Source organism: Methanooceanicella nereidis (assembly GCF_021023085.1).
Taxonomy (GTDB): domain Archaea; phylum Halobacteriota; class Methanocellia; order Methanocellales; family Methanocellaceae; genus Methanooceanicella; species Methanooceanicella nereidis.
In genome coordinates, this window is the sequence record NZ_PGCK01000011.1 from 1 (window position 1) to 57,671 (window position 57,671).

The 57,671-nt window shown below is 43.2% G+C and carries 54 protein-coding genes and 3 tRNA genes (1 of these 57 running past the window's edge); 30 read left to right on the plus strand and 27 right to left on the minus strand.

The genetic code is table 11. The annotated features are described in order from the left end of the window. Window positions 1-257 precede the first annotated feature (257 nt). On the minus strand, window positions 258-722 hold the full coding sequence (locus CUJ83_RS12325; protein ID WP_230742626.1) for a GyrI-like domain-containing protein: 465 nt from the start codon (window positions 720-722) through the stop codon (window positions 258-260). A 1,391-nt stretch (window positions 723-2,113) separates the two neighbouring features. Here CUJ83_RS12325 and CUJ83_RS12330 point away from each other — a divergent pair. Then, window positions 2,114-2,296: a hypothetical protein gene (locus tag CUJ83_RS12330; RefSeq protein ID WP_230742627.1), complete on the plus strand. Its 183-nt coding sequence runs from the start codon at window positions 2,114-2,116 to the stop codon at window positions 2,294-2,296. Window positions 2,297-2,429: 133 nt separating this feature from the next. On the opposite strand, the gene CUJ83_RS15765 is transcribed toward CUJ83_RS12330, so the two are convergent. Both CUJ83_RS15765 and CUJ83_RS12335 read right to left on the minus strand, forming a co-directional pair. After that, on the minus strand, window positions 2,430-2,600 hold the full coding sequence (locus tag CUJ83_RS15765) for a CxxC-x17-CxxC domain-containing protein (RefSeq protein WP_369424300.1): 171 nt from the start codon (window positions 2,598-2,600) through the stop codon (window positions 2,430-2,432). Between the two features lie 172 nt (window positions 2,601-2,772). Then, on the minus strand, window positions 2,773-2,910 hold the full coding sequence (locus CUJ83_RS12335; protein WP_230742628.1) for a hypothetical protein: 138 nt from the start codon (window positions 2,908-2,910) through the stop codon (window positions 2,773-2,775). Between the two features lie 394 nt (window positions 2,911-3,304). Here CUJ83_RS12335 and CUJ83_RS12340 point away from each other — a divergent pair, with 394 nt between their 5' ends. Next, window positions 3,305-3,733: a DUF3795 domain-containing protein gene (locus CUJ83_RS12340; protein WP_230742629.1), complete on the plus strand. Its 429-nt coding sequence runs from the start codon at window positions 3,305-3,307 to the stop codon at window positions 3,731-3,733. 710 nt (window positions 3,734-4,443) lie between these two features. Next, window positions 4,444-5,739, plus strand: a complete 1,296-nt coding sequence (locus CUJ83_RS12345; protein WP_230742630.1) for an alpha/beta hydrolase — start codon at window positions 4,444-4,446, stop codon at window positions 5,737-5,739. Between the two features lie 257 nt (window positions 5,740-5,996). On the opposite strand, the gene CUJ83_RS12350 is transcribed toward CUJ83_RS12345, so the two are convergent. Next, entirely contained in the window at window positions 5,997-7,349 is a 1,353-nt protein-coding gene (locus CUJ83_RS12350; protein ID WP_230742631.1) for a hypothetical protein, read from the minus strand. 442 nt (window positions 7,350-7,791) lie between these two features. On the opposite strand from CUJ83_RS12350, the gene CUJ83_RS12355 reads away from it, so the two are divergent. Continuing rightward, window positions 7,792-8,469: a peroxiredoxin gene (locus CUJ83_RS12355; RefSeq protein WP_230742632.1), complete on the plus strand. Its 678-nt coding sequence runs from the start codon at window positions 7,792-7,794 to the stop codon at window positions 8,467-8,469. Between the two features lie 329 nt (window positions 8,470-8,798). Here CUJ83_RS12355 and CUJ83_RS12360 read toward each other — a convergent pair whose 3' ends face one another. The 3 genes from CUJ83_RS12360 to CUJ83_RS12370 form a co-directional block, all read right to left on the minus strand. Then, entirely contained in the window at window positions 8,799-9,908 is a 1,110-nt protein-coding gene (locus tag CUJ83_RS12360) for an acyltransferase family protein (RefSeq protein ID WP_230742633.1), read from the minus strand. Between the two features lie 199 nt (window positions 9,909-10,107). Further along, a complete protein-coding gene (locus CUJ83_RS12365; protein ID WP_230742634.1) occupies window positions 10,108-10,392 on the minus strand; it encodes a hypothetical protein in 285 nt (94 codons plus the stop codon). A gap of 215 nt (window positions 10,393-10,607) precedes the next feature. Further along, on the minus strand, window positions 10,608-11,129 hold the full coding sequence (locus CUJ83_RS12370) for a hypothetical protein (protein ID WP_230742635.1): 522 nt from the start codon (window positions 11,127-11,129) through the stop codon (window positions 10,608-10,610). Window positions 11,130-11,756: 627 nt separating this feature from the next. On the opposite strand from CUJ83_RS12370, the gene CUJ83_RS12375 reads away from it, so the two are divergent. From CUJ83_RS12375 to CUJ83_RS12385, 3 genes are read left to right on the plus strand one after another with little or no spacing between them, the layout of a single operon-like run. Next, the gene (locus CUJ83_RS12375; protein ID WP_230742636.1) at window positions 11,757-12,485 is read left to right on the plus strand and encodes a cobalamin B12-binding domain-containing protein; all 729 of its coding nucleotides are present in this window, start codon (window positions 11,757-11,759) and stop codon (window positions 12,483-12,485) included. Continuing rightward, a complete protein-coding gene (locus CUJ83_RS12380; RefSeq protein ID WP_369424343.1) occupies window positions 12,482-13,507 on the plus strand; it encodes a uroporphyrinogen decarboxylase family protein in 1,026 nt (341 codons plus the stop codon). Before CUJ83_RS12375 ends, CUJ83_RS12380 begins: the two co-directional genes overlap by 4 nt. Next, window positions 13,500-14,765, plus strand: a complete 1,266-nt coding sequence (locus tag CUJ83_RS12385) for a sensor histidine kinase (protein ID WP_230742638.1) — start codon at window positions 13,500-13,502, stop codon at window positions 14,763-14,765. Before CUJ83_RS12380 ends, CUJ83_RS12385 begins: the two co-directional genes overlap by 8 nt. A gap of 571 nt (window positions 14,766-15,336) precedes the next feature. Here the strand turns inward: CUJ83_RS12385 and CUJ83_RS12390 are convergent. The 3 genes from CUJ83_RS12390 to CUJ83_RS12400 all read right to left on the minus strand — a co-directional run bounded on the left by CUJ83_RS12390 (window position 15,337) and on the right by CUJ83_RS12400 (window position 17,349). Continuing rightward, window positions 15,337-15,410: transfer RNA gene (locus CUJ83_RS12390), tRNA-Thr, on the minus strand. A 44-nt stretch (window positions 15,411-15,454) separates the two neighbouring features. Then, entirely contained in the window at window positions 15,455-16,459 is a 1,005-nt protein-coding gene (locus CUJ83_RS12395; RefSeq protein WP_230742639.1) for a class I SAM-dependent methyltransferase, read from the minus strand. A gap of 44 nt (window positions 16,460-16,503) precedes the next feature. Continuing rightward, window positions 16,504-17,349 carry a hypothetical protein gene (locus tag CUJ83_RS12400; RefSeq protein WP_230742640.1) on the minus strand — a complete coding sequence of 282 codons (846 nt, stop codon included), beginning with the start codon at window positions 17,347-17,349 and terminating at the stop codon, window positions 16,504-16,506. 189 nt (window positions 17,350-17,538) lie between these two features. Between CUJ83_RS12400 and CUJ83_RS12405 the strand changes: the two genes are divergently transcribed. Beyond that, a complete protein-coding gene (locus CUJ83_RS12405; RefSeq protein WP_230742641.1) occupies window positions 17,539-18,408 on the plus strand; it encodes a helix-turn-helix transcriptional regulator in 870 nt (289 codons plus the stop codon). A gap of 1,188 nt (window positions 18,409-19,596) precedes the next feature. Then, window positions 19,597-20,355 (plus strand): diphthine synthase, encoded by a 759-nt coding sequence (gene dph5 / locus CUJ83_RS12410; protein ID WP_230742759.1) that lies wholly within the window; start codon window positions 19,597-19,599, stop codon window positions 20,353-20,355. Window positions 20,356-20,382: 27 nt separating this feature from the next. On the opposite strand, the gene CUJ83_RS12415 is transcribed toward dph5, so the two are convergent. After that, a complete protein-coding gene (locus CUJ83_RS12415; RefSeq protein WP_230742642.1) occupies window positions 20,383-21,126 on the minus strand; it encodes a hypothetical protein in 744 nt (247 codons plus the stop codon). 246 nt (window positions 21,127-21,372) lie between these two features. Between CUJ83_RS12415 and CUJ83_RS12420 the strand changes: the two genes are divergently transcribed. From CUJ83_RS12420 to CUJ83_RS12440, 5 genes are all read left to right on the plus strand, one after another. Next, window positions 21,373-22,977 (plus strand): helicase HerA domain-containing protein, encoded by a 1,605-nt coding sequence (locus tag CUJ83_RS12420; protein WP_230742643.1) that lies wholly within the window; start codon window positions 21,373-21,375, stop codon window positions 22,975-22,977. A 1-nt stretch (window position 22,978) separates the two neighbouring features. Further along, a complete protein-coding gene (locus CUJ83_RS12425; RefSeq protein WP_230742644.1) occupies window positions 22,979-23,260 on the plus strand; it encodes a DUF357 domain-containing protein in 282 nt (93 codons plus the stop codon). A gap of 214 nt (window positions 23,261-23,474) precedes the next feature. Further along, on the plus strand, window positions 23,475-23,816 hold the full coding sequence (locus CUJ83_RS12430) for a DUF555 domain-containing protein (protein ID WP_230742645.1): 342 nt from the start codon (window positions 23,475-23,477) through the stop codon (window positions 23,814-23,816). Window positions 23,817-23,897: 81 nt separating this feature from the next. Then, window positions 23,898-25,688 (plus strand): DUF2070 family protein, encoded by a 1,791-nt coding sequence (locus CUJ83_RS12435; protein ID WP_230742646.1) that lies wholly within the window; start codon window positions 23,898-23,900, stop codon window positions 25,686-25,688. Window positions 25,689-25,717: 29 nt separating this feature from the next. Then, on the plus strand, window positions 25,718-26,281 hold the full coding sequence (locus tag CUJ83_RS12440; RefSeq protein ID WP_230742647.1) for a uracil-DNA glycosylase: 564 nt from the start codon (window positions 25,718-25,720) through the stop codon (window positions 26,279-26,281). Here CUJ83_RS12440 and CUJ83_RS12445 read toward each other — a convergent pair. Then, a complete protein-coding gene (locus tag CUJ83_RS12445) occupies window positions 26,253-27,434 on the minus strand; it encodes a mechanosensitive ion channel family protein (protein ID WP_230742648.1) in 1,182 nt (393 codons plus the stop codon). The genes CUJ83_RS12440 and CUJ83_RS12445 overlap by 29 nt on opposite strands. A 376-nt stretch (window positions 27,435-27,810) precedes the next feature. On the opposite strand from CUJ83_RS12445, the gene CUJ83_RS12450 reads away from it, so the two are divergent. Both CUJ83_RS12450 and CUJ83_RS12455 read left to right on the plus strand, forming a co-directional pair. After that, entirely contained in the window at window positions 27,811-28,383 is a 573-nt protein-coding gene (locus tag CUJ83_RS12450) for a TetR/AcrR family transcriptional regulator (RefSeq protein ID WP_230742649.1), read from the plus strand. A 117-nt stretch (window positions 28,384-28,500) separates the two neighbouring features. Next, entirely contained in the window at window positions 28,501-29,490 is a 990-nt protein-coding gene (locus CUJ83_RS12455) for a 4Fe-4S dicluster domain-containing protein (RefSeq protein WP_230742650.1), read from the plus strand. 96 nt (window positions 29,491-29,586) lie between these two features. Here CUJ83_RS12455 and CUJ83_RS12460 read toward each other — a convergent pair. Then, window positions 29,587-29,687, minus strand: a tRNA-Gln gene (locus tag CUJ83_RS12460). 150 nt (window positions 29,688-29,837) lie between these two features. Further along, window positions 29,838-29,914, minus strand: a tRNA-Val gene (locus CUJ83_RS12465). 212 nt (window positions 29,915-30,126) lie between these two features. Between CUJ83_RS12465 and CUJ83_RS12470 the strand changes: the two genes are divergently transcribed. The 5 genes from CUJ83_RS12470 to CUJ83_RS15945 all read left to right on the plus strand — a co-directional run bounded on the left by CUJ83_RS12470 (window position 30,127) and on the right by CUJ83_RS15945 (window position 37,808). After that, complete coding sequence (locus tag CUJ83_RS12470) at window positions 30,127-31,218, plus strand: ribonuclease H-like domain-containing protein (RefSeq protein ID WP_230742651.1); 1,092 nt, start codon at window positions 30,127-30,129, stop codon at window positions 31,216-31,218. Beyond that, a complete protein-coding gene (locus tag CUJ83_RS12475) occupies window positions 31,205-33,448 on the plus strand; it encodes a DEAD/DEAH box helicase (protein ID WP_230742652.1) in 2,244 nt (747 codons plus the stop codon). Before CUJ83_RS12470 ends, CUJ83_RS12475 begins: the two co-directional genes overlap by 14 nt. 71 nt (window positions 33,449-33,519) lie before the next feature. Further along, entirely contained in the window at window positions 33,520-34,560 is a 1,041-nt protein-coding gene (locus CUJ83_RS12480; protein WP_230742653.1) for a tetratricopeptide repeat protein, read from the plus strand. 24 nt (window positions 34,561-34,584) lie between these two features. Continuing rightward, window positions 34,585-35,562 carry a WD40 repeat domain-containing protein gene (locus CUJ83_RS12485; RefSeq protein WP_230742654.1) on the plus strand — a complete coding sequence of 326 codons (978 nt, stop codon included), beginning with the start codon at window positions 34,585-34,587 and terminating at the stop codon, window positions 35,560-35,562. A 119-nt stretch (window positions 35,563-35,681) separates the two neighbouring features. Next, entirely contained in the window at window positions 35,682-37,808 is a 2,127-nt protein-coding gene (locus CUJ83_RS15945) for a MutS-related protein (RefSeq protein WP_230742655.1), read from the plus strand. 56 nt (window positions 37,809-37,864) lie between these two features. Here CUJ83_RS15945 and CUJ83_RS12495 read toward each other — a convergent pair whose 3' ends face one another. The 5 genes from CUJ83_RS12495 to hisA form a co-directional block, all read right to left on the minus strand. Next, window positions 37,865-38,104 carry a hypothetical protein gene (locus CUJ83_RS12495; RefSeq protein WP_230742656.1) on the minus strand — a complete coding sequence of 80 codons (240 nt, stop codon included), beginning with the start codon at window positions 38,102-38,104 and terminating at the stop codon, window positions 37,865-37,867. Between the two features lie 238 nt (window positions 38,105-38,342). Beyond that, complete coding sequence (locus CUJ83_RS12500; protein WP_230742657.1) at window positions 38,343-39,251, minus strand: DMT family transporter; 909 nt, start codon at window positions 39,249-39,251, stop codon at window positions 38,343-38,345. A gap of 62 nt (window positions 39,252-39,313) precedes the next feature. Beyond that, window positions 39,314-40,261 carry a DMT family transporter gene (locus CUJ83_RS12505; protein ID WP_230742658.1) on the minus strand — a complete coding sequence of 316 codons (948 nt, stop codon included), beginning with the start codon at window positions 40,259-40,261 and terminating at the stop codon, window positions 39,314-39,316. Beyond that, entirely contained in the window at window positions 40,233-40,814 is a 582-nt protein-coding gene (gene hisB, locus CUJ83_RS12510) for an imidazoleglycerol-phosphate dehydratase HisB (RefSeq protein ID WP_439651971.1), read from the minus strand. Before hisB ends, CUJ83_RS12505 begins: the two co-directional genes overlap by 29 nt. After that, window positions 40,808-41,530 carry a 1-(5-phosphoribosyl)-5-[(5-phosphoribosylamino)methylideneamino]imidazole-4-carboxamide isomerase gene (hisA, locus tag CUJ83_RS12515; protein WP_230742660.1) on the minus strand — a complete coding sequence of 241 codons (723 nt, stop codon included), beginning with the start codon at window positions 41,528-41,530 and terminating at the stop codon, window positions 40,808-40,810. The genes hisB and hisA overlap by 7 nt, the downstream gene beginning before the upstream one ends. 121 nt (window positions 41,531-41,651) lie before the next feature. On the opposite strand from hisA, the gene CUJ83_RS12520 reads away from it, so the two are divergent. Continuing rightward, a complete protein-coding gene (locus CUJ83_RS12520; protein WP_230742661.1) occupies window positions 41,652-42,542 on the plus strand; it encodes an AEC family transporter in 891 nt (296 codons plus the stop codon). Here the strand turns inward: CUJ83_RS12520 and CUJ83_RS12525 are convergent. Continuing rightward, window positions 42,539-43,303 carry an energy-coupling factor transporter transmembrane component T family protein gene (locus CUJ83_RS12525; RefSeq protein WP_230742662.1) on the minus strand — a complete coding sequence of 255 codons (765 nt, stop codon included), beginning with the start codon at window positions 43,301-43,303 and terminating at the stop codon, window positions 42,539-42,541. The genes CUJ83_RS12520 and CUJ83_RS12525 overlap by 4 nt on opposite strands. Then, window positions 43,300-44,946 (minus strand): ABC transporter ATP-binding protein, encoded by a 1,647-nt coding sequence (locus CUJ83_RS12530; RefSeq protein ID WP_230742663.1) that lies wholly within the window; start codon window positions 44,944-44,946, stop codon window positions 43,300-43,302. Before CUJ83_RS12530 ends, CUJ83_RS12525 begins: the two co-directional genes overlap by 4 nt. 181 nt (window positions 44,947-45,127) lie before the next feature. Here CUJ83_RS12530 and CUJ83_RS12535 point away from each other — a divergent pair, with 181 nt between their 5' ends. From CUJ83_RS12535 to CUJ83_RS12555, 5 genes are all read left to right on the plus strand, one after another. Further along, complete coding sequence (locus CUJ83_RS12535) at window positions 45,128-47,524, plus strand: DNA-directed DNA polymerase (protein ID WP_230742664.1); 2,397 nt, start codon at window positions 45,128-45,130, stop codon at window positions 47,522-47,524. Window positions 47,525-47,537: 13 nt separating this feature from the next. Beyond that, window positions 47,538-48,014, plus strand: coding sequence for an NUDIX hydrolase (locus CUJ83_RS12540; protein WP_230742665.1), 477 nt, complete (start codon window positions 47,538-47,540; stop codon window positions 48,012-48,014). A 31-nt stretch (window positions 48,015-48,045) separates the two neighbouring features. Beyond that, complete coding sequence (locus CUJ83_RS12545; protein ID WP_230742666.1) at window positions 48,046-48,306, plus strand: pro-sigmaK processing inhibitor BofA family protein; 261 nt, start codon at window positions 48,046-48,048, stop codon at window positions 48,304-48,306. Between the two features lie 63 nt (window positions 48,307-48,369). Then, complete coding sequence (locus CUJ83_RS12550) at window positions 48,370-49,482, plus strand: radical SAM protein (protein WP_230742667.1); 1,113 nt, start codon at window positions 48,370-48,372, stop codon at window positions 49,480-49,482. After that, window positions 49,482-50,324 carry a DUF4130 domain-containing protein gene (locus CUJ83_RS12555; protein WP_230742668.1) on the plus strand — a complete coding sequence of 281 codons (843 nt, stop codon included), beginning with the start codon at window positions 49,482-49,484 and terminating at the stop codon, window positions 50,322-50,324. The genes CUJ83_RS12550 and CUJ83_RS12555 overlap by 1 nt, the downstream gene beginning before the upstream one ends. On the opposite strand, the gene CUJ83_RS12560 is transcribed toward CUJ83_RS12555, so the two are convergent. From CUJ83_RS12560 to CUJ83_RS12580, 6 genes are all read right to left on the minus strand, one after another. Then, window positions 50,314-51,126: a coenzyme F420-0:L-glutamate ligase gene (locus tag CUJ83_RS12560; protein ID WP_230742669.1), complete on the minus strand. Its 813-nt coding sequence runs from the start codon at window positions 51,124-51,126 to the stop codon at window positions 50,314-50,316. The genes CUJ83_RS12555 and CUJ83_RS12560 overlap by 11 nt on opposite strands. Before the next feature lie 69 nt (window positions 51,127-51,195). Then, entirely contained in the window at window positions 51,196-51,330 is a 135-nt protein-coding gene (locus CUJ83_RS15780) for a hypothetical protein (protein ID WP_255668563.1), read from the minus strand. Window positions 51,331-51,410: 80 nt separating this feature from the next. Then, entirely contained in the window at window positions 51,411-51,752 is a 342-nt protein-coding gene (locus CUJ83_RS12565; RefSeq protein ID WP_230742670.1) for a hypothetical protein, read from the minus strand. Between the two features lie 126 nt (window positions 51,753-51,878). After that, window positions 51,879-53,117, minus strand: a complete 1,239-nt coding sequence (locus CUJ83_RS12570; protein ID WP_230742671.1) for a tetratricopeptide repeat protein — start codon at window positions 53,115-53,117, stop codon at window positions 51,879-51,881. A 731-nt stretch (window positions 53,118-53,848) separates the two neighbouring features. Next, the gene (gene cysS, locus CUJ83_RS12575) at window positions 53,849-55,276 is read right to left on the minus strand and encodes a cysteine--tRNA ligase (protein WP_230742672.1); all 1,428 of its coding nucleotides are present in this window, start codon (window positions 55,274-55,276) and stop codon (window positions 53,849-53,851) included. Window positions 55,277-55,508: 232 nt separating this feature from the next. Next, window positions 55,509-56,150, minus strand: coding sequence for a TVP38/TMEM64 family protein (locus CUJ83_RS12580; protein WP_230742760.1), 642 nt, complete (start codon window positions 56,148-56,150; stop codon window positions 55,509-55,511). 145 nt (window positions 56,151-56,295) lie between these two features. Between CUJ83_RS12580 and CUJ83_RS12585 the strand changes: the two genes are divergently transcribed. The 3 genes from CUJ83_RS12585 to CUJ83_RS12595 all read left to right on the plus strand — a co-directional run. Then, a complete protein-coding gene (locus CUJ83_RS12585) occupies window positions 56,296-56,808 on the plus strand; it encodes a hypothetical protein (RefSeq protein WP_230742673.1) in 513 nt (170 codons plus the stop codon). A 15-nt stretch (window positions 56,809-56,823) separates the two neighbouring features. Continuing rightward, a complete protein-coding gene (locus CUJ83_RS12590; protein WP_230742674.1) occupies window positions 56,824-57,240 on the plus strand; it encodes an NUDIX domain-containing protein in 417 nt (138 codons plus the stop codon). 89 nt (window positions 57,241-57,329) lie between these two features. Next, on the plus strand, window positions 57,330-57,671 hold the start of the coding sequence (locus CUJ83_RS12595) for a peptidase MA family metallohydrolase (protein ID WP_230742675.1). The gene runs 474 nt beyond the window's last position; the window shows 342 of its 816 coding nt (coding positions 1-342); the start codon lies at window positions 57,330-57,332; its stop codon lies off the right edge, out of view.

Consider the following 57,671-nt stretch of genomic DNA (forward strand, 5'->3'; position numbering starts at 1 on the left):
ATCGAGTGCATGATGCCCGGATTCGCCACCAAGGGAACCCAGGAACTGGAGATCGACGGCAAAAAGTACGCGTTCAACGTACTCACCGGCGACCGCGCAGAAGGCGGCAAAGGCACACTATACGTGATTGCATAAAACTATCGAAATTAAAAAAATTGAACATCTCTATATGGGATGTTCAACCCTTTTATTTTAAAGAATTTAGAACAATACATCCTATCTGTAGATTTACTAAATTCAGGATAATTAAAAAGTATCTACTTTTTCAGCGGAAGCAGTATAAGTGTTTTCAGATCTTCCAGGCTAACTTCCATAGGACTGTTGTAGTACATCTCGTAGCTGATACCGGTAGGCACTTGCCCTTTTTCGTTCACCAGTCTCATGAGAGCTTCATAGGCTGGCCGCATCTCACTGTACGGGCCTGTGTACATACATGTTGCGACCTTGCCTCCCGGGATCTCTCCAGGCTGGATGTCACCCCTTCCAGGCAGCTTCTTCGATACGGGGAAGCCGATCTCAACGTCCAGGTCAGACATTTCCAGATTAAAATATGCTACATATAATACACTTTCTGGCTGTTCACCGATCTCGCCCAGGTATTGGATTATAGCATGGGCGCTCTGGCCTATGACTTCTGGAAGTTTCTCCAGCGACGCCCGGGTGCGGATAGACATGGTCGGCTGTGCAGGCTGCTCTTTTATCTCACAATTGTATGATGACATGATAATGAACACTCTTTTATATGCATTAACGAATATTGATTTCTTAAAGGCATATATTATATGAGCAGTGAGGATTTTAAATCTTTGTAAAGTGCTTTATGAAAATATTTTTCTAACAGAGAGTAGAAGTCATTCTTTTATATGATCTATTAATTTTCTAATAATAATGTTAAAATATTCAAGCCGCCGGGGTATTTGAACCATCTGTCTGCTGTTATGGATCAGCCGCTTTGCCGGGCTAAGCCACGGCGACATACAGCGGATATTACTTCGCGTTTGTTGCCAGTATTTTTCGTGTGTATCCCAATTTTTGTATATTGGGGAAAATAAGAATATAACGGACCGGCTCTTAAAATATCGCGGCTAAAACCTATAATAAGTGATCGGAGCTTGTAAATAAGTGAGATGTAAATAGGTGTTAATTTTTGAAACTGTAAAAAAGTTATTAAACCGTTAATTTATGACGCCGATGATACCTATTTATCGGAACTTATATGTTATTAGTTAATAGCTTAAAAATATGCCGGTAGCATGCTTATTTTCCTGAAACAACAAGTTTATATGGCTTAAGCGCCCATATGTTAATTGCTAACATACTGTGATAGCAGTCGAATGCGGTAAAGCAGAAGAACATGCTAAAAACAGTGAAATGTAGAGGTGTTCGGTAAAGCATTACACGAAGATCGCAGTAAAGCTATAGAACACAGAACAACCGGTTGGATTCTGGCATCGCTGAAGAACGCTAAATGCAACAACAAAGAAGGTGTTAACCCTATATACACACCATTTAGTTTGTTGGATGCAGAATAGCATCTGCATGTGGTAATGGAAATAGAATACGGGCCTGCGGTGAGCCTTATATCGCCGCACTTTCTATCTAATGGCTTTTTTATTTTGTGTTTTCTATCGCCAAAGCCGGATGCTATGACTATTGTCGACGAGATAGGTTATAGAAAACCGATGGATATAAAAATATAGCTTTATCATAAGTAGCCGATAACATCACGCCTGCGGTCAGGAAGCATATTCAGGTCTAAATGCCTGCAATCGTCATCAGGAACGGAAACGATGCCCGGACTTTGCTTTTTCGGTCTTGAAATTTAACGAATGCAAGCGTTACCAGCCCGATCATCCCCATGTGGGCTTGGTATTATAGAAGGTCAGGTTCCGGGAGACCATGCTAAGGGTACCGGGCCTGCATTCATTTTCTCATGACACTAACAGATCTTTGTGGGAAACAAGAGTTGTCAAATAATTGTAGGATCCCGTTTAAGTCTCTGCCAGAGTATATACCCGCATACGCCAATATTTATAAGAATAAAATGGAGCCTAACGTTTTGACATACATTTCAATTGTGCCTTATAATCGTGAATTATTGATAATTAAAGACATGGACGTATTCACAACCTTTTTTTGCTATGCGAAAAGACAAAAGAAAGGGCCGGTGCAACCCGATAAATTGATACCGGCAACCGTTGAAAAACCCGGCAATGACGCATCACTCTTCGAACATGACGAGGTTGTCGAAGACGATGATATACTGCCGATCACAAACATAGGCTTCCGTTATTAATGACATACAGGTAATATAGAAGCCAGATCATTATCCGGGGTAAAAAATAGGTATACGAAGAATATTCTTTTCTTCGTATCACATCAGAACAGATAACATATACGCTATTTTATAGGTAAATATATTATAGGTGCTAATACCTGGGTTTCCTCGCTACCCTATGCTTCGGGAAGCAATCGTTACAATATACAGGCTTGCTGCCGTTAGGTCTGAAAGGTACCTGACATTCATTACCGCAATCTGAACAAGTCGCTTTATGCATTTCTCTCGGGCCGATGCTACGGCCTAAAAAATTTCCGCTCATTTAACACACTCATGCAGAGGATTTCTCTGCAATATTATAATGTGAATATAATATATATACCCGGTATATGTAAGATCGGCTATAAATAGCTAATAAAAAGTCTAATAGACGGTTATTAAAAGCTCTTATATACAGTCTTCTGATGCCGTGTTTTTATTGAGCCCGGCTTCAGTTACCTGCGCTTTTCGAACAATTGTTCACATTTCGGACACTTGTACTGGGCATACCTTGTCGAGCTACCGCCCTTACGCTGGCCCACATTCACATATGTTATAAAGATGCTTTCTACATCGCAATCTGGACACTTCAATTTATCACCTCGCTTGTTACAAAATACTCTACGATAATAAGTAACCTTGCATTGTGATTATTAAAAATTGCTACAAAAATAATATGATAGTGGTCTATTAAGCTGCATAATAGCTTGAGCTTAATTGATTTCTTGCAAATCGCGGTTATGTCCAATGTATCGAAATGATAATAGAGCTTCCACAAATAAACATTATATCTTATTTAAAATTAAAAAGAGCCGACGGCGTGATTCGAACCCTTTCCTGCTTATCATGAAAAGAGCAGCAGTGAAGCGTTTTCATAAAATTAGCGACGAAGGTCTTTTTATTCTTTCCCAACGTTACAGAGGGAGATATCAACTGTCACTTAATCTTATATATTTGAAGGTGAAGACTTGAATTAGTGGTTGGCCTATGGCTAAGAAACAGTACGATGACTATTCCGTTAAGTATGCGCTAGCCGCCCCCTGCGGTATGTATTGCGGCTTTTGCAGGGATTACCTGGCCCGTGAAAAAGGCCTGAAAAAAGGCTGCGAAGGATGCAGGATAAGAAATAAGAATTGCGCGTTCATTAAAAAGGATTGTCCGCCGCTACGGAATGGCACGATAAAGTTTTGCTACGAATGTGAATCATTCCCGTGCGATAATCTAAAAAGGCTCGATAGCAACTATACTAAAAAATGCGGATATAGCATGATAAAAAGCCTTGAGAGGATAAGGAGCGTCGGAGTGGATACGTGGCTCGGAGAGCAATGGGACGCAAGGACGTGCCCGGCCTGCGGCGGTCGTATATGCATACATGACGCTAAGTGCTTTGATTGCGGGGCACCGCTCAAAAAATGATCGCCGGCTGCATTTCACTGTAGGGGCCTGTATACATACCCGTTGCGACATTGCATCCATGGTCCTCCCCGGCTGAATGTCCCCTCTTCCCGGTAGCTTTTTCTCCACGGGAAAGCCTATATCAACGTCCGGGTCAGACCAATGTCCTTGTTATAATAAGCTACGTAAAATACACTTTCCGGCTGCTCATTGTTCTAACAATAGTACGATGACATGATCATTAACCCTCTTTTATATGAAATATCGATAATTGTCCTGCTTAATGGGTTTATATATTATCGATATACGGTTATGATTTTAATATGTGCTGACTGAAAAGGTTTTGATGTACCTTTACCAGTAATAAAAAATTTTATACGGAATTTTAAGAACAAGCATATATGGTCTTAAGGACATGTTTATTATTGATAGCTTCTTACGTAATTTTGAGATAAATATAGCGGGTATTTAAAAATCAGATAAATCAACAAAAGCGGACTTGAGACTGTAGCTGGTATATTGGTCATGGTTATAGTATCGTCTATAAGATTATATTCAATGTATTCTGGAAACGGAAAATTAACGGGATTACACGCAGGATTCAGTGCAACTGATATCACCCTTACTAACGTCATTTTCCCGGCACCAGTATTCGTGGTTTTAATTTCCGGGGTCACATAGGTGATCTTTGAAATAAAGAAGTAAACGTAACAATAATGGAGTATGATTACATGAACTCATTAACTATCGAGGATTTAAAACAACATGCAATTGAATTTGTTACGGCGCTGGTAAAGAATGACTTTGCATCAGCCGTTTCCAGGTTCGATGACGTTCTAAAGAATGCGCTCCCACAAGATAAACTGAAGGATTACTGGAATACTCTGAACAGCCAGGCAGGCTCCATTCAACAAATAACCGGTATTAGCACTGCTGAGATGCAAGGGTACCGGATCGTCTTTGTTACCTGCAAATTCGGGTGGGCTAATATGGACGTACAGGTCGTATTTAATGATTCGGGGCTGATCAGCGGCATTAATTTCTTGCCGGCAAATGATATTTCTTCAACTACTTCCACTTATAAACCGCCTGAATATGCGGACCAGTCGGCTTTCCGCGAGTATGAAATAAATGTTGATACCGGTGAATGGACACTGCCCGGCACTATAACTATGCCTGTGGGTGACGGACCGTTTCCCGGAGTTGTGCTTGTGCATGGCTCAGGCCCAAATGACAGGGATGAGACTCTCGGCCCCAATAAGCCTTTCAAGGACCTGGCATGGGGACTGGCATCTCAAGGAGTCGCCGTACTAAGATATGAAAAGCGTACAAAGGCTCACCCGGAAAAGTTCAAGGCAGTATACGGGCAAAATTGTACGGTGAAGGAAGAGGTGATAGATGATGCGTTGTCCTCTATCAGAATATTGCGCGAGTACCCGAATGTAGACCCTGACCGTGTTTTCCTTCTGGGTCATAGCATTGGCGGCTCGATAGTCCCGCGCATAGGAAAACACGATACCGGTCTTGCCGGATTGATCATCATGGCCGGGAGTACCATTCCTATGGAGGATTCTGCACTAGCACAGGTCACATACATCTATAGCCTGTCCGGCCAGTTAACGGAACAACAAAAAGCAGACATAGAACTTTTGAAGAAGCAGGTGGAAAAAGCAAAGGACCCCGGTTTGTCCGCAGATACGCCATCGAGCGAACTGCCGCTTGGTATCCCTGCTATGTACTTAATGGATCTACACCGCTATCATCCGGCTGAAGTCGCGAAGGGGCTATCACTTCGAATGCTGATACTTCAGGGCGGACGCGATTACCAGGTTACGCCTGAAGTAGATTTCGAAGGCTGGAAAGCCGCCTTAGCAGGCAAAGAAAATGTTACATTGAAGCTCTATCCTGAGCTGAACCATCTGTTCTTTGCCGGGGAGGGCAGATCGACCCCGCAGGAATACGATATAGAAGGCCATGTCGATGCAGAAGTGGTTCATGACATAGCCAGATGGATAATAAAGGGATAATTTCAAACACCGGGCCATGTCGTAACCTAAAAGGTTATTTCGATGGCTCTTTTTATTACAAATTCAAGTAAATAGATAAGCTGGCTAATTATTTTCTATGTTTTACTGGCTAAGATATGATGACTGTCACTCATTAATGACTACTACGGGCAGCCTTTTATTATTTTACAGCTTTTACTGCCATGATCTACGCTTTAATATGCCTGCAGCTTTGCTTTCACTATAAAAAATCGGCAACTGAGGAAATTTCGGTTCTATCAGGCATCCGAAATATACTTTTCCCGTATATAAACTTCTATCGTATCATGACCCGGCTTATTCGCCACGACTTCCTCCTGAACAATATCGACCTCGTCAAGACTGTATCCCGGTAATTCTCTGACTAATATATCGAAGAAGCATTCTACCAGGGTCCTGTATGCCTCGGTACCACAAACGATGGATGTTAATGTCAGTTCGTCATTGAATGTGTGCGACCCGAGGACAAAATGCGGCGGATATGTCATAGGTCCCGCAGGTATCATATCCTGTATCTTGATGCCTCCGAAATCGGCTATCATGGGTTCTACTACGCCGAAATTCGAGAACGATGGCGTAGCAAAGACGGAGGAAAGAAAAGGCTCAAGGATACGCGGTATAATATGTCCCGGAGCAAAAGCCAGCTCCATTAATAATAGCTGCCCCAGTTCCTCCTGTATCGACTTATTGCTCTCCATAACGGTATGTACTCTGGCCAGCGTCTCTTCGAACGATTCTGTCTTATTTCTGATGATCTCCGGGAAGTAACCGGCGGTAAGGCTGCATATTGCTTCGCTGCGGCCGCCGGGAATATATCTTCTAAGGTTAACCGGTACCATCAGCGGTATCGGTATGTTCTCCGGAGGATCTAAAACCTCAAATAATGCCCGGTAATAAGCCGTAAGCAGTATATCTCCCATCGTTACGCAGTGGTTCTTTGCATAGGCTTTAATGTGAGAAAGCCGGCCCCTTCCTATACGCCTGATAAAAAACGAAGGACGTATATTGCCATTGTCAGTATCGGGAAATTCCCAGGAGGATCTTGATATTGATATACCGGTACATGACGCCAGTATCTTTTTCAGCCCGACGTGCCTTAAAACCTGAAATGAGCTCCTGCTGCCTTTGAGATTGCTGGCAGGCCTGTATTCCGGCTCTTTTTCCAGGTTGCGGTATATACTGGATAAAAGCTGGATATATTCGATAGAAGCGCCGCCATCTGCGACGATATGGCTCATTTTAATATATAGTGTATCGAAGCCCGAGCGGAATAAGCCTACTTTGACCTGTGGTCCTTTGAACGGGTCTAAGGGCGCCAATAAATACTCGTATATACCCTTATTGTGATCTGAGTGATCGACAATATGGAACTCAAAAGCGCTCTCGAGATCCGTACAGCGCTGCCAGTAAAGGCGTAACGGCCTCTCAATGAGCCTGCAGCCGGTAACCGGCTCGGCGTCGAACGCCAGCCTTACCGCTTTTCCAAGCCGTTTCTCGTCCAGTATGCCGTTGAATCTGATGATAAAGCGGACCTGCCCGTCGCTGTATTTATTATCTATATATCCTACCAGATCGGGTGATGAGACAGGCATCTTTTCTGGTATGATATTTTCGCTTTTAATGATCCTCCAACCTCCGTAAAATCAATAGTCTCTATATGGTAGAGACGAAACAAACCCTTGCCCAATTTGCGTATGACCGATTTTTGTATTATCTTATAATAAACATATCTTTGAAATTTTAGATAAGTGATGGGATATGAAATATATCCTTCTGTTAATCATTCTTTAATGTTAGAAAAACGTAAAAGCCGCCGGCGTACATACCCGATTTTAGATTAAACATCCGGGGAAGACCATGGATGTTTGCAACAAAAATATTCCGATGAGTGTTACATTTCCAGATACTATTTAATTTTGAAAATAACGCATTATTTTGTCTTTCACTTATTTTAGGCTGTTATTTATTGCATCTTTGTTGATAACTCTGATAAGTCTTTTAAAAATGGTTTAGAAATGATGAATGGTGTGACCAGTGACAAAAAGGACCATGATCATAATAATATTCTTCATTATCGCCATAGCCTTACTGTCTATCAATATGTCTGTATCGACAGGCGATGCCACTTCGGAAATATGTATAACATGTAAGGGAACAGGGCTGCAAACTCCTGCGCTTAAGATCAACGACCGGATACCTGATCTTGAAGCCGACTCTTACTATAATAATACATTTACCAAGGTCAGATTCGATGACTACCGGGGTAAATGGATGGTTTTTATCTTCTACCCGGCAGACTTCACCTATGTCTGTCCTACGGAGCTAGATGAAATGGCCTCCCTTTATAAGAACTTCACGGATCTTGGCGCGGAAGTATTCAGCGTCAGCCGCGACACTGCGTACGTCCACAAGGCATGGCACGACAGCGACCCCAGGATCCAGAAGATCCAGTACCCTATGATCGCAGACACTACCGGAGATATCTGTCGGGCTTTCGGTACGTATAACGAAAGCAGCGGCCTTTCGCATCGTGCAAGCTTCATATTCGACCCGGACGGCAACCTGAAGTCGATGGAGATATATGACGATAGCTTCGGCAGGAACACAAAAGAATTGCTTCGCAGGCTGGAAGCCGCAAAGTTCGTCCGCGAGAACCCGGGCAACTTTTGTCCGGTAAGCTGGGAGCCTGGCGAGGAAACCATCAAGGTGTAGCCCGATTGTTCAAGAAATATCATTTCATATTTTCTGGCCGAATCTCGTTTAACGAAATTTTAAGTTCCATGAAGCCAACAAGCGATGAATTAATCGACCTGTAATTCGTACGCCAGAATTTAAATATCCAAGTAATTACTATACCTGTTGATAGTCCCGGCATTACACAACCTGCCGATGTTTCGGGTTTTTGCATAGTTAAAAATTAATTGAAATCGCAGCAATTAATATCTTACAAAGGGATTGCACGATATATAGTTAGTTAAGCAAAAATTATGCGAAGCTAACCAAAAGTAAGTTCTGGATATGTACGCTAAAAAAATAAAAAATCAGTTCTGGAACTTTCCAGAATTGAATTTCTGCTTCAAACTTAGTTTTTTTATGTCGATATTTTTTATGTTTAAAGCTCTGTTTTCGATTAGGTGCCAGGACAGCCATGCCAACGGCACTGTTATAAGAAGTGTCGCGATGAGCAGTGTTAATGTATCGAGACTGAAGAAGTTTAATACTGTCTGCTGAACCGGATAATGGAAAATGTATAGTCCATAACTTATGTCGGCTTTAGTACCTATTCCGTTTATGTAAGGTATGCTCGTAAATGCGATACCCAGTACTATGTATGGTATGCAGATGAACGTTGTCAGGAGCAATAGTTCATAGTACCAGAAGGATAGCACCCATGCAATTGAAGCCAAGAGTACCAGGCGCATGTCATACTTTATTTTATCATGGTTGAGGTAATATATCGACCCGACCATGAAATACAAGGGATAACTTACCATCTGTGAATATTGCTTAAGCTGGTTTATTATATCGTGAGACATGACCGGCAAAATAATATGTGCTGTATGAACGTTAATATACAAATAGGCTCCAAGTATCGATAAAGTTAAGAGCGTCACCAAGTATTTTTTATTTAATATGCCAAGAACTCCCAGGACCAATACGATCAGATACATAGTAGACTCTATAGGCAATGACCATAATGCGGCATTTACCATGTTACTCGGGTTATGTATAAAAACGCCCGGAAGGTGGTATGATGGGAAGAACACCGTTATAATGCTTAAGTAACCCCATGTTGTCCGGCTGGTAAAATAGTCCCACAGGTTTTGATGAGTGGTTAAAGGACCAATTATGAAAATCGTCAATAGTGCCACCCCGGCGAGCGCCGGGACAAGCCTCAAGAATCTTGCCCATAGGAACCTTATGATATTGCGCCTTTTATCCCAGCTCATAGTTATCAGGTAACCGCTTATTATGAAAAACATTAACACGCCCATGCCACCTGTAGTTATTACGCCATTCGTCAGTCGAAACAAAGGATCCAACTTGTATGCGCCCATGACTCCATAAGTTGTGAAGAAGATTACCAGCATTGCGCCAGCGAGCCTCAGTAAATCAAAATTGTTACGATTTCTATTGATCATATCAGTCATGCTCAATCACTCAATCTATCATATTTTATGTATTTAAAAATAATTTGAAATAGCTATAGTAATAATTTACTAAAGGAATGTACGATTTATCGGTGATTAGACATAAAAATGCAAAGCTTACTAATTGTTTATATCCCATAATAAAAGAAAAAAGCAGTATTTTAAGGTTAAACCCTAAATATGAATTGCCGATTTATTTTTATCCTGCTTCTTCAGATCCTTTTAGGGGGATAATCTTGACATCACTACAGTAGTCGCTCTTTGGAAAAAGCCTGTACATAAAGCTATTCTTATTATTATCATCATCCTTATGATTTTCGCTATCTCCTGAAACGGATGCTTGTACTGTCTCATAAAATGAAGAAGTGGTTTGGCCACATGAATAGTAAGTGAGCAACGTGCTCGTTGCTCTCTTCGGGATATTTACACCGTTCTGCTCATACTTGACTTTGCCATAGTACATCGGCTTCGTTGAGTCGGGCATACAATTATCCAGTAAGCTGGGAGTCGGGCGAGGAAATTATCAGTCCAGAAGCCGGATGGTCCGAGAAAGATTGATTCACATTTTCCGGATGCTACTCGTTTAATGTAATTTTTTGTGCAGGGTATCTATTATCCACTTTTATATCATTTATATTCATTTAATGTATAGGTTTGGCTAGCTAACTAAATCTAAAGAAAAATATAAAGTCTTCGAAGTTATGGTTTCAGTATTACGTAGCCTGATTCTATTGGAACTAGCGAAGTAGTAACTGCAACGAGTGGAATACTATTGACTTTGTTTAATATGTCCGCCCGGGATGTTATGGCGAAACGTAGTCCGGGCGTTGTTTCATCCGGATTTTCCTGGAATCCCATTAAAAGTGCAGTTCCTATATCGTTACTGTCAGTAGAAGCGATTATAATCCCGCCGACGATCACTACATTGCCTTCAACCCTCATGGCCGTTATTAATCCTCTATCGACGAATTTTCTACCTGAGGCGGTGTTGGTTACGGTATATTTGAATCTTCCTATCGCATTGCCCGATTCATCTATCTGTAATGCCCTTACCTCAAAAGTAGTTTCTTCGTAAGCACCTGTTGCGATCGTTGCGTCAATTTTAAGTCTATTTAAGTCCGCAGGGTTGACCGCTTTTTTTGCCATTGCCGGAGTTGAGGCTACGAGCGCTATTGCCAATACCAGGATTAAACCGATAGTTAATTTCTTTATATGGGTCACCTTTATTGTCCGGTATATTCACTCCTAAAGAGTCATATTACATACAATAGCATAGTTAGGGGTCATATAATTATATAATAATATTACTATTATTATCACATAAAGGATAATTAAGTAAATTTAAAAGCGATACAAGCCAAATTCATTATTATAAAATTACATATGTGATTAAAATGTATTGTTTCCGGCTGACTAACGATACAAACCAGAGGTTAAAGATTTGGCAGGATCTTAACTGTTAAAGGGGTCGCGGGAAGCCAGAGTTGATATTATTTATCAATATATTTTTGTGCGGGGGATTCAAATGGTAAAATTGTTCTATGCGTAATAAGTCCTTATCCTGTCCAGTAGTGTAATAATTTAATTGATGTTTCCATCAAAGTCACATTATACAAAACTAAGATAGTTATCTGCAAGCTTTTTAAAATCGTATTACAGCTTAACCAGATATACCAAATATTTACTAAGAATTATACGACATTATAATATCATATTTATAGCTTTATGACGTATTAATTTAATAAACAAAATAATCATAAATAAATTTAAAATATTTTTTATACGATGGTCTGATGAACGAGAAGCAGAAAAAAGCCGGTAATAAAAATGAAAATACGGTGGATATGAATGGTACGTGTCAGTGCTCAGGATCAGGATGAACCTGATGATCTGAAAAGCCGGGATTATGAAATTATCGATAAATTATTCGAATTAGCTAAAAATGGGAACCGCGCTGGAGCGGGAGTTATGATCAAGGCATGGAATGAAGCGCACAGGGGGGAGAACTTGATCGTATCGATATTGGAGCCGTTCCTTAATCTTGTCGGGGAGAAGTGGCAGCAAGGCGATATGAGCCTTGCACAGGCATATGTCGCTAATAAGATCGTGGAAGATGCGATCTTAGAATATAAAGTATCTGCCGACAAGGAGGTTAGATCGCACATCAAGCTTAAAGGGCCGATAGTGATCGGCAACATCGAGGGCGATTTTCATGGGCTCGGCCGCAAGATGGTCGGATTATTCCTGGAGGGAGATGGCTGGGAGGTGATTGACCTGGGTGTTGATGTGCCGGCGGAGGAATTCGTTGAGACCGCATGCCGGGTCGGGGCCCGGGCGATAGGGGTGTCGGCAATGATGTATGGTACGGCCGAGAATATAATAAAAATACGGCGTATCCTGGATGAGCGGGGACTGTCGGGCAAGATCAAATTGGCGGTCGGAGGTGCGGTGTTCAGGCTGCAGCCGGAACTTGCATGGAGGGTCGGTGCCGACGGGACGTGTGAGAGCGCTATAGAAGCCCCGGCATTATTCGAACGTCTCTGGAAGGAGTCAAAAGAGACGGAGGGGGTATCATAAACTCAAGAGAAAGGGTAATGGCTGTATTGAATGGCGAGAAGACTGATCGGCGTGCATTTGTCCCGATCCTGAACCTGTACGGAGCGCGATTGATCGGCGCAACAATGGAAAGGTATTACCGGGACCCTGCATTGTACGCATCGGGACAGGCAGCGATCTTAGAGTCCTTTAGACCGGATATTCTATTATCTCCATTGTTTTATGCAGGCGAGGGAGAAGCCTTTGGGGCCAATCTCAAATTTTTCCCTGACCAGCCTCCGAATATCCGGAAATATCCCGTATCATCGGCTGATGAATTCCTGGAACTAGAATTTCCAGACATTGATTCCCAACCAACATTACAATATATTCGGGAATCGCTTCGGCTTACTGTGGAAAGGTGCAACAGTGACATCCCTGTTGCCAGTATTCTGCTAAATCCGATCGATCTTCCTTCTATGGTCCTGGGCATGGATGCATGGCTCGACGCGCTCCTGTTCAAAAGTGATCTTCATGCAAGCGTTTTTAACCGTACGATCGACCACTTCGTAGCATATGGAAATGCCCTGCTTGCTGACGGCGCCTCCCTCCTCGTCTCATCGGGCGGTTTCCTGAGCAGCACCGTCGTAACACGCGACCTTGTCGAGAAAGTCGTCATGCCCGTACTAAAGAAAGCGTTCGCGCAAATTGACGGGCCTATCGTCATACACAATGGCGGCTCTTCTATCCTCCCATTCATGGACCTATATAAGGATCTTCCTAATGTGGTCGCGCTTTATGCCAACGCTGGAGACGACCTGGCGAAAGCACGGCGAATGATAGGTGACGATATCGGACTGGTGGGAGGAATGGACGGCCCAAGCCTGGATAGGTTCACGCCGGATGAGATATACAGGCGCTATGCCGCCATCTTAGGTGATCGCAGGGAAGACCCCGGCTTTATGCTCGGTACCACTGGACCGGACATTCCATTTGATACTCCGCCTGAGAATATCCTTGCAATGATACGGGCGATCGATGGAGTGAAATCAGGAAATGTATGAACATAAAGGCAGTGCAGATCCTGCATATTCACTGCTGCTTGTGAATGTACTGGAACAAATGCTACAACAGGGAGGACATCCGGACCAGGTAGCACATGCCCTGAACGTGCAGATCCGGGAGATAACCGGCGCACGTTTGGTTATCCTTCTACAGGCCGAAGAGAGATGCGAGCAGCCCCGGTTCATAATTCATCCGGAAAGCAGGAGAGGGATCGCAGAAAGTATTGAGGCCAGGGAACTATACAAGGTCACGATGCAAACCGATTCTATTATGTTATGGGATAAGAGTTCTCAGGATCCTGTAGGCAACAGGCTGCTTTCTGCCTGGCAAATGAACAATTGCCTGAGCGTGCCTCTTTTTGTAGGCGCTGTGCGTGTCGGAACTCTTGTCATTATGGACTTCAGCTTCACGGGGAACATCGACTCATTGATCAGCACCATGGATCGAATGTCCGGAGTCATAGGGCTCATCATACGGAACGCAGACTTATACCGGGAGGTTGAACGGCTTGTGGAGGCGAGGACACAAGAAATAAACGAGCGTAAGAAAATCGAGGAAGAGTTGAAAGATGCAAAGCAACAGGCCGAACTCTACCTGGACCTGATGAGCCATGATATTCGCAACATGAACCAGGTTGGCATAGGGTTCCTGGAGCTGGCGTTAGATTCGCCGGATATAATCCAGGCGGATAAGGAGTTGCTGTCGAAGTCGATGGGTTCGCTGGAGGCCAGTACTCATCTCATCGATAACGTTAAGAAGCTGCAGAAGGTCCGGTCGGGTGAGCTGAGGAACTATAAGATCAACGCCTGCCTGGTTATTAAGCGTATTCTCGCACGCTATTCGATGATACCGGATATAAATGTCCGCTTTGAATGCAGGATACCCCCCTCGTGTCACGTGATGGCTAACGATCTCATTGGTGAAGTTTTCGAGAACATCTTGTGGAACGCGATCAAGTACTGCGGGCCTCAGCCGGTCATTCGCATCGAGTTCGAGGAAGTCTCGGTCCGCAGCAAGAGCTATGACATGATAAGCATAGAGGATAACGGCCCCGGTATACCTGATAACGTAAAAGACAGGATATTTCGCAGGCTTCAGCGAGGAGATACGCGAGTCAGAGGCGGTGGCATGGGGCTGTACCTGGTCAAATCGCTCGTGGAGAGCTACGATGGCAGAGTGTGGGTCGAGGACCGGGTACCGGGCGACTACACGAAGGGTTCCAGATTTATAATTATGCTGCCTTTAGCAGAACAGTAATAGTTGTCTTCCGGATCGCTACCTAAAGCCTGTGTCCATATTTATCGACTTTATCAGTAAGAAGCATTATTGGATGTTTATGATCGATCAGTTGTAGTTCTTTAGAATAGTTATCAAAATATCTATTTAAATGAAATAAATACTCATTTTATCTGTTTTTTCAGCCTGCTGCTAAATGAGAGAACGCCAGGAATAATAATATATTTTTTTGCCGGTAGAGAAACTTTCAAGTATATGTCGATTCTGAAATATTATTGCTATAATAAGAAAGACTCCTGACCTTGTTTATGTTGTTTTAAGAGGCTGAAATGATTCTATCAGGCCTCAGCCGCTTATATAATAATGCTCACCGTTATTTTCTGCATTAAAATGTCACCTCCTGAAAGTATCGACATAATGACTGAGCTTTTTATTGAAGAAAAATCCTTTTACGGTAAAAAGCTCGTGATATACTAAAAATCGCTGAGTCAGCATGTGATTCCAAATGCCAATAAATTTGGATTAATCTGTCAGTATATGAAAATAAAGCCTATCGACTAATACTTGATAAATTTTGTTTTAAAAACAAAAAAGCCGCCGGCGTGATTTGAACACGCGATCTGCTGATTACGAATCAGCCGCTTTGCCGGGCTAAGCCACGGCGGCATTTATGAACTGCTCATCAACTATGAGCGAATCTTTTAATATCCTTATCTTGTATTTAATTCTTTTCCCACGATGCGTATATCAAGCACTATGTTATATTCATGAGGCGAATATGACCTGACTATGCGTTTATCTGCGATCTGTATCAGACATCCGTTCTCAGAGGCCTTTTCCCTTATCATTTTTATAATATTATCGAATATATCTTTTTCGTTCCTTATATCATAATAATGTATGATGCCGCCTGTCCTGACTAACCGGAAGGCGACATCCAGGAATTCATGCGCCGAGTGCGGCAGGTTCATTATTGCCCTGTCGGCTTCTTGCGGTATCTGTACTTCTCTTATATCTGCATTTATCGCCTGTATGTTGGTCACTTTGTTGAGCTCTATGTTCTTTTTTAAGTATTCTACCGCAGCAGGGTTTTTATCCACTGCAATGACGTACATGGCCTTTTTTGCTATCGGTATGGCGAAAGGCCCTATGCCCGCGAACATGTCTATGACGAGCTCTATGTCGTTAACCTGGTCGACCACTCTTTTTCTTTCTGTGGATAATCTCGGGCTAAAATATACTTTGTTAATGTCCATCTCATACCTGAAACCGTGCTCTTTATAGGCGGTGGTGGTCCTGTTCTCGCCGCATAAGACTTTGAAATCCCGTGTCCTGAACTCTCCCGTGACCGGCGTTAAAGGCATCAGGACGGTCTTTACGCTTTTATGGACTTTCATAATAGCCTCGCCTACGCTTTTATCATAGTCTTCGTTGACGACGGCAATATCGCCGATGACCTCAAAAGAAGGCGTGAACCCTATAATGTCCTCTATCGTTTTTGCCCTTTCATTTTCTTCGAGTTCACATTCTATGATATTCAGTCCGGGTATGATCTTATTTAAAATATCATCTGTCAGATCCTTTAATACCGGGATATAGACAAACTCATCATCAGACCTTATTTTAAATCTCTGGTCGATGATCTCAGCTTCGACAAGGGATTGCCTTGTGGTTTCACCTTGAGATTTAGGGATTTTGACGCATTTAGACGACATCGGATATTCCATGTTAAAAAGAGATTTATGATTTATTAAATTATCTAAAAAGGCCTGCTTTTACTTATCTGATTTCCATAGACCAGCCTGTATATCTCCTTAAGGTCCGCATATGCATCGTTCATTTTATTCTGCGCCTGTTTTAATTTCTGCAGGCCAAGCCTGAAACGCAGCTCGGCATTTACTGGATTATTTATCTTATTGAACTCCTCTCTGGCCTCCAGGGTAAATCTTTCCGCCATCATGATGTTCTTGTTATAATCCTCAAATTTCTTTTCGATCGCCGAAGTATCTTTACCCTGCGCCTTAAGGTAATTTATCCCGCTGGAGATCCTCCCGGACACATTTTTAGCATCATTGATCTGCCCGTCCATCGTATCGCATGATATGATGCCCGATTCTTTTTTAATATCCACTTTTATCTGGTTCCATCTATTGTCCGCTTCTCTCGCTATGCTTTTTATCTCATTTACATTAGTCGAGGAATCTATGGCTTTTTTCTTTGACTCGAACCAGGTTATGTTAGAATCTATTTGAGTCAGGATGTTCTCTTTTTTATCAGACGGTAAAACAGAGTCTTCCGTTCTGTCCCTGTAGACGCCTATGGCTTCTATTATCCTCTCCAGGCTTCCAGAAGCGTATTGTTTCGCAAACCGTAGCTGGGCGCTATAGATCGTTTTGCCGTTAGTGGCATTCGTCTCGGCCGGATCGGATCCTTTTTTAACTTCGTTCAAAGCGTTAATGGAGTTTTTTAGCTTATCACTGAAAGTGTCCTTCTTTTCGCTGGCTGATGTGGCAGGTAATGAAGGACCCTGTGATAGTGCCGGCTCGGCCATGCATAAGAGCAACATTGCCAGCACTGTTATCGCTATGACATTTTTTAACTCCATGAATACCACTTTAATCTTATCTTATTGTTTATTTAGTAATTCTCTATACTATATAAGCATACTTTTTTTAATCTATTCCATATTAATTATTAAAGGCAATATTAAGGGCTATTTTGCTTTACAAAACTTTAATACATCTTGTTTCGCTTTAAAAAAGTATATATCTTTTTAGGCTTATTTACCAAGTATATGAGTTGCAAAAAGTTGAGGCTTACAGTAACATCGTTAGCAGTAGCCTTGCTTTTTGTAATATCCCTGTTCTGCGTTCCGTCTGCTCATGCGATGACCACGGTGCACGGCAATATCTACGAATGGTCGTCTTTTGATACTCTCACCAATGTTATAGTGGAAGTCAATTCAATGCCGCCTCAGACGATGGTCTCAAAGACCGGCAGCTATTCGTTTAACCTGCCAAGCGGCGATTATACCATTATCGCAAAGTGGGGCAGCCCGGGGTCTAATGCCCTTTACGCTCAGGAAAATATAACTATCACGGGCGACGGGGACTATATAATAGACCTGATACTATTCCCTGCCGGTAGCATAGATGATCTTGATATCCTGGATGATAATATAACTGCGATAGTGCCGGATGAGCCGGTGCAGAATGACCAGAACCTTGTATTAGTGGCCGCTATGGTATTTATCATATTCATTGTTTTAGGTTTCATCGGCTACGTATTATTCTTCAGAAAAAAACCCGCGCCTAAAAAGGAACAGATCAAAGAGATCAAACATGTAACGGACATTTTCGAAGAGCAGGTGAAGCGGGAAGATGAGGATGTTCAAATAGTATCCGAACCCCCAAAGATCCAGTTTTCGGTGGCGACACAGGCACAAAAAGAGCTTACGCTGCCGGAAGACCTCAGGGAGATAATCCAGATCCTTGAAAAGAACGGCGGAAGGATGACGCAGCTTGACCTAAGGAAAGCCCTGCCATATTCAGAGGCCAAGGTCAGCCTGATGATAACGGATCTTGAGAACCGGGGCCTGATCAAAAAGATCAAAAAAGGTCGCGGGAACGTTATACTGTTGACCGGTATGGACAAAAACAATTAATGAAAACGATAATGTAGAATGATTTTTTATGTCTATCTACGATCCAGAAGGAACAATTATATTAATTTTATATCTGCGATAAATGTTTTAGTGTATAGAAACTTTTATCGCAAGATCTTATTCTTTCCTCCTGTTTACGATAAACTTGATAGCGTCTTTTATTCTTAATCCCGTTATTTCTTTAAGGTAAATCTCAATTCCCCTGTGATCAAACTTAACGCTAGGGCAACAATGGGACACCAATTTTTTCACCACGAAGCGCTAAAAGGGCTCGAAGGTCCATAATTTTTTTAAGGATATGATAACCTTCTTAAAATGTCATTTATGTTCCTTGTTCGCTTTTGTGTGCTCCCATGAAAAACTTTTAGATGGTTTCTTTTAAAATGGACATATTACATCTGTTCTGTGATTGAGTTCTGGCGTTGTTCCTGTCGGATGGCAGGTAGGCACGTAACCTCACAGAAACACGGAAACACAAATTTTTTTATATGATTTTTTAAGGTCTCTAAATCACAAAAAATGCTCACCAAATCACAAAGGCTCTAGTATCACCGTCAACGCGCTAAAGTCTCAAATGCACGGCTTAATGCTCAAAGGGCTCTAAGTCACTAACGCTAAAACAAGACCCGAACATTCTCCAAGGGCACGAAAGTTTAATTCACTGTTGACGTTTACATGATTGATATACTCTTGTTGTTGGATCCGGGGAACACAAACCGGGATATTAAACTTTCGTGTTTTGGAGAATGTTCGGGTCTTGTTTTAGCGTTAGTGACTTAGAGCAGGTTGGTGCGTTGAGCCGAGCGTTAGAGGTGTTAGAGCGTTGACGGTGATACTGGAGCCCTTTGTGGTTTGGTGAGTAAATTCTTAGTGCTTTTTGATTTCTTAAAAAATCATATAAAAAAATTTTGTGTTTCCGTGTTTCTGTGAAATTACGTGCCTACCTGCCATCCGACAGGCACAACCATAAAAAACATCATCTCAAAGAACGGGTAGGTACGACACGTTCTTTCATTCTTAAAACCTGAGCAAGAACCCGCTCATCAAATATTTTGTGTTGAGAGTTAGTTTTCTTTGAGCCCTTTGTTTTTAACCAACTTGGTCATCTTGCGTCTTGTATAAAATAGTCTTTTCTATCGTTAAGATTTTATGTCATGATTTACGGATTATGTGTCAGGATTGTTCATCATGCTCACATTTATCGGTCTGGGCCTCTACGACGAGGAAGACGTATCACTTAAAGGATTAAAAGCCATTCAAGAAGCAGACGTCATATATGCCGAGTTCTATACGTCAAGGCTCATGGGCTCCAGCATAGAAAAAATGGAAGGCCTTTACGGAAAGCCTGTAAAAGTACTGGCACGAGAGGACGTAGAACAGCATCCGAAAGAAAACGTCCTTAAAGATGCCCTGGATAAAAAAGTAGTATTTTTAACAGGCGGCGATGCTATGGTCGCCACGACACACATTGACCTGCGGCTAAGGGCAAAAGAAATGGGGATAAGTACCTCAATTATACACGGGTCATCTATAGCGTCAGCCGTATGCGGATTGACTGGATTACAGAATTACAGGTTTGGAAAATCAGCTACAATAGCGTTCCCGTATAAGAACATAGTGTCGGAAGCTCCTTATGACACTATAAAAATGAATAAGCAGAACGGGCTTCATACCATCATATTCCTCGACATAGATCGTGAAAAAGGTTACATGACCGTAAATCAGGGTGTAGAACTGCTTCTTAAGGTGGAGGAAAAAAGGATGGAGAATGTGCTCACTGACTCGTTGTGTGTAGGGATCGCACGGGCCGGTTCGAGCGACCCGTGCGTGAAAGCCGACAGGATAGACAGGCTCAAGTCATACGACTTTGGAGGGCCGCTTCACATCATGGTGATCCCTGCCGAACTTCATTTTCTTGAGGAAGAAGCTCTAAATGAATTCGCATAAGATAAGACGAATATAAGTCGACTTATCTTAGAAATTCATCTTTTTGGACATCGAATCATAGAAATTATTCCATGCGTTAGGGAGCGCATTTTGGGTTAGTGTTTTAGCGCTTACGAAACCCTGGGATGCGCTGGAACTCGGCTGTTGTTGTTGCTGTTGTTGTTGCTGCTGCTGTTGCTGTTGTTGCTGCTGCTGCTGTTGCTGTTGTTGCTGCTGTTGCTGTAATTGCTGCTCTTGCTGTTGCTTTTCTAGTTCTTCAGCCTGTTTTAGCTCTTCTTCCGTAGGGATGATCTCAAGGGCTCTCTTCAGGAACGATTCTCCGCTGTATACCTTGACATCCAGGTACATGTTCTTTAATTTGACGACCTCTGTGGCTGTTCCCGTATGTCCTTCGTATACTGCGACGACTTTTATGATATCCCCGGTTCTAACATTAGGGACCTGGAACATGTATAGGTCTCCTGCCACGGTCTTACCGCGAAAAACATCATTGACATATATGCTGACTTCTGCGCCCATTACGGGGATCTTATCACAGTAAACGTTTCCGGATATGGATAGCGTGAAAGGGTCGCCTGAAGATTGTGGAGTGTTTTGTATATTGTTTTGCTGAGCATTCTGCTGTAACATTCCCGGCGGGAAAAGGCCCAGATCGATGCCGGTCGATATCGGACTTTTCTGGTATGTTGTCAGCGGGGCAGAATTTGCCGTAAGCGAAAAGACAGAGACTATTATTAAAGATGTAGCTATTATTGCCAGTAGCTTTTTCATTCTTTATACCCACCCAAATATATTTACCACTTGACTCTCGGAGTAATAAAATACTATATAAATCAATTTATTATTATTTAATATTTATAATTAACTAATAAATGCTTATTATAATTTCATTTAAAAAAACATTAATTAGTTTGGCTCAAGTATCGTTTAGATGTTCATTGTTCGTCCAGTATAAAAAGTTAAATAAAATGGGCTCGAATTCAGTATGGTATTGAAGGGTAGGGGAAGGCATAGTAAATGAAAGGCTCGGTAGGAATAATTTTCGGAGAGACCGGGTCCCACGAATTTAAGTTCTTAGTTAGTAACCCGGCCGAGGTTAAGCGAACAGACTATGTAAAGGTCTGGCACGCCACCGACGGATGGGTATTGGGACAGGTCTTAACTATGACACATACGTCAGACCTTTATGGTCTGGAGACTGTGGCAAATCCAGGTAACACACGCGTCAGCCGCGGGAATGATAAGATAGTGGCTAAGGCCACAGTTATCGGTGTAAGGGACGATCAAGGGCTTTTACGCACTCCTAAGACACCTTTTTGCCCCGGGGATAAGGTGTTCATCGCAGATGAGGAGCTGATCATAAATATTCTGGGATTATCCAGCGGAGGTGCCTATCTTGGCTTGCTGGATGGCACCGAGATACCGGTCATGGTCGACCGTAATAAAATGGTACAAAAACACTGCAGCATACTTGCGATGACAGGAAGCGGTAAGTCTTACACAGCTGCCGTAATAATGGAAGAGATGCTTGAAAAAGGCGTGCCGCTATTGATAATCGACCCGCACGGGGAATACTCCACGCTTAGATATGCGAATGACGATGCGGATATCGATACGCTGGGCGACAGGTTTGACGTCGACTCATATGGATATGATAATATAACTGTATATACTCCGGGAAATTTAGATCTATGCGAATATGCTGATAAGGTATTGAGGCTTAACGGCAAGAACCTTAAGCCAAAAGATATCATCGACTACATTCCGGGAGACCTGAATAATACTGAAATAGGGCTCATCTACGAAGCGGTGAACGAGATCGTTAACGACCGTAAAGATTACACTATAGCCGATGTGATGAGGGAGATCAGATCTTTAAAGAGCAATACGAAATGGGGCGTCGTGAATAAAATCGAGCCGCTTGCAACTTCCGAGTTTTTATCAGACCGGCCGACACCCCTTACAGAGCTATTCGTAAAAGGAAGGGCGAGCATAATCGACATGAAGGGGATACATCCTGATGTCCAGCAGATAATTGTGGCAAAATTATTATCCGGCCTGTTTGAAGCGAGAAAACAGGGCCTTGTGCCTCCTGGTATAATCGTTGTAGAGGAGGCGCATAATTTCTGCCCTGAAAAAGGCTTCCTTAAGACGACGAGCAGCGAAGTGCTAAGGACGATAGCCTCGGAAGGCAGAAAGTTCGGTATCGGCCTCATGATCATTTCACAGAGGCCTGCAAAGGTGGATAAGAATGTCCTCTCCCAGTGCAGCACTCAGATAATAATGCGCGTGACCAACCCCAATGACCTGAAGGCAATAACAAAAAGCCTGGAGGGCATGACATCGGAACTCGAAGAAGAGATCAAGAGACTTCCGCCGGGTGTGGCTCTAATAGTCAGCCCGGACATATCGCGCCCTGTGCTGGTAGAGATAAGGGTCAGGAGAAGTAAGCATGGCGGCGGCTCCGAGGATGTATCGCCTGACGATGAGCCTGACTTCGAGGTCGAGGATGAACTGGAGCCTGAAGTGAAGGCGCCCATTAATATGAGGCGGGAAGAAACGCCGGAAACAAGGAAAGGTTTTACTGAAAGCCTGTTCCAAAAAGTGTTCGGGAGAAGATAAAATGGCTGCAGACCTAAAAGAAAAGACAGATCGCTATAAGGGGCTATTACGCGCCGCACTGGACGACGTCAGGATATCAGCGTCCGACGGATCGTTCATGGAGAAAGTCGCTAATGACTATCTTAACCTGGCAAATTGCTATTATGACGACGGTGTCCATTTTATTGAAGACGGCGATCTCGTTAATGCGCTGGTATGCTTTAGCTATGGGCATGCCTGGCTCGACGCGGGCGTCCGCCTCGGCGTATTCAGCGTAACGAAAAAAGACCTTTTCGCCGCCTAAAACGGGTCTTCGCAAAGATTAAATATGACAATGAATATGTAAGAGTCTCGAAAGTTGCATAGTGGATCAATAAAATTAACGCTAAGAAAAATTTTATACCAATAATGTCGTTTTAGGATATGTAACGACATATTAACAGCGCTTATCTGTTTTCTAGTAGGCGAGACTGGTATTATGCACAGGAATTAGATTCTAAAACAGCGAGGAGATATAAATGGTTGATTATAAGGTTGTCGTAGAGGCTGCCTGGATCGTCAGGGACGTGGAATCTGTGGACGACGCGATGAGCGTGGCGATATCCGAGGCAGGTAAAAGGCTTAACCCGAAAATGGATTACGTTGAGGTAGAGGTAGGCGCTACTTTTTGCCCTTTTTGTGGCGAACCGTTCGATAGCGTGTTCGTAGTCGCGAATACAGGCATAGTCGGCTTATTGCTGGAGATGAAAGTATTTAACGCTGAAAATAAAGAACATGCTGAGAGAATTGCCAAGAAAGAGATCGGCAAGGCTCTGAAAGATGTTCCGTTAAAGGTCATTGATATTACTGAGATAGTATAACCGAGGAGCGATCCGGCCACGGCTACCGAGAACATACCACGGATACCTATCGGCGACAGGATGTCCATATACCTGGATAAAATGCCTAGGTTGAGGAGAAGAAAGGGTAAAGGCAGGAACATGGAGGAACAGCTAGCGAGCTATGCCGACTACCTGTTCGAGGCTCCTGACTTTAAGGTATCCATCGCCGCGATAGTACTTTTATCGGTGATCGTGGGAGCTACCGCATTTACGAACGGCCTCAAAGAGGATATTATCGCGGGCATGATCCTGCTGGGCGTTCCTGCCATGCTGGCCGCACTGTTGACCAGCCCTCTTTCTAATATCTTTGGGAATAATGTTACATTTAACAGGTCAGCTCTGATGGCGCTGTTCTCGCTCGTCATAATCTCACTGGTAAGCGAGATAGCCGGCATCATATCTTACTTCACAAACACTCATTACCTGTTCACAGGCTTTATACTGGCGTTATCCCTGGTATTCGCATTAAGGATGATGATACTCCTGGGCATTTCAGTTAATAGCCTGCCAAAAGTTATAATACCGGCATCGCTTCAGACGTTGTTCGGCGGATTATGCCTGTTTTATTACATTAAGACCCCGGAGATATACCTGGACCTTATAGTATCCAGCATCATATTCGTTACCGCTGCCTTTGTGTTTGTAAGGTATGTGGACTATCCGATGGTAAAATCGTTCGGGGTAAGCAGCTTCGATTTCATACAGGATTTCATAGCTCATCTTACGGACGGCTCTCCGGACATGGAAGAGTTCTTTGAGAAGATCGGGGAGTCTATCGATGCGCCTGTTAGCGTTGTCAGCTTTAAAAAGCCGGACGGAAGTATAAAAGCGCTGATTGTGACACCTTATGTTCACCCCGGGCCGATGGGAGAGATAGGCGGAGGAAATCTGCCTGCGATAGTGTCCCGCGTGTTAAGCTCGTGCCAGGAAGGACTTGTATTCGTGCCTCATGGTACTGCGTACCATGATTTTAATCTTGTGACCGCGGAAGAATCTGAAAAGATTATCAGCGCTGCAAAGATAGCGCTTCAAAGGATGGAATATAGCGACAGTGCCACTAAGTCGTTAAGGGTCGAGTGTGGAAATACTAAGATACTCGGGCAAAGGCTAAATGATTCCGTATTCCTCGTTTCGACACAGGCGCCGACTTCTACGGAAGACATCGAGTTCTCCGTGGGCTTTACGGCAATGGCAGAGAGCAGGGTCGCCGGGGCTAAATATGCCACGATCATTGACGCTCATAACTGTACCGAGCCGTTCGCGACAGCAATAGAGCCGGGCACTCGCGATTCATACAATATCATAAGGGCTACTGCTAACGCTTCCAAACAGCTATTATCGATGGAGTCCGGGCCGATTAAGCTCGGAGTAGCCAGCTCGCCACCTATATGCACAAGGCTGGAAGGAATGGGCGATCTCGGCATACGCGTCGCCATAATAGAAGTTCTCGGCCAGAGGACGGCATATATTGTCATCGATGGCAATAACATGATAACCGGGCTGAGGGAAAGGATCATAGAAAAGCTTCCCGTCGACGATGCTGAAGTTATGACCACAGATACACATGTTGTCAATACTCTTTCAGGCGCGAATTACGTCGGCCAAAAATTGGATTGCGACCATCTTATATCCACTATAGAGAACCTTGTGGACAAAGCCATAAACGACCTTGAGCCCGTGAGCGTAGGTATGGACATCGAGATAGCCGAGGACGTCAGGGTATTCGGTTCTCACAAGATCGCAAAGCTGGCCAGCACGGCAAATGCAATGGTCGCTATGTCCGGAGCGTTCGCCGCTGCAGTGATAATCGCAGCGTTATCTCTGACATTGCTGGTATTCATCCTCTTTTAATTATCACAGGCATCCTGTAGGGTGATAGAATGGATGAGATGGTGGAAATACTGAACAAGATAGACGACGTGCTTAACTGTCAAAGATGCGAACTTGCGAGATCACGCACTAACGTCGTCGTCGGAGACGGCCCTATAGATGCCGAGATAATGATCATCGGCGAAGCCCCCGGCAGGAACGAGGATAAGCATGGAAAGCCCTTTGTAGGCTCGGCAGGTAAGATATTGAACGAAGTCCTTGAAAAGAACGGGATAAAGCGGGAAAAAGTGTATATCACGAATATCGTTAAATGCAGGCCGCCGAAAAACCGCGCCCCGAAGGCCGGCGAGGTTGAAGCATGTCATCCTTATCTTAAAAAACAAATTGAGATCATATCGCCGAAGCTTATCGTATTGCTGGGAAAAACCGCCGGGGAGACTTTTCTTGACAGGTCCGTCTCATTGGGCGATGAGCACGGTAAAATATTCGAGCATAACGGCATCCCGGTACTGTTAGCCTATCATCCGGCCGCTATAATCTATAACAGGAAACTCAAAGACTCATTGATAGAAGATATGAAAAAGGTCAGCGAACTGATCTGTTCTTCTCTATGACCTCGACCGTCAATTCGGTATTCTTTTCCGACTGTTTACCCAGCTGTACCGTGGTGATGGGGTATGGTATCTCTATGCCTTCAGTTTCGAATCTTTTTAGGGTTTCCCTATAGATCTTATCGGGCACCTCGTAAAGAAGCCGGTAATCATTGACCCATACATGTAATATTATGTTGACGCGGAAATCGCCCAGTCCGGATACATATGCTTTTGGCGGCTTTTCCTTCAGGACACCCGGGGTCTTGCTTGCGACATCGATAAGTATCCTCGTCGCCTTTTCTACGTCTGCGTCGTAGGATATCCCTACGTTAAGCTTGAAACGGATGACAGTGTCGGGCTGTGAATAATTGATTATCCTTGATTTGGATATCATTGAATTCGGGACTATGATTATTTTGTCTTCTAGTGTTTTGACCCTCGTGCTCCTTAACCCTATTTCTATCACGTCGCCTTCTTCCGTGTCGGTTATTTGTATCCTGTCCCCTACCTTATAGGGCCTGTCCGTAAGTATGGCCAGAGCCCCGAAAAGGTTTGAAAGGAGTTCCTGTGCCGCTATCGCGACGGCGACACCTGCTACACCCAGGCTGGCTATAAGGGGCGTGATCTCGACGCCGAATTGTCCGAGCGCCATAAGTCCGGCAATTATGAATATGACCGCACCGGTCACCTTATTCAAGAATGGCATTAATGCGTCGTCCAGGTCCGAATCGGTATGCGGCGCAACGTCAGTCTTATACCAGTTTATTATAGCGTTTACCAGATTGGCGACAAGATATGCCCCTATGAACAATAACGCTAAAAACAGTAGCGAATCAAGGGTATTATACAAGGATGGCGTTATTCCGTTCAATGTCTGAATCGCCACATAAGCGCCAAGCACAAAAATGAATAATTGAAGCGGGCCGTTAACGGCTTTGATGATCTCGTCGTCGAGTGTTGTATTTGTATGTGATACGACCTTGGGGCCGATGACCGAAACGAACAGTTTGGCTAGTTTGGCAAGACCGTACGATAATATAATGATGGTGATAGCAAGAATAATGTCGATTATTGCATGATCCATGCCGGTCATTCCGACCAGGCTGGTCTCTATATTATTGATGAGTTCAGTTTTATTGAACCCTAAAAGAGAATCTATGCCGTTAGCGCTCATTCTGATTTTTAATGGATATTTATGTATTTAAACTTGATGTAGTCAATAAACCGTTATAAAATCAGTCTGAATAATATGTTCCTGACTGTATATCATAGATCTATAGTCTTTTATGATTTTTGATAAATTATTCCGGTTCATATTAAAAGAATACCATACGGGAAAATATATGTATTCATAATAACAATAGTTAGTACTCACTAACATTATATATGCCAAAATACCAAAATATGATGTTTTTAGAGAATCCGCATGCAAACAAAGATACGGTCCATTACCGGACTATGTTCTATCCTGATAAAAAATATAAATGGAACTTAAAGAAAATTCTGACTTAGTGAACATATTTAGGAATATTGTTGTCGGAGTGTTTAGAATGAGTAAAGAAATGACCCGAGAGGGTATATTAGTGGCTGCCCTGGAACTTTTCTCAAACAAGGGCTATTCGAGCGTCACTACCAAAGACATCGCAGAGAGGGCTTGTATTAGTGAGATGACCCTTTTCAGGCATTTTAAGACCAAACGGGATATTTTTAAAACTCTTCTGGAAGGAATGCTGTTTCCTCCAGCAATAAAAAGATTTGAAATGGATCAATTCACATGGGATCTTAAGAAAGACCTTACGATGATGAGTAATATTCTAAAGGATGTCATATCGAAGAACCGCAAGATAATCAAGATGAATATGAAGGATATCGACGGCCTTTCTGAGAATGATGACAGCTTTATGAGTTTTCCTGAAAACCTGAGGAATATTCTGATTAAATACTTTGATGAATATAACCGGAAGAATAACGGGACAAATGATCCGAAACTACTGGCTGCTACTTTCTTATCGTTCCTTTTCGGCCTCAATATGAACTATTTCATAGTGAACGCCTTTACGACCGATATCGGCTATGAAGAAGTATCGAGCTTGTTTATTGAGATGTTCATTTCAAAGGTATGAGGGCTTAGTTATGATGTTGATCAAAATTTTTCATATTAGTAAAATTTTAGATGCCTATAATATCCATATTCAGCGGTAAGGTAGACTAAAAGACTTACGAGAAAGTAGGTGATTAAAATGAAGATGAGCAGTATTTTCGGATTAATAAAGAGAATATCCGGGAACAATGATGTAAATGGAATTGACTCGTTGTTAGAGAAATATGATGCTACATTGTATGAGAACAGTGCAAATCCTATAGTATCAGGTATTCACTCAAAGAAGCGGCATACATTCATGAATGAAAAAATGATGATGCTGAATATACCCTTATCAAAATTAATGAGATTATTGCAGGCATTGATAAAAGTGCAGCTTTCTTTTAGAAAAGCCATCGATTATGCCAGGAGTCAAACGAATTCAAATAAAACAGAGGTAGATGGATCGTTCCAAAAAACGCTGGAGAATAAGGCAAAGAATTGGGGCGCTCTCGACATTGCATATATCCGCATTCCTGATGAATTTATATTCAAAGGAAAATCCATTCCCTATAAAAATGCGATAGTCATAACAGGAGAAATGGATAAAGAAAACATATTGACCGCGCCGAGCGTAGATTGCATGATAGAAGTACAGAAGACATATGGCAATACCGGAGTCATAGTCAATAAGATCACTAAGTTTTTAAGAAGTAACGGCTATAATGCGGTCCCCTGCCATTCACTTGGCGGCGTCGTTGATTATCCTGCACTGGCTCAAAGAGCGGGCATGGGTGCTCTTGGAAGGCATGGGTTATTAATATCAAAGGCAAACGGCGCATCACAGCGAATAGCTGTTGTGTTCACAGATATTGAAAACTTCCAGAACACGCCTGGAGAGGATTACTCGTGGGTAGAGGAATATTGCACAACATGCGGAAGATGCATAAAAAACTGTAAGGTCGGAGCTATCTACGAGAAAAAGGTCATTGATGAGTCCGGGCAATATACGACGACGGACGGCGATAAATGTCTGGAATATTTCAGCACTCATTATGGCTGCAGCATATGTATCAAAGTCTGCCCGTTCACAAAAGCAGGATACGATAAATTGAAAAAGGCATATCAGAGGGCAAAATACAATACTTAGTCGATTGTTCAGTTCAATGTTGCCTTATCGGAGTACTCGAAAATTTGATTTCACTACTCTTTCTTTTAGCCTGGTATTACTTTAAAATAAATAACATAGTCCCGTCCGGATTCGAACCGGAGTCGCCGGATGTCTTCTTCCAGGGTATTACCCTGAAATCCAAAGTCCAGCAGGATTGACCACTACCCCACGGGACTGTCTTGTTCCTGCTATTATAGATCCTGTTCAACAGGTGACTGGAATCGTTTTATACTAATCCTGCTTATTTATAGTTTTTCCACAAATGGTTATAATAGTATCCAAAGTATCGATTGAACGATCGGTTAAAGTTCATAATAAAGAGTCACTGGTGGGCCCGATGAGATTCGAACTCATGACCTCCGCCATGTCAAGGCGACGTCATAACCGGCTAGACCACGGGCCCAACTTGTTGTGCGCACTATACTATACTGCTATCCAATATTAAGGTTTCCCTCGAAACTACATTTTCGACTCGCCTCTAAGCGGTATTATGTATATTTCTTATATTATAGGCATGTCTTTTATTCGCATTGCTGAGACTTGATTCGAATAGATTCAGAACACCCACGGGAAAAAGTTTTAAAACATTGCACTCTAAAACCACAATGATATCAATTGAAGGACAGGGAAAGGCTGGATGTCATCGCCGGAAGGCTGAGGTCCAGAGAGGACGGCTGGAAAGAGTATGATGTACTGCCAGGTGAGGAACAGCCTTCTCTAAAAGAGAATTTCATGCCTTCATGGATATATGACGATGATTACCGCGACGGCATAAGGGTCAAGAAAAAATATCTTGAAAAATTTGACGGGATCAAACTCGAAGATGCGATAAGCGGGGAGATCCTCTGTTCAGAGCAAGGTGACTGTTTTATCATTAAAAATCTTTACGATTTTAAGCCTTTCAGGATAGATAAAGAACTTGCACGAAAGCGTATCCTGTCGAATCTTCAACTACTACGGGGAATAGGCTTTGAGAATGAGGGAAAGCTGAAAGCCGGAGGATATTGCAGCATTGAAGATCTGCTGCATCATTCAAAATGGAAAGAGCAGGCAAAAAGATTTATCGAGATGCTGGATTCGGGCGATGCTCTTGTTATTCAGGAAGAGATGTGCCACTGGCTGCCCAGGTCACATCCTTTGAACCTATACGTATCCGCTTTTACCGGAAAAGACTGCATAAAGGCTTTCGATATAGAGACGATGGGTTTGTTCTCAAGGCCCATCATTCTTTTCGGAGCTGCCTGTATCGAAGGCGATCAGCTATGTATCGTACAGTATCTTGCCAGGAACATAGAGGAAGAGCCTGCGGCATTAAGCTCTTTCTGCTCGCTCATAGGATCCGACCCGCTCCTGTCCTATAACGGACGTTCATTCGATGTACCTTATATCAACCAGAGAAGGTGGTATTATGATATTGGGGATGATATCAGGAACACGCATTTCGATATGCTGCCGTTCGCCAGGAGGGCGTTTAAAGGCACGCTTCCCGATACATGCTTGAAGACCGTGGAGAAGTATTTATTCGGTCACGAGAGAATGGACGATGTCCCGGGAGCGCTGGTCCCGGAGTTTTACGAGGAATATCTTAAGACAGGCAACCCCGGTCCGCTGGTCCCCATAATAGAACATAACAAGCAGGACCTGCTAATGCTTATGAAAATATTTTCAAGCTTTTGTGAAGACGAGTGTAAAGATGAGCGCTGTTGAGGAATTTATAAGGGATATCAAGATCTCGGATGACTATGAAGGTCAGATAATCCATATAGAAGAGATCGACCCAAAAGAACCGCAATTCGATGACGTCAACCATATTTTAAATGAAAGGCTAAGGGAGTATCTTGACTCCCACGGTATAAGGCTCTATTCACACCAGGCTAAAGCGATAGACCTGGCGCTTGAAGGCAATAACGTCATAATCACGACCCCGACAGCTTCCGGTAAGACGCTAGCGTTCAATGTCCCTGTATTTGAGACATTGTTGAACGATAAAAAAGCTACGGCATTATATCTCTATCCTATGAAAGCCCTTTCTAACGACCAGCTCAAGACGCTTATTTCCATGGATTCTGAGCTGGGCACTAAGGCAATGCCGGCAGTCTATGACGGTGATACTCCCCAATCCTCCAGAGCAGGTATCAGGGATACGTCCCGCATTATCATCAGCAACCCTTACGCCATTCATAAATATCTTCCATGGCATGACCGATGGAGGCGTTTTTTCTCAAACCTAAAATATGTCATTATCGACGAGGCTCATATGTACAGAGGCGTCTTTGGGTCGAACGTCGCGATGTTACTCAGGAGGCTCAGGCGTATCCTTAAAAGATACGGCTCTGATCCTGTATTCATATTATCCTCGGCGACGATCTCAAATCCAGTGGAGCTTTCTAATAAATTGACCGGCAAGGATTTTGTAGCGGTCTCAAAAGACGGCTCCGGCAGAGGAAAAAAATATTTCATGCTATGGAACCCGCCGCTGATAGGGGATAAAAGGGCATCGACACACCAGGAAACAGTTGGGCTCTTCGTCAAGCAGCTCCATCATGGGCTTCATACTTTGTGTTTCGCTCCCTCAAGGCGTATGGCCGAGCTGATATCCCGGTGGGCGAGAGAGTATGATAACGGGATATACCGGAATTACATAACGCCATACAGGGCAGGATATCTTCCCGAGGACAGGCGAAAGATCGAGAACGACCTAAAAGAGGAGAGGCTTAAAGGTGTCACGTCGACGAATGCGCTAGAGGTCGGCATAGACATCGGCTCACTTGATTCGGTCATAATATCGGGCTATCCGGGCACGCGCATATCGACATGGCAGCAGGCAGGAAGGGCGGGAAGAGGCACTTCCGATGCGCTGATCACCATGGTGGCTTTCGAGAACCCTCTTGACCAATACTATATGAAGCACCCGGATAAATTTTTCAGTGCCCGAAACGAGGAGGCTATCATCGATCTTCATAATCCATACATACTTATGGGACATTTGATGTGCGCTTCTGCAGAGATGCCGCTTACGGCAAACGACTCAATGTATTTCGGAGATGTAGGGGAGATACTGGATGCCATGTCCTCAGCAGGAATATTGCGAAAGACGCCAAGAGGTTTCGTATATGGCGGCTCAAAGAGCCCGTCTGAAATTGTCGATCTACAGAATATTTCCAGCCATTCGGTAAAGGTACTTTGCGATGGCCGTCTGATAGAGACTATGGAATTTTCCAGGGCCTGTTCGGATGCGCATACGGGGGCCGTTCTGTTACATCAGGGGGACTCCTATCTCATTGACGAGCTGGACATCAGGCAGGGCATAGCTAAAGCCGTCAGACAGGAAGTAGATTATTATACTGAGGCATTGAAGCTTTCCGATGTTGCGATCAAGAACGAAAGGCAAAGTAAGATCGTGAACGGTATTGACGTCCATGTGGGCGAAGTCACGGTGACGGAGCAATATTACGAGTACGCGGTCAAGCGCTATGAAAAATTAGTCGGATATTACCCGCTTGACCTGCCGCCGCAGGTATTCGAGTCCGTAGCAATGTGGTTTACATTACCCCATAAGTTACATGATACTCTTTTAAATGAAGGAAAGGACTTCAACGGCGGTATACATGCAGTAGAGCATGCGATGATCGCGATGACACCTATGTATGCCTTATGCGACAGGTGGGACATTGGAGGTCTTTCAACCCCGGAGCACGCAGATACAGGTAAGCCTACGATCTTCATCTATGACGCATACGAAGGCGGGATAGGGATAGCTGAAAAATGTTATGAGATATTCCCTGAACTGACCAACGCTACCATCGATCTGATAAGGGATTGCGAATGCAAGGACGGATGCCCTTCATGCATATATTCTCCAAAATGCGGCAATAAGAACCAGCCCCTTGATAAAATCGTGGCCATGGAGATATTAAAGGCCATGACCTTGAATTAAGGCACATTTGCTACTTAATTAAATACTAACTTTTATTATATATTGATTTATTATTATATAATTGTGGTAATATGCCCGGCAGCGTTGACGAGGAAATAAACGAGTTAAAGAAAATTCTGGAAAGCGATCCGAATAATGTAGATGCACATATCAGGCTGGCGATCGATTATGGTATAAAAGGCCAGTATGACGATTCCATAAAAGAGTTCTCTGAAGCGATTAGGCTGGATCCCGATAATGCTGATGCTCATTTTAACCTTGGTCTCACTCTTGACATGAATGACCGGATGGATGAAGCTATAGAAGAATATAAAAAGGCTAAGAGCCTGGATCCTGAACATATCGGGGCAAGGCTCAACCTCGCGAACGCATATGTGATCAAAGGATTGCTTGATGACGCGTTGCCTGAATTTTCCGAGCTTTTAAAGATAAAGGACGATATTCCCGAGGCATATGTGAGCTTTGGTATCGCGCTATATTATGCCGGCTATCCTGACGACTCTATAGAAGTATATAAAAAAGCAATAGAGATAGATCCCGATTTTTATGAGGCGCATATTCTTCTGGCAGGAATCCATGCCGAAAGAGATGAGCTGGACAATGCGATAAAAGAATATAACCAGGCTATCAGGTGTCAGCCGGAAAGTTATGAGCCATATTATAACCTTGGCGTTGTCTATGCGCATAAAGGGGAAATGAATGAAGCTATCGAACAGTATCGCCTGGCCATAGATCATGACCCCGGATCACTTGAAGCCCATTATAATCTCGGCACTCTTCTGCTGGGGAAAAATGAGCTGGAGGATGCGATAAAAGAGTTTAAGACGGCTATCTGGCTTGATAGTGCTTTTCCGGATGCGCATAATAAGCTCGGCATAGCTTATCACAGGCTCGGCATGCTTGATAAATCGATAGAAGAGTTCAACGAGGCGATAAAGTTAGCGCCTGAATATGAGATCGCCTATAATAATCTTGGTATGGTCTATTTTGATATGGGAAGGTATGACAAGGCTATAGTTAATTTTGAAAAAGCACTTGACATAGACTCTAAATTTTTAGATGCACAGAATAATCTGAAGATCGCGCTCGATAAGAAAAGACTGGAAGAGTAATGATATTTTAGGGAGGTCCTGATCATGAGAAACCTGAACGATCATCTCAAAAAAACATTTTGTCCCGGCTTAACTGATACAGATGGTGCCGGCATAGAAAAAAATGGCATGACTCTAAAATGGAGAAAAGACCTTTACGGCCACACAGATCATATATTTACCGTGGCGATCTCGCCTGATAATAAATTCGCTCTTTCGGCCGGGGAAGACAGGACAGTAAGATACTGGGACCTGGAAAAAGAAGAAAGTGTAAAGATCTTTGAAGGTCATGGATGGATAGTCAACTCAGTTGTATTTTCCTCTGATGGAAACATTGCAGTATCGGGAAGTGATGACAGGACTTTAAGGATATGGGACCTAAAGATGAAAGTAAGGAAACATATCCTGGAAACTGGCGAAGGGCCTATTACAAGTGTCGCATTATCTTCGGATGATAACTTTACTCTTTGCGGCACAAGGGACCATTTGTTGGACTATCATGATATCAGGACCGGGGAGCTATTACATGTTCTCAAAGGCCATAAGAACACTGTAAGCTCTGTCGCGTTCACGTCAGACGGTAAGATCGGCCTTTCTGCAAGCTGGGATAAGAGTATACGTATATGGGACCTTGAAAAAGGTAAGTATTTACGCTCTATTGAGGGGCATGACGGCTATATTTACTGCATGGCACTTTCGAATGACTGTAAACATATCCTTACTGGCAGCGGCGATAAGACTTTAAAATTATGGGACTTTGAGACAGGTAAATGTTTACGGACATATAACGGCCATGTAGGAAGAATAAAAGGTGTTGCTTTATCTCAGGATGGAAAGCTGGCTTTATCAGCAAGCCAGGACTGTACTGTCCGCTTATGGGATGTAGAGACCGGTGAATGCCTGGCCATAACAGAGCTTCATAAAGATGAGGTCAACTGTGTTGCAATATCCCCCGATGGCACTTTAGCTATAAGCGGAGGGAATGATAATACGGTAAGGCTCTGGGATATAGTAAAAACCTGACCAATAAATATTTCTGTTTTATCAATATTTTCTTGGACAGCAATATCAATTAACTATGGTGCTTATTACTTTCAGCCTGCTTGCTAAGGCTTTAATAGTAATATGACAAATTTAAGCTAGTGAACGGCGGACTTACGGAACTACCCGGTATAGGGGAAAAAATATCATCAAAGCTCATCAGTCATTTTGGTTCAGAACAAAAAGCGCTTGAGGTATTAATAAAGCGTGATGTAGCAAGCCTGGCCGAAGTACCGGGCATCAGCGAAAAATATGCTATCTCTATTATCCATGAGATGATATCGTCCGAAGAAGGAGTATCTCCGGATGATTTTTTAAAGACAAATGAAGCAATGAACGTATATGAAAGGCTTATAGGGCTTATAAGGTCCTACTCCCATACTACATATTCGCGTTCAAAGCTGAGCACCTATTTCCCGTATCCGTCCAGAAATTCCGATTCCATAAGATCCATACAGTCTGATATAAAAAAATATATTGAGCTAGCGCAAAAGATCTCAAGGTCAAAGAATGACGAGCTTGATACCTGTTTAAAACGGGTGAGGAATCTAAAAGCGCCATCAAATGTGACAAAATCCCGTGACAGGGTGATAGTAGCAGATAATAAAAAAGATTTTGAGACACTCAAAAACAACGATATTGACCATTATCTGGATATTTCCCACGTTGATAATTTTCATGAGCTTATCGATCTTGCAAGAGGCTACTCCCAGACTCTGGTACTTGGTAATAAATTCACAGCTAACGACCTGCCAGAGGATGTCAGCATAGAGTTCGTCGATGATGCCAAAGATATCTGGTGGCTTGTACCGGAGGTCACCATAGGGTTTTTCGCCGCGAACAAAGAGCCTGTAGAATCGGCACTTGAAGTCATAAAGCTGATCAGGTCGAGGTCCGGTTTCGAGCTTTGCACTTATTTAAACGACCAGGCTATGGCCGAGCTATCCGGAGAGCTTTCAATGATCACGCCTGACGGTGAGCTTGTATTAGGTGTGGACCAGGAGCTTGATCGGCTTAAGGATATTTTAAAACGTTTTAACGATGTATTGAAGTCCGTATTAAAAAAGGCCAATAACGACCTTAGCGAGCGTATGGAAAAGAGCACGGTGACTCTGAAAGGCTCTCAGCTTTTAGGGATGTTCGGTGAAAAGGGCGCAGACAGCGGCTTGAAGAACATGCTTGAAAAAGAAGTGAACAAGGCATACGCGGAAGTTATCGGAGAATCGAAAGAGACGATAAAAAAAGAGCTTTCGTTAAGATCATTTGAGATGCAGCACGTCGACCTCATGTTTAACGACGAGGTCGTATATCCGATCGAGATCAATTACCGGGGCGTAGAAAGCTTCAAGAACGCCATAAATAAACAGCTGGTGAGCCGCAGCCTGGAAATGAAAAGATCAAGCGCTAAAAAGTTATCTAAATATGAAAAGACCTGTAAGGATGTCGTCAAAGATATGCTTGAGTTCGATATGTACTATGCTATAGGGCTTTTTTCAGTAGATTATGAATTAAGAATGCCAAAACTGACGAAAAAAGCTGGTATCAATCTTCAGAATGCCCGAAATATATTCATTGGCGGCCCTTCGGCAAAGAAAGTTGAACCTGTAAATTATAGCGTCGGAGTAAAGAATCCCGAGACAAAAGCCGAAAAAGTAGTGATATTGAGCGGTGTTAATTCGGGCGGTAAGACTACTATGCTTGATCTTATAGCTCAGGTAACGATACTGGCGCACATGGGCTTCCCGGTACCGGCGGAATCAGCTGAAATAGGGCTTGTAGATGAGCTATTGTACTTCAGTAAGTCAAAAGGCACGCTTAGCGCAGGTGCGTTCGAGACTACCATAAAGGATTTTTCCACAGTAATATCGAAAAACAGCAAGGTAGTGCTCGTTGACGAGCTTGAATCCATTACGGAGCCAGGCGCATCCGCGAGGATCATTGCGGGAATACTTGAGACCCTTCATGATAATGATAATTGTATGGCTGTTTTCGTAAGCCACCTGGCCGAGCAGATACTTAAGAACACAAAATACCCGATACGTATAGACGGTATCGAAGCAAAAGGGCTGGATGCGAACCTGAACCTTATAGTGGACAGGACTCCTCGCTATAACTACCTGGCAAAAAGCACGCCGGAGTTAATAGTCGAGAGACTGACCAAACTATCGGACGGTGAAAAGAAAGAATTCTATACAAGGCTGCTCAACAAATTTAAGCAGAATAATTAGCATTTTACTACTTTTCATTTAAAATAAAAAAGGGAGTTAAACTCCCTTATATTGTATTACCACCAGAGGCCGCCCCAGCCAAGGCCATATCCCAGGCCGCATGTGCCAAGGCCGCATCCGCCCCAGCCAAGGCCGCATGATCCGAGGCCGCATCCGAGGCCCCATCCGCCCCAGCCAAGGCCGCCCCAGCCAAGGCCGCCCCAGCCCAGACCGCCGCCCCACCAGGCTGATGCGGGGAGCATTGTCAATGCGGTACCGACAACCGCTGTTCCTGCTGCTAGTAGTTTTTTAAACATGTTATTAATCCTCCTTTCGATAATACGATAGTTGAATGTGAATTTCAATATTATTCGTGCATTTAGTGAAATATATATTATTAAGATTATAATTGATATAAAAGCTGATAAATGGATATGAATTTTGGTTTATTGAAAAATAATGAGCTTAATTGATTTTTTACGCTTAATTTATCCTTGAATTATCCGGTAAATATCTGTTAAGCTAAAAATACTATTGTTTACCTGTTTCAATATCTTATTTTTTCTCTGCAATATACATACCTGTGAGCACCAGCAAACCGCCTATACCTGATAATACTGTCATTGTCTCATTCAGCACGATCATTGCCATTATTATTGTCGATAACGGCACGAGATAGATGTATAGCGCGACACGTGAAGCACCTATTTTTTCAAGCGCAGTATTGTATACTATATATGCTACGATCGAACAGAACAGGGCAAGGAAAAGGATAGCCGCAATTGCATCCATCGGTATCTCCATAATATTCATATGGGGCGTCATAAAATAGAATGGGACCAGGCCTATGGTGCCTAATATGAAAGTATAGTTAAGTATGGTCAGCGGGTGATATTTTGAGGATATCTTTTTCCCGCTTATGGAATATACAGCCCACATGGCTGCACAGATTATAATAAGGATATCACCCAGAAGATGTCCGCCAAGATCAAATGCCATCTCGCCTTTTGAGACAAGTAGCGCGACGCCTAAAAAGCCTATTATCGCTCCTGACAATTTTCTTAACGTCATTTTTTCATCAAGTAACATCGTGCTTAATATCATTATGAAAAATACAGACGAATTGATCAATAGTGAACAGTTAGTAGCTGTAGTATAGTTTTGAGCCGAGACCTGTAATATATATTGAACGGTAACACCGGTAATGGCCAGTAAAATGAATGTCATGTAGTCTTTTTTATCTATCTTGAATATCTCTTTACCTTTCAGGAAATAGGAAACGATAGCTAAAACCGGTGCGGCGATAAAAAACCTTATCGATGCCAGCTCTATAGAGTTTATAGACTTTAATGCTATGGCATTAGCGATAAACGATGCTCCCCAGAAAATGTTAATGGATACGAGCGCGATTATCATTAGAACATCATAATTATTATTTTCGTTTTTTATGTCCATACTGAACATATCCACGTGATAATACGTGTAATGATATTATAGGTTTCTGTCGATAGGCATAATTTTGGGTTTTATGCTTTATTTTTAAAAATACTTAATAACTTAATATTATTATCAGCCATCGCTATTCCCGCAATTATCATTAGTCCGCCGATCCCGATAAAGACCGTAAGAGGCTCGCTCAGCAATATTATCGCGAAAATGATCGCGAACAAAGGTTCAAAATACTGGTATATCGCGGTTTTGGACGGGCCGATCTTTACTATGGCGTTGTTTATGATAAAATATGCAAATATTGAACAAAATATAGAAAGGAAGATTATACATTCCCAGGAAAGTAATGATATTTCCGTCAGGGCATGATGCGGTGTAAGGAAATATGCCGGTATAAGTCCGATGAACCCTATGATGAATATGTAATTTAGCTGTGTCAGAACTGAATATTTTCCTGCAAGCTTATTTCCAGTCAATACATATATCGCCCACAGAACGGCGCATATCAGTATCAATCCGTCGCCTATGATATTAGCCTGGAATATGAACTCGCCCTTAGTGATGACAAGGGCTGCGCCGACGAAAGCCAGTATCACTCCTAATATATTATCCGCGTTGATCTTTTCTTTTAAAAATATCGCGGATGGTATTATAATAAAGAATGTTGCCATGTTTATTAGCAAAGCCGAATTTGTAACGGTCGTGTAATACATGCCTATGAACTGGAAAATGTACTGAAGGGTCACTCCGGTCATGCCAAGAACTATCAATACTGGCAGGTCCTTAAGATCGATCTTCAGTGAACCGACACCGTAGGCCATTACTGTGAATAATAATAGGACCGGCGTGGCTATTGCAAACCTTAAAGCAGCAAGTTCGATTGGATAAAGCTCGCTAAGCCCCACCTTTGAGGCAATAAAAGACCCGCCCCATATTACCATGGCAAGGACGAGCATGACTTTTGTGAAAGCTATCTCGTCCAGCGATAATAAGGTCTTATAGCTTACCTTTTGTACTTGGAACACCTCGTTTTTCATTTTTAGCGGTGGCCTTGTACAGGGCGATAGCAAGAGCCTTGAACATGGCCTCTACCATGTGGTGGTCGTCTTCGCCTTCGATCTTCACATTTATGGTTATTCCTGCCGAACGGGCAAATGAGTCTATGAAATGGCGTGTCATGCGGGTGGAATAATCCCCGATCTTTTCAGCCTTGAACTCTGCATTAAAGACCGAGTAGCCTCTTCCGCTTATGTCGACAGCTACCTGTGAAAGCGATTCGTCCATCGGTACGATGGCATGGCCGAATCTTTCTATATTGGATTTATCCTTTAGCGCATCTTTGAAAGCTTCGCCCAGGGCAAGTCCGACGTCTTCGACCGTGTGGTGGTCGTCCACATCGAGGTCCCCTTTTGCCTTTAGCTTAAGGTCAAAAAGGCCGTGCTTTGTAAAGGACATTAACATATGATCAAAAAAGCCGATCCCCGTAGTAATACTTCCTGTCCCGCTCCCGTCTATGTTCAGGTCGACAGTAATATCGGTCTCTTTTGTCTGTCTTTTAACACTGGCTGTCCTCATGATACCACCTCTATTGCTTCCTTTAAAGTAAATAAATGTTTGTAAAGCGCAGAGCCAATTACGACGCCTGCTGCTCCCGTATTCTTGATCTTCACGATGTCTTCCAGCGTCGTGATGCCGCCTGATGCGATGACCGGTATATCGACGCTGGAGACCAGTGATCTTACAGGGTTTTCATCTACGCCTTTTAATAAACCTTCAACATCGACGTTGGTAAAAAGTATGCTCCCTGCTCCCTTTGTCTCGAACTGTCTTGCCAGGTCCACTGTGCCTTTTCCTGATGATGCGGTCCATCCGTCAACGAGCACTTCCCCTTTTCTAGAATCAAGCGATACCATGATCTTCTCTTTACCCAGCCTTGAGGAAAGATCGGATATTAACTCGGGGGTCTTTACAGCAGATGTCCCGAGGATAACGCGGGTGACGCCGATGTCGAGAAGATATTTTGCCGTCTCAAAGTCCCTTACGCCTCCCCCTACCTGTACGTTAACGTCGTATTTTTTTATTATCTGCTCGACTATCTTGGCATTTTTTCTTTCACCGCTAAAGGCTCCGTCAAGGTCTATTACATGCAGCGTCCTCGCGCCCTGGCTCACCCAATCGTCAGCGACTGCCAGCGCATCGTCAAGAGACACCATCTCTGTTCCGGGCACACCCTGTACAAGCTGTACACATTTACCGCCCTTAAGGTCTATTGCAGGGATAACTTCAAAGTTCATTAAATTGACAATACACGCGATTAACATAAATGTTATGTAACGCATGCCATGTAAACGATACTTACAGGCATCATTCCGGCCTGATAAAGTATTTAGTCATCATGCGACTTGATATTTCCTGATGAATATACTTGATGTGATCTTACCGATATTCGGTATGATCATCGCAGGCTGGCTTTTAAAGCAGACGGGAATACTAAAGGACAGGGTCTTGAAGATCATAAACGATTATGTCTACTATGTTGGCATAACCGTGATCACCTTCGTCAGCCTTCACAATACCAGTAAGGATCTGTTATTCTATCCCGACCTGTATATCCTGAATACCGTACCGCTTATCATTATTATGCTGATCGCGTATGCCGTCGCGAAACATTGGGCTCTGGAAAAACGCTTATTCCCCGTGTTCATCATATGTGCGTTTTACGGTAATACCGGGTATATCGGGTTTCCGCTGAACATAATGGTGCAGGGATACGATTCTCTTGATCTTACCGCATTCATATCCACCATACATACGCTGATAGTGATGACGATAGGCGTACATATATTAAAGAAATATTCCGATGACGACGCAAAAAACTTTAAGTTTTATAAATTACCGGTCCTCTGGGCCGCGGTGCTGGGACTCCTGTTATCATGGGTCGAGATCCCCGACCTCTTAATGCTCCCCATATCACTCATATCTCAGAGCGTATCGCCTCTGGCACTTTTAGCGACAGGCGCTATGGTGGGATGCGCGGGATGCAGGATTCAGCTAAAAGAAATTGGGGTATTAAGCGTTATCAAGCTGCTGTTGATGCCTGCTATAGTCCTTATCATGGCGACTATGATGGGCGTATCAGGCACCGTTTACAAGACATCTTTGCTTGAGGCGGCCACCCCTGTGGCTGTCACGAATACGATACTGGCGGCGCAGTTTAAACATGATTATGAGTTCGCTTCTAACGCCGTCGTCATATCCACCGGACTATTTGCGATCAGCCTGGCTCTGCTGTTATTTATTATTTAGATAATGCTAAAGACATAGAATCCATAGGCTAATATTGATATGGCCATTATCGCTATCAGAGCCATGTCAATGCTTTTAAGGGGTATTTCGGTGAATTTAATTTTAGAGCCTGACCTGTATCCCCTTAATTCTATCACGTGTCCCAGGCTGCCCGCCCTGCCGATCGAATTGGATAGGAGAGGGGTTATGGTCGGGCCGACACTTCTGGATATATTGGATATTCCCTTTGCGTTGAACCCTCTTACTGCCTGCGCCTCGCGGATCTTTTTGGCCTCTATCTGTAAAGTAGGTATGAAACGTAAGGTTATCATTAACATTAACGCATAGTCAAGCGGGAAGAACATGCGGCTTACAAGCGTATTTACGAGGTCGCCCGGCCTCGTGGTCGTGACCAGCAGCATAAACGCGAAGAACATTGCCGCCAGCCTGAGTGAAATTATCATCCCGAGCATTATCCCGTCATATGTGAAAGCCGGTATTCCTGAGATATAGTACATATCACCCGACCTTACCGTCAGCACCGTTATCAATATCAAGAAAGCGAACACTACCGACAGCATCTTGAACTGTCCGGCTATCTCATTTTTCATTCCCGCCGCCATCAATGCGATAATGGGCAATATCAGCAGTATCGTCAGTATTACTGGATCTCCGCACATTATTCCCGCGATTATTATGAACGCGCAGAATAACACCTTTGTCAGCGGGTTCAGCAAGTGTAGTACAGTGTTTTTATCAACGTACTGGAATATCTCGCTCATATAATGGCCTCCAGGAAGTCCTCAACGGTAAGGTATACACAGCCGCATTCCTTTGACAGCTCAATGATGGGCGGAGATTTTAGCGACGCTGCCTTCATAGCATCATTGTCTTTCAGGACATCGGACGGGCTCCCTTCCTTGAATATCCTGCCGTCGGAGAGCACTATTACCTTTTCAGTGTACCTTGCCACAAGGTTCATGTCATGCGTCACCATGATTATTGCGACTCCTTCGGACTTTAGCTTCAGGACAACTTCCATGAGTTTCCCGCATTCGTTATCGTCAAGCCCGGTCGTCGGCTCGTCCAGTATAATCAGGCGCGGACCCATGGCAAGGATCGATGCTATGCACAGCCTTAGCTTTTCACCGTTGCTCAGGTACCTCGGGTACTCATTGATCCTGTCTATTAGCCCGACTTCTTCTATGGCTTTCATGCTTCTTTCCTTACTGTTTTGAAGTCCAAGATTATCGGGGCCGAACATGACCTCTTCGAGGACTGTCTCTGCGAAAAGCATGTTATCCGGGTTCTGGAATAAAAACCCTACAGTCTTTGCGGCATCTTCCACATTAATGTCCTTTACATCCGTACGGTCCAGCAGCACCATGCCCTTTCCTGACGGCTTAAGAAGCCCGATGATATTTTTTAGAAGCGTGGTCTTACCGCATCCGTTATGGCCAAGTATGGCGAAAACTTCGCCCGGCATCACGTCAAAAGATATTCCTTTTAGGACATCTACGCCATTATACCCGAATTTCAGATCATTTACCGAAAGTATCGGAGTATTCCTGTCATCCCTTACAAAAGCCCTTCCATTTGAAGGTTTTAGCTTATAATTATTGGCCTTGAGAAATTCTTTACCCTCATCAAGGCTTAACATCATTTCCTTTGACCTTAGCTCCACTGATAGCTTTGATACGCAGGGATATGACATTATCCTGTACAGGTCCTCGCATTTTAACGACTCCCTGGGCTTTCCGAACGCAGCCAGGTTACCATGGTCAATGACAGCGATCTTGTCTACCTTATCGATAATATCCTCAAGTTTTTGCTCAACGAGGATTATAGTTTTTCCCTGCCCCCTCAACTCCGATAATATCTTGAAGATCTCGATGGTGCTCTGGGGATCAAGCTGTGAGGTCGGCTCGTCGAAAACAAGTATTTCCGGGTCATTCGCCATAGCTGCTGCGATGGCAACTTTCTGTTTTTGCCCTCCGGAAAGCTCATGCGGTGCTCTTTTTATAAGGTGAGCGATGCCGACCCTGTCAAGGACTCTTATGACATCCTTTTCGCTCGAAGGAAGGTTCCTTGCCTGCAGGCCGAACTTGATCTCATCTTCAACCAGCGGCATAAAAAGCTGCGAGTCCGGGTCATCGAACACAACGCCCATGAACGCTCCGATGATACCGATATTATATTGCGAAACATCTTTTCCTTTTATCTGGATCGAACCTTTAATGTCGCCTCCGATGTCATGGTGCAGGGCCCCGAACAATGCACGGCAGAGTGTTGTTTTTCCCGCGCCGGAACTTCCTGTTACAAGTATGAATTCCCCTTCTTCGATATCGAGATCAATGTTTTTTAATGCCGGCTCGGTCCCTTTTGGATATGTATATGTGAAGTTTTTAAATGATATGATAGACATTAAATACCTCTTAAGATACATTACTATTATATGATATACAATAATGTACATATATGTTCATTGCTTATAAATGTAGCGAATGACTTATAAAAATAAACCTTTTTCGGTCGTTCATTTTTATAAAATCAATAATTTCATAGCTTACACAAGATATTAAACGTATTAAAGTAATTTTATATTGATGAAATTTAGAGGCTGGCTGCTTGATGTAGATTACATTGTCGAAAAGGATAAACCGATAATAAGGATGTGGTGTATCGATGATGCGGGCAGGAGCTCGGTTATCTTTGACTATCGGTTCGAGCCTTATTTTTATGTAGTGCCTTATGGCGACGTTAAAAAAAGCACGATCGAGAACCTGACGGCGGAAGTGGGCGGAGAGACTATCAAGCCGGTAAGGGTCGAGCAAGTGGATAAAAAAAATTTCGGCCAGCATATCAAATGTTTTAAGATCTATACTCAATTGCCTCGCGATGTGCCACACCTGAGGGAACTTGCAGTAAGGTACGGAGATGTGAGAGAGGCGGATATTCTTTTCGGCGTGAGATACATCATCGATAAAAGGCTGACACCTATGGGCGGGATAGAGGCCGAAGGCGACCATGTCCCGGTGGAATATGCCGATGTAGGGCTATTATGCCATGATCCGAAGGGCTTTATGCGAGAGGACGAAGTTAAGCCGAAGATCATGGCTTTTGACTGCGAGATGGCCAATCCCAAAGGAATGCCAACCCCTAAAAATGACCCTATAATCATCATATCTATCAAAACAGATAAAGAAGTGAAGTTGTTAAAGTCGGAAGACGGCGATGATAAAAAGATACTTGAAGAGTTCCTGGCCCTCATTAAAAAATATGACCCGGACATTATCGTGGGTTATAATCAGGATTCATTTGACTGGCCTTATATTAACGCCCGCTTAAAACACCATAAGATGAAGCTCGACATTTGCAGGGACGGGACTACGCCGCTGTTCGGCAAGGGCGGTATCCAGAAAAAAGTAAAGATGACGGGAAGAATGAACGTCGACCTGTATCAAGTCGCTGCAAGGGACGTGGACGGCGTAAAGATCAAGACTCTCGATAATGTGGCCGAATACCTGGGGGTCATGAAAAAAGATGAACGCGTCAATATCCCCGGGTCGGAGATATATGAATACTGGCATGACGAATCACGCAGAGAAGATCTTCTACAGTATTCCATTGACGATGTCGTAAGCACATACGGCCTTGCTAAAGAGCTTTTACCGTTACAGTATGAGTTCGCCAGGATGGTGCACGAGCCGCTCGATAATGTCTCTAAGATGGGAAGAGGGAGGCAGGTTGAGGCTTACCTTGCTTATATCGCATACGAGAACGACGAGCTCATACCTTCAAAAGGCGGAGAGATGGAAACATATGTCGGAGGCCTCGTTTTCCCTCCGGAGAAAGGGCTCCACAGGAATGTCGCAGCTCTTGACTTTTCAGCTATGTACCCTTCCATAATGGTTGCGTATAATATTTCTCCCGATACTGTCTGTTCAAAAACGGATAAGGATTGTTATCCTCCGGCCCCGGAAGTCGGCTACAGGTTTAAAAAGTCCCCGGAAGGGTTCTTCACGAAAATCTTAAAGGACCTTATCCAGCACAGGTCAGCGCTTAAGAAAAAGCTCGCTGTCACGAAGAAAAGCGACAGGGACTATAAGATACTTGATATGAGACAAAAATGCATTAAGATACTTACCAATGCGTTTTACGGGTATACAGGATGGGCTCAGGCCAAGTGGTACCGCAGGGAATGTGCTGAGGCAACATCCGCATGGGGCAGATACTTCATACAGAAAGCTAACGATATCGCAGTGGAAATGGGCTTGAGAGTGCTCTACGGCGATACGGATTCACTGTTCGTTAAGCTCGAGAGCGGAAAAGACCTGCAAGAGGTCATTAAAGCTTTCATAAAACGCGTCAGCGATGAGCTTCCCCTGGAAATGGACATCGATAACATTTACCGCGTCATATTTTTCACGGAGTCTAAAAAGAGATACGCAGGGCTTACGGAAAGCGGCGAGATCGTCGTCAGGGGCCTCGAGGTAAGAAGAGGCGACTGGTGCGAGCTGGCAAAAGAGTTACAGTCCGAGGTCATCAGGATCATACTGGAGGAGGAAAATCCCGAAAAAGCTGTCAAATTCGTTAAGGATATCATAAGTAAGGTGAAAGAAGGAAAGGCGCCGCTTGACAAGCTTGTCATCAACAAGACGCTCACGAAAAGCTTCGGAAAATATGAGAGCGCGCAGGCCCATGTACACGCTGCAGAGATCGCAAGGGAGCTCGACATATCCGCCGAGATAGGCAATAAAATAAGCTATGTCATCATAAAAGGTTCCGGGAACCTCAGCGACAGGGCATATCCCGTAGAGATGTTCCAGAGGTTCGAGAAAGGCAACTTGTATGCCAAAGGCAGGGTATATGAGATAGACTCAAACTATTATATAGATAAGCAACTAATACCTGTAGCATTAAGAATGCTCGGGTACTTTGGATATGCTGAAGAAGAGCTTAAGGGAGAAAGTATTCAAGGCACCCTGGATAAATTCTTTTAGGGATTGAGGAGAGATGAGGCGTAACAGGATACCGACAAAAAAGCAGGTGGAAGTCTGGACATATGCCCGGGAAAAAGAAAAGCTCCTCTATCTGATTCTTTTACGTGTGCCCGGGCTTGGCGGTTTCTGGCAGCCTATAACAGGCGGCATAGAAAGGGGCGAGAGCCCGGAAGAAGCGGCTCTGAGAGAGCTTTCCGAGGAGACCGGAATAGATAAGCCGAAAAAATTTTTCAATCTACAAAGCCCGTATTGTTTCATATGGAAAAATAAGCGCTATATAGAGAACGTTTTCGCGGTGGAAGCTCCTTCAACGGACATCTCTTTAAGTCCCGAGCATTCTGCCTATGTATGGGCCGAGGTCGATAATGCCGCTTCCATGCTGAGATGGGATTCAAACCGCATGATGCTTTATCAGCTGAATGACATTTTGTCGATGGTAGAAAAAAATCACTGCTTAAACCAATATAGATATAAAACAAGCGTACAATAATTAACCTAATGACCAATGGCAGGGGTAGAGAATGGAGTTAGAGCTAATATTCTATTTGATCTTCGGGATAATATTTATCCTGATATTGTATGCAATGTTCAAGTTCATACTGAAGACGGCGAAGGACATAATAATCAATGCGGTCGGCGGCCTGGTATTGTTCGTTGCGATAAATTTCATCTTTAACATGGGAATGGAATATGACCCGGTCAATCTATTGATCTGCATATTAGGCGGCATCCCTGGGGCGGTATGCCTTATAATACTGAGCCTCCTCGGAGTCACTCTGTAATTTTTTATTTTCGGAGAGCTCTCAGTTCTTTATTATATAATCTATCTCCCTAAATAGAAATAGATGGGAGAAAAATATTTTTCGCTTGACGAAAGAGTGAAAATACTTTCCGAAGGGACAAAATACGATAGCTGTAATCAGGCCGGCGTTTGCCATACGTTCACTCCTGACGGGCGCTGCATACAGCTTTATAAGACATTGATGACGAACAGGTGTAGCGGAGAATGCCTTTATTGCCCCAACAGATGCGGAAGGGAAGTAACAAGGACGTCCCTGGCACCCGATGAGATAATCAAGATAACGTGGGACCTTTACAGAAAAAATTCAATAGAGGGATTATTTTTAACATCCGGCGTACTGAAGGACCCTGAATATACTTCGCAAAAACAGCTGGAGATAATAAGGACACTACGAGAGCAGGGATTCAATGGTTATATCCATGTCCGTCTGATGCCCGGCGTTCCCCGCGACGTCATGAATGAGATATCGCTTTATGCTAATAAGTTCGGTGTCAACGCCGAGACTACCTGCGATTCAAGGTACTCGGAGATATGCCCGAACTTTGATTACGGCATCGATGTGCTTAGAAGGATGGGATGGACCAACGACCTTGTTAAGGAAAGAAGAAGTGAAATGGCATACGGGGAAAGGATCATCGGAGCAAATGATACGCAGTTCGTAGTAGGCGCTTCATGCGAGCCTGATAAAGAGATCATTCTGACAATAGACCGGTTCATGGAAAATTACGGCCTTAGACGCCCTTATTTTATGAGTTTCGACCCTGTCCCGGACACGCCGCTATCCGACAGGAGCGCCGTCCCGTTATGGAGAGAGATCAGGCTATACCAGGCATCATATTTAATGAAAGACTACGGAATGAAGTCTGCCGATATTGATCTGGTGCTTGACGATAACGGCAACTTGCTTAATGAAGATCCTAAAATGGTCTATGCGAAACATAACAGGGATATTTTCCCGCTGGACATAAACGAGGCTGGCTATAACGAGCTTTTATTAGTGCCCGGTATAGGCCCTGTTACCGCACGAAGGATAATAACCTCGCGTCCAATCGAAAATTTTGTTCAGCTCATGAACATCGGAGTCGTCTTAAAGAGAGCCAGGCCATTCATCAAAGTCGGGAAAAAATTCCAGTCAAGCCTGGAGGCATTCGTATAATGATCATAGGTTATAAAAAGGATATGGAAAGCGTAATTAAAGCCGCCATTGCGCTAAGGACGAATCCCGGATCCACTATGGTCTGCGGTAACAATAAAAGGGACCTTGAAAGAGAATTATACTGGCATAGAGGGGAGATCGTTGTATATGTCGATGACCTGGTAAAAAATATCCCGTTCCATATCAGATCATCTTTATGGAAACAGGTACCAGGATGTAATCCTTCGCTCAGGGGCTTATCAACGGGTTCATTTATCACATATGCTTTAAGGCATAGAAAATGCGTGACTAACGAGCTTGTCGGTTTGCTGGCTTCTTATTATCCTGATCTTTTTAACGTACTTTCACACAAGGACGAAGTCTCAAAAAAATATTATCATATGTACAGGGAAGTCTTCGGAGAATATCACAGTATGAAAGGGTTTACCAGGTTTCAGGAGAAAGGTGACGTTTATTATGTTGAGGTATACCCCGAGCATTTGATAATCGACATGTATCTTGACTGGATAGAAAAAAAGAACACGGACAGGCCTACGGTAGTCAAGAGCCACAGGGACCACTATCTTGTAAATGCAAAATATCTGGGATACAATAAAACGATAGTCGAGATATCGCCCGAGGAGGCGGGAAGATTAGCCACAGTAACAGATATACCATCTCATGATAGTCTTTGGGAAACGTTCTATGATTCGCAATACATCGATAACCGGCGAAATAAGGAATATGCGAAAAAGAAAATACCCGCAAAATATGCTTATTTAAGCCCGGATATTAAAAATGAAAGAAAAAAGATAGAACGAGGCATTCAGCGGGATACGCTGGACGACTTTTTTAATCGTTAGTTGTTAATTTTTTGGTTTGTGCCCGGTCCGTCAGAAGAGCCTTTTCATCCCTTTCTAACTTTTCGATCAAAGCTCTTTTAACAATATCCTCATCATCAGTCCTGAAAGTTGACCTTATGCCTTCATCGCTGACCGGATATTTAAAGCCGCGAATTATGGCTACCGGCGTGCCCTCGTTTGACTCTCCCATTAACATATTGGCGCAAGCAGCGACTTCATCGGTTATTGCCTGTATGGTTATCTTGAGAGTATGTCCGAACAGGTCTACGTCGCCTCTTTTATCTATCAGGCCTGCGATACCGGCACATCCGACAGTTACACCTATCTGTCCATTACGGAATGACCTTCCATTCGTATCGGTAATGATAACTGCGACCTTTTTACCGGTTATCTCAAATATCCTGTCCCTTAACTCTCTTGCTGACCTGTCCGAGTCTTCTGGCAGTAATAAAATATATCCGGTCTCTGTGTTCGACCTGTCTATTCCCGCGTTTATACATACATTGCCCCAGACGGTCTGTACGAGCAGCGGGTGCTTCATCAATATCTTAGTGCTACTATTGAGGACATATTGAATGAATTTCGGGTCCTCATTATTAAGTTCTGCAAGCTCGAACGCTTTATCCGAGGGCGTGATGTCGCTTAAAAGGTATCTGCTCCCCTCTGCTTTAGAAACGATAGTAGAGGCGAACGCCACTATATCGCCATCCTCGATCTCCGTCGACCCGGTAACTATCGCTGCCAGGTCGTCGCCTTCCTTTATCATGGGGATGTTATCAACTGTATATGCTGTTATCTTCACCCACGTCACTCCATAAATATTAGAAATGAAGTGTGCTGTGATTACATAAATCTTGTGTATACTGTCCGATCATTTGAAGGTTTTTTCACCCGATGGGCCGGTGACAGGCTCTTCGGCAGGCATTATATTCCCCGCTCCCATCCTTTTCTTGCGCTTACGCAGCTTTTCCTTCTCATCGTTATCTTCTTTTTTCTCTTTTTCCATGATCCCACCTTTTTAAACTAATTTTAATTAATAGAAAAATCATTTAAATTAATTAAAACAGTGACGGAGACGTTAAAATATCAAAGTTCATACTGCGGGGTCTTCTTTGTTTTCTTCTCCCTCTTCTGTCTTTCAAAATATCTGTCTATCTCTTCGTTGATAGATTTTTCAGAGCGTGCCGCCTCAACCCATGTGACGACTCCGTGCTGCAGGTCCTGCATGTACTCTGGCGTCGTAATATACTGGTGAGCGGCATTAACCCCTTCGAGCTCCATGTCCCGGTCCTCTGCGTAATAGACCCTGCCGCTGCGAAGGACCTCTTCCGAAGTGCTCAGTTCTTCCCGCGGAGGTACGATATCCATTTTCTTTTTTTCTTTTTTAGCTTTATCACTGTGCTCATGTAACCTTGATTGCTTTGCCATTTTTAGTCTCCGAGTTTATTTTTTAGCCGGTATCGCTAAATAAACATCATTGTACCTCTTTTTGAATGCTACGGGCAAAAATAGCGGATTTTTTAATAAGAATAAAAAAATATAGCATTGAATTGTCTAGCACAGGATCCGGAAAGATAATACACAATATTTTTGAGAAATATCTGCATTAATTTCAAAAATGTCGTTTAACGATCCTTCGTATAGCTTTCTCTCATCAGAATATATGACGTTTTCCGGCCTGAAGTTGAGGAGCGAATTAATATCCGTATCATAGAATTTACCGGCGTCAATCCTTAATGAACGATATGTTTCATGTTTACCCGGATCCATGGATATTTTTGATATATGGGAGCTTCCGAATGGAAGGACGATGGTAAGATCGATATTTTTATCGTTCTTTTCTAACTTTATTTCAACGGATAAGTGATACCAGCCATTCGCTTCAATATCCCATTCGATGAGGGCGCCTTTACCGCCGCAATATGTATAGCTATTAAATTCCGGCATCGCCTGCGGTCCGCTGCGATGGTATGATCCCGGCTCATAAATATTCCCGTTGAAGTAAGCTGATGATGAACTGACAGGTGTCTCCTCTTCATTAACCACACTAAGGTCTGTTACTTCTTCTGCGACAGCCTGGGGGAATAATAAGAACAGGCAGGGAAATATCCTGTATAACGAGCCATATTTTGTCACAGAGTCCATCTGCCATTTTTTCCGGATATCCGCCAGATCGTTTTTCAGTCCGGGAAAACCTATGACCATATCGATCTTCAGAGTATCCGGCGATAAGACCTTTAGATTAATGTTCCTTATGACCGCGGATATATCAGCCGATAGTTCCGGCAGGTATATTTCATCGTAATCCGCTGCCAGATAATTCATGTCAGGGAAACGATTTTTCGACCGTTCTATCTTATCGTATTGCTGCAACAGTTTAAAAGCGATATCGTTCTCTTTTAAGGCGATCGCCAGCTCAAAAGCATCTTCGATACATTCTATTGCTGCTTCATGCTCGCATAAGCACCTGTACGCCTCAGACAGTCCTGTCAACGTACCCAGAATATTGTCATTATTATCAAGATTAGACTTTATCTTAAGAGACTCCAGGAATGCGTTCGCCGCATCTTCATATTTGTTAAGAAGAATGCTCACGAAACCGATATTATTTAATATGCCTGCAATTGCATTATCCCATGACCCGTCCTTATTTTGCTCACAAAAGGCCGATAATGCGATGTCAAGCTCTTCAAGTGCTTCGGCATAGTAGCCTTTTTCAGATAACCTCTTTGCTTTTTCACCATGAGAGAGCCCTATCTGAATGAGCCTTGTCATCTTTTTCCGCGCAGACATCCATTAAATGTAAGTATAAGATGTTATAAAACCATCGGAGATTCACCTTATGGTTATTTAAGATATGTTCGGGTTTTTATGGTATCTTTAATAAACCGTATAAAAAATGGTTCTTCTCCGAACTTTGAGGGTGATGTTTTTTGTGTTGTTCTTTTCGGATGGCAGGTAGATACGAACCTCACGAAAACATAGAAACACTAAATTTTTTTTAGAATTTTAAGTTCTCAAAGTCACCAAAAGTTTACTCACTAAAACTCTAAGTCTCTAGCAGTACAGTCAATGCATAAACGTCCCAAACTCTCTACTCAATGCTCAAAATGCGCAAAGACACTAACGCTAAAACAAGCCCCGAGCATCTCCAAACCACTAACGTTTAATCGCCCTGTTTACGTTTAACACGACTAATACATATCTGATATAAGATGATCAATTAGGCGCAACACAAACTGTGCTATTGAACTTTCGTGCTTTGGGGAGGTTCGGGGTTTGTTTTAGCGTTAGTGAATTGGAGAACTTTGTGCGTTGAGTTGAGCGTTTGAGAAGTTTGAGCGCTGACGGTGATACTAGAGCCTTAGAGGTTTAGTTAGTTAATCTTTAGAGCTTTCGTGCCCTTAAAAATCATATAAAAATTTTTTTGTGTTTCTGTGTTTTCGTGAGGTTCGTATCTACCTGCCATCCGAAAAGAACAACACAAAAAACATCACACAAAAAAAGCCGATGAACTGAAAAAATTAACTTTCTATTCGTTTGATCTTTACGCCCTCTTTGCTGTCCTCGAGTAAAATGCCAAGTTCCTTTAACCTGTTTCTGATCAGATCAGAGGTCTCGAAATCTTTTTTCTTCCGGACCTCCTCGCGAATATCCACTATGAGTTTTAAAAGCTCTGTAGTCATAACGTCCTCGCTTACCACTGTCCATCTAATGCCAAGGATCTCAGAGTACGTAGTATACAGGTCTTTTATTTTCTCCCATCTTTCAACGGGCATATCACCGGAGGATAGCCAGCGATTAACGTCCCTCGTAAAATCGAACATCTCGGCTATAGCTTCGCGGGTATTAAAGTTATCATTCATTGCCGATTCAAACTTTTCCAGGCTTTCTTTAAGCCTCCCCGAAACTTCATCAGCGCTTATCAATGCCATTTCCGGCCGTGGTTTAGCTATCCTGTTATCGATCTCCGAAAGCGTGTTCTGTATCCTGTACAGGCTTCTTTTAGCTTCTTCGAGCCCCATATCACTGAAATCAAGAGGGCTCTGGTAATGCGTAAAAAGAACAAAAAACCTGATCGTCTCAGGCGAAAACTTATTTAGCACTTCTTTGATCGTGAAAAAGTTGCCCAGTGACTTAGACATTTTTTCTTTATTTATCGTTAAAAAACCGTTATGTATCCAGTATTTTGCGAACGGCGGCTTATTAGTATAGGCTTCGGACTGCATTATCTCAGACTCATGATGCGGGAATATGAGGTCCATACCTCCGCCATGTATGTCGATCTTTTCGCCCAGCAGCTTAATGGCCATAGCAGAACATTCAATGTGCCATCCGGGCCTTCCCTTACCCCACGGGCTATCCCAGGCTATCATCTCTCCGGGTTTTGATGCTTTCCAGAGCACGAAATCCATAGGGTTTCTTTTACGCTCGTCCACTTCAAGCCTTGCTCCGACTTTTAGTGCATCGTACGATTGATGCGATAAGACCCCTATCTCGCTTTTCATGCTGTCTATGCTGAAATAAACACTGCCATCCGATACATAGGCGTTCCCGTGATCTATCAGCTTCTCTATCATCTTTATTATCTCGCCGATATGATCGCTAACCTTCGGATGTTGATCCGCCCTCATCACGTTTAGCTTATCCATATCTTCAAAATATGCCTGTATGAATTTTTTTGAAAGATTAAGAGGATCGGCACCCAGTTCATTCGCCCTTTTGATTATCTTATCGTCGATGTCAGTAAAATTCTGGACATATATGACATTGTAGCCTTTATGCTTCAGGTATCTTCTTATTACGTCAAAAACGATATATGAGCGGGCATGACCCATATGACAGTTATCGTAAACGGTCGGTCCGCAAACATACATCTTTACGTTCTTACCATCTAATGGCACGAATTCCTCAACGCTTGAAGTCAGCGTGTTATAAAATCTCAAGGCCATTTTATTCACCGGTTCGATTAAACTTTACAAGTTATTATTTATAACAACATAAATTTATAGTCACCCATTTTTGTCAATGACATCAAAGTGGCGATACCATTATTACAGCAGGTTCAAAGATCCTCGGTTTTTTGGTGATATATACAATAGTGACTCTAAATATTTGATCTAAATGTTGGACTTTAATATGGTTTTTAGTTCGCTAAACAGGAATGATATCTTATTGATCTAATCATTCCGGTAATATTTTTTTTATAAATTTCGGAAGCACTATCACGATAATGACAAGGACAATGCTCATATAAAAAGTGGCTGACCCCATGTTCGTAAGGCTGCTCCCGAGCATCGTCAATGCGAAAGCACCCGGAAATGCGCCTATTATACTGCCTTTTACATAATGGTCGATTTTAACGCTTGACGCTCCCGCAAGATAGCCGACCACATCATATGGGATTACAGGTATGATCCTCATTATTGCGACATAATATACGCTATTTTTTTCAAAGCTGTTGCGTAAGCCGATAAATCTTTCTTTTATACGCCCTTTCACATAATCCCGGAAAATATATCGTGATATGATATAGGTCAAAGTAGCGCTCAATAAAAGCCCTAGCATAGAATAGAACAGGCCGTAGAACATGCCAAATAAGAAACCTCCGGCGACAGTGAACGGCGTGACAGGCAAAAATAAGAAAGGCCTGATGATGTGGATAAGGATATACACGGCTATGGCGAATATGCCAAAAGCCAGGACAAATTGTTTTATACCTTCGGGAGTTATATTTTTGTATGCGCTTATGATGTGTTCCGGGCCTAAAAATAATGCCAGTATTAAAAGCGTCAGGGCCCAGGCAGCTATAAGTGCCGCTCTCATGCTATACAACGTCCTGAAATCCACGAAATGTAGTTGTATAAAATATTATATATATGAGTCGGTCGTTAACTAAATGTCTTTATAAAAAATATGGCTCACTAGAAACTATTTAGGAGATTAAACCGATTTATTTTTGGAGGTAGCCTTGTCGCATCCGCTGGAAGCATATTTTTGCGAGACCAAGAACGGGAACATACCTGATGAAAAGGCAAAGGATACTTTAAAAAGCCTGGTGAACGATGACAGGCTTATAAAAGATGTTTGCTCTATTTTTAACGAATACAATAACGTGGATACTGTATGCTATGCGGTCGGAAAGCTATACGATGTTAATGGCGAATCCTACGGGTGCATCACCATATTATCCGAGGACGTCTTCGCGCTGATAGGAAAGGAAGATCTTGAGCAGTCCCAGGAGAGATTTAACCATATACTTATCGGCTCCTATCTTGAGTACAAAAAGTATGGCAAAGACCTCGGACAGGAAGTCTTCGAGACATGGGATGAGTATGTGGATATTATTATGTCTAAGAACTTTTTATCGCTATATGAAAACGGCGTAAGAGCTAAACTCATACATAATACGAGCATAGCGAATACCAGCATGCCAGTGGTCGTATTTATATTATACCAAAATTATGATGTTATATACGGATAGTTCAGCGGTTTTAATATGATCCCGGGAAAAGATTTTGTCGGCGTCGGTGTCGGCGCAGTGATAGTTCGTGATGATAAAGTCCTGATGCTGTTGAGATCGGACAAATGCAGGAATAACGTCAACAAATGGACCATACCCGGAGGAATGGTCGAGCCGTTTGAGAAGCTGGAGGACGCGATCGTGCGCGAGATAGCCGAGGAGACCGGATTGCTCATCGAGTCTCTGTACCCTTTAATAGTATCCGATAGGGTATTTGACGAACAGCATTGGGTCAGCATATTATACGAGGCATGCGCGAATGGCGAGCCGGTAAATAAAGAGGCTGAAAAACATATACGCATAGAGTGGCTGAGCCTGAACGATCTTCCTGAAAATATTACCCGCCCAAGTAAAGACGCCATCCTGGCTTATTTAAACAGGCACAAGTTATAAAGTATCTTTTTATTACTTTTGCTTAATTTACATTTAAATCGCGATTTTTTGTATTATTTGATTTATAAATCGAATCCATATTCATATTCATGAAGTGGATGGCGATTGGGTGCATACTATTATTGATGAGTGCCGGTGTGGCTACAGGTGCTTCTAGCGGCAAGGCTCATTTCTCTATTTCTTACAAGGGCAGCTGGCAAAACTTTAATCCGGTGAATCTCGGCAGCGTGCTTGAAAGGTCATATAATGAGATCGATTATTATCTCGGTACATGTCCCGAGGATATAAAGGTCGTGATAATCAAGAAAAAAGAGATGGATAAGCTGGGCGAATACGTGGAGGCATTTTCTGCATGGAATAAAAAATCGAGTGCGATCGTAATAAGAGAGGAGACCCTGGATGACCCCGATTCGCTCGAGGTCGTGGTAAAA

Coding starts and splice junctions, on each gene's coding strand:
- CUJ83_RS12325 (WP_230742626.1), bottom strand. CDS start 722: ATGTCATCATACAATTGTGAGATAAAAGAGCAGCCTGCACAGCCGACC.
- CUJ83_RS12330 (WP_230742627.1), top strand. CDS start 2,114: ATGGACGTATTCACAACCTTTTTTTGCTATGCGAAAAGACAAAAGAAA.
- CUJ83_RS15765 (WP_369424300.1), bottom strand. CDS start 2,600: ATGAGCGGAAATTTTTTAGGCCGTAGCATCGGCCCGAGAGAAATGCAT.
- CUJ83_RS12340 (WP_230742629.1), top strand. CDS start 3,305: ATGGCTAAGAAACAGTACGATGACTATTCCGTTAAGTATGCGCTAGCC.
- CUJ83_RS12345 (WP_230742630.1), top strand. CDS start 4,444: ATGAACTCATTAACTATCGAGGATTTAAAACAACATGCAATTGAATTT.
- CUJ83_RS12350 (WP_230742631.1), bottom strand. CDS start 7,349: ATGCCTGTCTCATCACCCGATCTGGTAGGATATATAGATAATAAATAC.
- CUJ83_RS12360 (WP_230742633.1), bottom strand. CDS start 9,908: ATGACTGATATGATCAATAGAAATCGTAACAATTTTGATTTACTGAGG.
- CUJ83_RS12365 (WP_230742634.1), bottom strand. CDS start 10,392: ATGCCCGACTCAACGAAGCCGATGTACTATGGCAAAGTCAAGTATGAG.
- CUJ83_RS12375 (WP_230742636.1), top strand. CDS start 11,757: ATGGTACGTGTCAGTGCTCAGGATCAGGATGAACCTGATGATCTGAAA.
- CUJ83_RS12385 (WP_230742638.1), top strand. CDS start 13,500: ATGTATGAACATAAAGGCAGTGCAGATCCTGCATATTCACTGCTGCTT.
- CUJ83_RS12395 (WP_230742639.1), bottom strand. CDS start 16,459: ATGTCGTCTAAATGCGTCAAAATCCCTAAATCTCAAGGTGAAACCACA.
- CUJ83_RS12400 (WP_230742640.1), bottom strand. CDS start 17,349: ATGGAGTTAAAAAATGTCATAGCGATAACAGTGCTGGCAATGTTGCTC.
- CUJ83_RS12405 (WP_230742641.1), top strand. CDS start 17,539: ATGAGTTGCAAAAAGTTGAGGCTTACAGTAACATCGTTAGCAGTAGCC.
- dph5 (WP_230742759.1), top strand. CDS start 19,597: ATGCTCACATTTATCGGTCTGGGCCTCTACGACGAGGAAGACGTATCA.
- CUJ83_RS12415 (WP_230742642.1), bottom strand. CDS start 21,126: ATGAAAAAGCTACTGGCAATAATAGCTACATCTTTAATAATAGTCTCT.
- CUJ83_RS12420 (WP_230742643.1), top strand. CDS start 21,373: ATGAAAGGCTCGGTAGGAATAATTTTCGGAGAGACCGGGTCCCACGAA.
- CUJ83_RS12425 (WP_230742644.1), top strand. CDS start 22,979: ATGGCTGCAGACCTAAAAGAAAAGACAGATCGCTATAAGGGGCTATTA.
- CUJ83_RS12430 (WP_230742645.1), top strand. CDS start 23,475: ATGGTTGATTATAAGGTTGTCGTAGAGGCTGCCTGGATCGTCAGGGAC.
- CUJ83_RS12435 (WP_230742646.1), top strand. CDS start 23,898: ATGCCTAGGTTGAGGAGAAGAAAGGGTAAAGGCAGGAACATGGAGGAA.
- CUJ83_RS12440 (WP_230742647.1), top strand. CDS start 25,718: ATGGATGAGATGGTGGAAATACTGAACAAGATAGACGACGTGCTTAAC.
- CUJ83_RS12445 (WP_230742648.1), bottom strand. CDS start 27,434: ATGAGCGCTAACGGCATAGATTCTCTTTTAGGGTTCAATAAAACTGAA.
- CUJ83_RS12450 (WP_230742649.1), top strand. CDS start 27,811: ATGAGTAAAGAAATGACCCGAGAGGGTATATTAGTGGCTGCCCTGGAA.
- CUJ83_RS12455 (WP_230742650.1), top strand. CDS start 28,501: ATGAAGATGAGCAGTATTTTCGGATTAATAAAGAGAATATCCGGGAAC.
- CUJ83_RS12475 (WP_230742652.1), top strand. CDS start 31,205: ATGAGCGCTGTTGAGGAATTTATAAGGGATATCAAGATCTCGGATGAC.
- CUJ83_RS12480 (WP_230742653.1), top strand. CDS start 33,520: ATGCCCGGCAGCGTTGACGAGGAAATAAACGAGTTAAAGAAAATTCTG.
- CUJ83_RS12485 (WP_230742654.1), top strand. CDS start 34,585: ATGAGAAACCTGAACGATCATCTCAAAAAAACATTTTGTCCCGGCTTA.
- CUJ83_RS12495 (WP_230742656.1), bottom strand. CDS start 38,104: ATGTTTAAAAAACTACTAGCAGCAGGAACAGCGGTTGTCGGTACCGCA.
- CUJ83_RS12500 (WP_230742657.1), bottom strand. CDS start 39,251: ATGTTCAGTATGGACATAAAAAACGAAAATAATAATTATGATGTTCTA.
- hisA (WP_230742660.1), bottom strand. CDS start 41,530: ATGAACTTTGAAGTTATCCCTGCAATAGACCTTAAGGGCGGTAAATGT.
- CUJ83_RS12520 (WP_230742661.1), top strand. CDS start 41,652: ATGAATATACTTGATGTGATCTTACCGATATTCGGTATGATCATCGCA.
- CUJ83_RS12525 (WP_230742662.1), bottom strand. CDS start 43,303: ATGAGCGAGATATTCCAGTACGTTGATAAAAACACTGTACTACACTTG.
- CUJ83_RS12530 (WP_230742663.1), bottom strand. CDS start 44,946: ATGTCTATCATATCATTTAAAAACTTCACATATACATATCCAAAAGGG.
- CUJ83_RS12535 (WP_230742664.1), top strand. CDS start 45,128: ATGAAATTTAGAGGCTGGCTGCTTGATGTAGATTACATTGTCGAAAAG.
- CUJ83_RS12540 (WP_230742665.1), top strand. CDS start 47,538: ATGAGGCGTAACAGGATACCGACAAAAAAGCAGGTGGAAGTCTGGACA.
- CUJ83_RS12545 (WP_230742666.1), top strand. CDS start 48,046: ATGGAGTTAGAGCTAATATTCTATTTGATCTTCGGGATAATATTTATC.
- CUJ83_RS12550 (WP_230742667.1), top strand. CDS start 48,370: ATGGGAGAAAAATATTTTTCGCTTGACGAAAGAGTGAAAATACTTTCC.
- CUJ83_RS12555 (WP_230742668.1), top strand. CDS start 49,482: ATGATCATAGGTTATAAAAAGGATATGGAAAGCGTAATTAAAGCCGCC.
- CUJ83_RS15780 (WP_255668563.1), bottom strand. CDS start 51,330: ATGGAAAAAGAGAAAAAAGAAGATAACGATGAGAAGGAAAAGCTGCGT.
- CUJ83_RS12565 (WP_230742670.1), bottom strand. CDS start 51,752: ATGGCAAAGCAATCAAGGTTACATGAGCACAGTGATAAAGCTAAAAAA.
- CUJ83_RS12570 (WP_230742671.1), bottom strand. CDS start 53,117: ATGTCTGCGCGGAAAAAGATGACAAGGCTCATTCAGATAGGGCTCTCT.
- cysS (WP_230742672.1), bottom strand. CDS start 55,276: ATGGCCTTGAGATTTTATAACACGCTGACTTCAAGCGTTGAGGAATTC.
- CUJ83_RS12580 (WP_230742760.1), bottom strand. CDS start 56,150: ATGAGAGCGGCACTTATAGCTGCCTGGGCCCTGACGCTTTTAATACTG.
- CUJ83_RS12590 (WP_230742674.1), top strand. CDS start 56,824: ATGATCCCGGGAAAAGATTTTGTCGGCGTCGGTGTCGGCGCAGTGATA.